This is a genomic window from Chryseobacterium sp. GVT01B, assembly GCF_019970045.1.
Taxonomy (GTDB): Bacteria; Bacteroidota; Bacteroidia; order Flavobacteriales; family Weeksellaceae; genus Chryseobacterium.
The window spans coordinates 115,344-173,014 of the sequence record NZ_JAHXYI010000009.1; the positions used below are offsets into that span (position 1 = coordinate 115,344).

At 36.4% G+C, this 57,671-nt stretch carries 49 protein-coding genes (2 of these 49 cut by a window edge); 27 read left to right on the forward strand and 22 right to left on the reverse strand.

Annotation, left to right across the window (positions count from 1 at the left end):
* Both LC457_RS20735 and LC457_RS20740 read left to right on the forward strand, forming a co-directional pair.
* A protein-coding gene (locus LC457_RS20735) for a DUF6759 domain-containing protein (protein ID WP_223601539.1) crosses the window boundary here: on the forward strand, positions 1-393 show its 3' portion. Its footprint begins 309 nt before the window's first position; the window shows 393 of its 702 coding nt (coding positions 310-702); its start codon lies off the left edge, out of view; it ends in the stop codon at positions 391-393.
* Between the two features lie 6 nt (positions 394-399).
* Positions 400-840 carry a DUF6759 domain-containing protein gene (locus tag LC457_RS20740; RefSeq protein WP_223601540.1) on the forward strand — a complete coding sequence of 147 codons (441 nt, stop codon included), beginning with the start codon at positions 400-402 and terminating at the stop codon, positions 838-840.
* A gap of 66 nt (positions 841-906) precedes the next feature.
* Here the strand turns inward: LC457_RS20740 and LC457_RS20745 are convergent, their stop codons facing one another.
* The gene (locus LC457_RS20745) at positions 907-3,024 is read right to left on the reverse strand and encodes a M4 family metallopeptidase (RefSeq protein ID WP_223601541.1); all 2,118 of its coding nucleotides are present in this window, start codon (positions 3,022-3,024) and stop codon (positions 907-909) included.
* A 289-nt stretch (positions 3,025-3,313) separates the two neighbouring features.
* On the opposite strand from LC457_RS20745, the gene LC457_RS20750 reads away from it, so the two are divergent.
* A complete protein-coding gene (locus tag LC457_RS20750) occupies positions 3,314-3,502 on the forward strand; it encodes a hypothetical protein (protein WP_223601542.1) in 189 nt (62 codons plus the stop codon).
* A gap of 65 nt (positions 3,503-3,567) precedes the next feature.
* Here LC457_RS20750 and rpsB read toward each other — a convergent pair whose 3' ends face one another.
* From rpsB to rplM, 3 genes are all read right to left on the reverse strand, one after another.
* A complete protein-coding gene (gene rpsB / locus LC457_RS20755; RefSeq protein ID WP_047373581.1) occupies positions 3,568-4,329 on the reverse strand; it encodes a 30S ribosomal protein S2 in 762 nt (253 codons plus the stop codon).
* A gap of 183 nt (positions 4,330-4,512) precedes the next feature.
* Positions 4,513-4,899 (reverse strand): 30S ribosomal protein S9, encoded by a 387-nt coding sequence (rpsI, locus tag LC457_RS20760; protein WP_047385930.1) that lies wholly within the window; start codon positions 4,897-4,899, stop codon positions 4,513-4,515.
* 6 nt (positions 4,900-4,905) lie between these two features.
* Positions 4,906-5,361, reverse strand: a complete 456-nt coding sequence (gene rplM, locus LC457_RS20765) for a 50S ribosomal protein L13 (protein WP_027375420.1) — start codon at positions 5,359-5,361, stop codon at positions 4,906-4,908.
* A 349-nt stretch (positions 5,362-5,710) separates the two neighbouring features.
* On the opposite strand from rplM, the gene LC457_RS20770 reads away from it, so the two are divergent.
* Positions 5,711-6,823: a DUF3667 domain-containing protein gene (locus tag LC457_RS20770; RefSeq protein WP_223601543.1), complete on the forward strand. Its 1,113-nt coding sequence runs from the start codon at positions 5,711-5,713 to the stop codon at positions 6,821-6,823.
* On the opposite strand, the gene LC457_RS20775 is transcribed toward LC457_RS20770, so the two are convergent.
* A complete protein-coding gene (locus tag LC457_RS20775; RefSeq protein WP_047424972.1) occupies positions 6,820-7,152 on the reverse strand; it encodes a hypothetical protein in 333 nt (110 codons plus the stop codon). The genes LC457_RS20770 and LC457_RS20775 overlap by 4 nt on opposite strands.
* Before the next feature lie 250 nt (positions 7,153-7,402).
* Between LC457_RS20775 and LC457_RS20780 the strand changes: the two genes are divergently transcribed.
* The 3 genes from LC457_RS20780 (at position 7,403) to LC457_RS20790 (ending at position 12,653) form a co-directional block, all read left to right on the forward strand.
* Complete coding sequence (locus LC457_RS20780; protein WP_223601544.1) at positions 7,403-10,750, forward strand: methylmalonyl-CoA mutase family protein; 3,348 nt, start codon at positions 7,403-7,405, stop codon at positions 10,748-10,750.
* Between the two features lie 91 nt (positions 10,751-10,841).
* Positions 10,842-11,900, forward strand: coding sequence for a hypothetical protein (locus LC457_RS20785; protein WP_223601545.1), 1,059 nt, complete (start codon positions 10,842-10,844; stop codon positions 11,898-11,900).
* Positions 11,901-11,942: 42 nt separating this feature from the next.
* Positions 11,943-12,653, forward strand: coding sequence for a diphthine--ammonia ligase (locus LC457_RS20790; protein WP_223601546.1), 711 nt, complete (start codon positions 11,943-11,945; stop codon positions 12,651-12,653).
* Positions 12,654-12,688: 35 nt separating this feature from the next.
* Here the strand turns inward: LC457_RS20790 and LC457_RS20795 are convergent, their stop codons facing one another.
* Positions 12,689-14,098 carry a pyridoxal-dependent decarboxylase gene (locus tag LC457_RS20795; protein WP_223601547.1) on the reverse strand — a complete coding sequence of 470 codons (1,410 nt, stop codon included), beginning with the start codon at positions 14,096-14,098 and terminating at the stop codon, positions 12,689-12,691.
* A 172-nt stretch (positions 14,099-14,270) separates the two neighbouring features.
* Here LC457_RS20795 and LC457_RS20800 point away from each other — a divergent pair, with 172 nt between their 5' ends.
* Positions 14,271-15,383, forward strand: coding sequence for a serine hydrolase (locus tag LC457_RS20800; RefSeq protein ID WP_223601548.1), 1,113 nt, complete (start codon positions 14,271-14,273; stop codon positions 15,381-15,383).
* Between the two features lie 16 nt (positions 15,384-15,399).
* On the opposite strand, the gene LC457_RS20805 is transcribed toward LC457_RS20800, so the two are convergent.
* Both LC457_RS20805 and LC457_RS20810 read right to left on the reverse strand, forming a co-directional pair.
* Positions 15,400-16,119 (reverse strand): hypothetical protein, encoded by a 720-nt coding sequence (locus tag LC457_RS20805; RefSeq protein ID WP_223601549.1) that lies wholly within the window; start codon positions 16,117-16,119, stop codon positions 15,400-15,402.
* Positions 16,116-16,439 (reverse strand): PadR family transcriptional regulator, encoded by a 324-nt coding sequence (locus LC457_RS20810; RefSeq protein ID WP_142719194.1) that lies wholly within the window; start codon positions 16,437-16,439, stop codon positions 16,116-16,118. The genes LC457_RS20805 and LC457_RS20810 overlap by 4 nt, the downstream gene beginning before the upstream one ends.
* 79 nt (positions 16,440-16,518) lie before the next feature.
* On the opposite strand from LC457_RS20810, the gene LC457_RS20815 reads away from it, so the two are divergent.
* Positions 16,519-17,043 carry a 2'-5' RNA ligase family protein gene (locus LC457_RS20815; protein ID WP_223601550.1) on the forward strand — a complete coding sequence of 175 codons (525 nt, stop codon included), beginning with the start codon at positions 16,519-16,521 and terminating at the stop codon, positions 17,041-17,043.
* Between the two features lie 27 nt (positions 17,044-17,070).
* On the opposite strand, the gene LC457_RS20820 is transcribed toward LC457_RS20815, so the two are convergent.
* Positions 17,071-18,429: a M64 family metallopeptidase gene (locus LC457_RS20820; RefSeq protein WP_223601551.1), complete on the reverse strand. Its 1,359-nt coding sequence runs from the start codon at positions 18,427-18,429 to the stop codon at positions 17,071-17,073.
* Positions 18,430-18,431: 2 nt separating this feature from the next.
* On the reverse strand, positions 18,432-18,923 hold the full coding sequence (locus LC457_RS20825) for a hypothetical protein (protein WP_223601552.1): 492 nt from the start codon (positions 18,921-18,923) through the stop codon (positions 18,432-18,434).
* Between the two features lie 102 nt (positions 18,924-19,025).
* Between LC457_RS20825 and ruvC the strand changes: the two genes are divergently transcribed.
* From ruvC to LC457_RS20850, 5 genes are all read left to right on the forward strand, one after another.
* A complete protein-coding gene (gene ruvC / locus LC457_RS20830) occupies positions 19,026-19,580 on the forward strand; it encodes a crossover junction endodeoxyribonuclease RuvC (RefSeq protein WP_047424950.1) in 555 nt (184 codons plus the stop codon).
* Between the two features lie 151 nt (positions 19,581-19,731).
* Positions 19,732-20,802, forward strand: coding sequence for a DUF4407 domain-containing protein (locus LC457_RS20835; RefSeq protein ID WP_223601553.1), 1,071 nt, complete (start codon positions 19,732-19,734; stop codon positions 20,800-20,802).
* Between the two features lie 173 nt (positions 20,803-20,975).
* On the forward strand, positions 20,976-21,569 hold the full coding sequence (locus LC457_RS20840) for a phage tail protein (RefSeq protein ID WP_223601554.1): 594 nt from the start codon (positions 20,976-20,978) through the stop codon (positions 21,567-21,569).
* 5 nt (positions 21,570-21,574) lie between these two features.
* Entirely contained in the window at positions 21,575-22,267 is a 693-nt protein-coding gene (locus tag LC457_RS20845) for a T9SS type A sorting domain-containing protein (RefSeq protein WP_223601555.1), read from the forward strand.
* 96 nt (positions 22,268-22,363) lie between these two features.
* Positions 22,364-22,561 (forward strand): KTSC domain-containing protein, encoded by a 198-nt coding sequence (locus LC457_RS20850; protein ID WP_223601583.1) that lies wholly within the window; start codon positions 22,364-22,366, stop codon positions 22,559-22,561.
* A gap of 53 nt (positions 22,562-22,614) precedes the next feature.
* On the opposite strand, the gene LC457_RS20855 is transcribed toward LC457_RS20850, so the two are convergent.
* From LC457_RS20855 to LC457_RS20895, 9 genes are all read right to left on the reverse strand, one after another.
* Entirely contained in the window at positions 22,615-24,483 is a 1,869-nt protein-coding gene (locus tag LC457_RS20855; RefSeq protein ID WP_223601556.1) for a GEVED domain-containing protein, read from the reverse strand.
* 345 nt (positions 24,484-24,828) lie between these two features.
* Positions 24,829-26,289 carry an IMP dehydrogenase gene (gene guaB / locus LC457_RS20860; RefSeq protein ID WP_223601557.1) on the reverse strand — a complete coding sequence of 487 codons (1,461 nt, stop codon included), beginning with the start codon at positions 26,287-26,289 and terminating at the stop codon, positions 24,829-24,831.
* A 188-nt stretch (positions 26,290-26,477) separates the two neighbouring features.
* Positions 26,478-27,182, reverse strand: coding sequence for a hypothetical protein (locus LC457_RS20865; RefSeq protein WP_223601558.1), 705 nt, complete (start codon positions 27,180-27,182; stop codon positions 26,478-26,480).
* Positions 27,183-27,207: 25 nt separating this feature from the next.
* Positions 27,208-27,711, reverse strand: coding sequence for a DUF4252 domain-containing protein (locus LC457_RS20870; RefSeq protein ID WP_223601559.1), 504 nt, complete (start codon positions 27,709-27,711; stop codon positions 27,208-27,210).
* Between the two features lie 12 nt (positions 27,712-27,723).
* Complete coding sequence (locus LC457_RS20875) at positions 27,724-29,010, reverse strand: DUF4252 domain-containing protein (RefSeq protein WP_223601560.1); 1,287 nt, start codon at positions 29,008-29,010, stop codon at positions 27,724-27,726.
* A 16-nt stretch (positions 29,011-29,026) separates the two neighbouring features.
* The gene (locus LC457_RS20880; protein ID WP_223601561.1) at positions 29,027-29,704 is read right to left on the reverse strand and encodes a hypothetical protein; all 678 of its coding nucleotides are present in this window, start codon (positions 29,702-29,704) and stop codon (positions 29,027-29,029) included.
* Entirely contained in the window at positions 29,679-30,188 is a 510-nt protein-coding gene (locus LC457_RS20885) for an RNA polymerase sigma factor (protein WP_124536645.1), read from the reverse strand. The genes LC457_RS20880 and LC457_RS20885 overlap by 26 nt, the downstream gene beginning before the upstream one ends.
* 100 nt (positions 30,189-30,288) lie before the next feature.
* A complete protein-coding gene (locus tag LC457_RS20890) occupies positions 30,289-31,449 on the reverse strand; it encodes a GlmU family protein (protein ID WP_223601562.1) in 1,161 nt (386 codons plus the stop codon).
* A 104-nt stretch (positions 31,450-31,553) separates the two neighbouring features.
* Positions 31,554-31,805, reverse strand: coding sequence for a type B 50S ribosomal protein L31 (locus tag LC457_RS20895; protein ID WP_027375398.1), 252 nt, complete (start codon positions 31,803-31,805; stop codon positions 31,554-31,556).
* Positions 31,806-31,989: 184 nt separating this feature from the next.
* On the opposite strand from LC457_RS20895, the gene LC457_RS20900 reads away from it, so the two are divergent.
* The 5 genes from LC457_RS20900 to LC457_RS20920 all read left to right on the forward strand — a co-directional run bounded on the left by LC457_RS20900 (position 31,990) and on the right by LC457_RS20920 (position 37,086).
* Positions 31,990-33,399 carry a hypothetical protein gene (locus tag LC457_RS20900; protein ID WP_223601563.1) on the forward strand — a complete coding sequence of 470 codons (1,410 nt, stop codon included), beginning with the start codon at positions 31,990-31,992 and terminating at the stop codon, positions 33,397-33,399.
* The gene (locus LC457_RS20905; RefSeq protein WP_223601564.1) at positions 33,399-33,725 is read left to right on the forward strand and encodes a nucleotide pyrophosphohydrolase; all 327 of its coding nucleotides are present in this window, start codon (positions 33,399-33,401) and stop codon (positions 33,723-33,725) included. The genes LC457_RS20900 and LC457_RS20905 overlap by 1 nt, the downstream gene beginning before the upstream one ends.
* Before the next feature lie 70 nt (positions 33,726-33,795).
* Positions 33,796-35,016, forward strand: a complete 1,221-nt coding sequence (locus LC457_RS20910; RefSeq protein WP_223601565.1) for a 3-phosphoshikimate 1-carboxyvinyltransferase — start codon at positions 33,796-33,798, stop codon at positions 35,014-35,016.
* 75 nt (positions 35,017-35,091) lie between these two features.
* On the forward strand, positions 35,092-35,772 hold the full coding sequence (locus LC457_RS20915; RefSeq protein WP_223601566.1) for a hypothetical protein: 681 nt from the start codon (positions 35,092-35,094) through the stop codon (positions 35,770-35,772).
* A 315-nt stretch (positions 35,773-36,087) separates the two neighbouring features.
* On the forward strand, positions 36,088-37,086 hold the full coding sequence (locus LC457_RS20920; RefSeq protein ID WP_223601567.1) for a phosphatidylinositol-specific phospholipase C: 999 nt from the start codon (positions 36,088-36,090) through the stop codon (positions 37,084-37,086).
* Positions 37,087-37,242: 156 nt separating this feature from the next.
* Here the strand turns inward: LC457_RS20920 and LC457_RS20925 are convergent, their stop codons facing one another.
* The 3 genes from LC457_RS20925 to LC457_RS20935 all read right to left on the reverse strand — a co-directional run bounded on the left by LC457_RS20925 (position 37,243) and on the right by LC457_RS20935 (position 43,572).
* The gene (locus tag LC457_RS20925; protein WP_223601568.1) at positions 37,243-39,075 is read right to left on the reverse strand and encodes an alkaline phosphatase; all 1,833 of its coding nucleotides are present in this window, start codon (positions 39,073-39,075) and stop codon (positions 37,243-37,245) included.
* A 74-nt stretch (positions 39,076-39,149) separates the two neighbouring features.
* Entirely contained in the window at positions 39,150-40,658 is a 1,509-nt protein-coding gene (locus LC457_RS20930) for a RagB/SusD family nutrient uptake outer membrane protein (protein WP_213277270.1), read from the reverse strand.
* 25 nt (positions 40,659-40,683) lie between these two features.
* Positions 40,684-43,572, reverse strand: coding sequence for a TonB-dependent receptor (locus LC457_RS20935; protein WP_223601569.1), 2,889 nt, complete (start codon positions 43,570-43,572; stop codon positions 40,684-40,686).
* Positions 43,573-43,968: 396 nt separating this feature from the next.
* Between LC457_RS20935 and LC457_RS20940 the strand changes: the two genes are divergently transcribed.
* From LC457_RS20940 to LC457_RS20975, 8 genes are all read left to right on the forward strand, one after another.
* Positions 43,969-44,757 (forward strand): SDR family oxidoreductase, encoded by a 789-nt coding sequence (locus tag LC457_RS20940; protein ID WP_223601570.1) that lies wholly within the window; start codon positions 43,969-43,971, stop codon positions 44,755-44,757.
* Between the two features lie 150 nt (positions 44,758-44,907).
* Positions 44,908-46,512: an autotransporter assembly complex family protein gene (locus LC457_RS20945; RefSeq protein WP_223601571.1), complete on the forward strand. Its 1,605-nt coding sequence runs from the start codon at positions 44,908-44,910 to the stop codon at positions 46,510-46,512.
* A gap of 308 nt (positions 46,513-46,820) precedes the next feature.
* Positions 46,821-49,979 (forward strand): SusC/RagA family TonB-linked outer membrane protein, encoded by a 3,159-nt coding sequence (locus LC457_RS20950; RefSeq protein ID WP_223601572.1) that lies wholly within the window; start codon positions 46,821-46,823, stop codon positions 49,977-49,979.
* An 18-nt stretch (positions 49,980-49,997) separates the two neighbouring features.
* Entirely contained in the window at positions 49,998-51,518 is a 1,521-nt protein-coding gene (locus tag LC457_RS20955) for a SusD/RagB family nutrient-binding outer membrane lipoprotein (RefSeq protein WP_223601573.1), read from the forward strand.
* A gap of 82 nt (positions 51,519-51,600) precedes the next feature.
* Positions 51,601-53,946: a phosphocholine-specific phospholipase C gene (locus LC457_RS20960; protein WP_223601574.1), complete on the forward strand. Its 2,346-nt coding sequence runs from the start codon at positions 51,601-51,603 to the stop codon at positions 53,944-53,946.
* Positions 53,947-54,121: 175 nt separating this feature from the next.
* Positions 54,122-54,700, forward strand: a complete 579-nt coding sequence (locus tag LC457_RS20965; RefSeq protein ID WP_223601575.1) for a hypothetical protein — start codon at positions 54,122-54,124, stop codon at positions 54,698-54,700.
* Between the two features lie 103 nt (positions 54,701-54,803).
* The gene (locus tag LC457_RS20970; protein WP_223601576.1) at positions 54,804-55,604 is read left to right on the forward strand and encodes a WxL protein host-binding domain-containing protein; all 801 of its coding nucleotides are present in this window, start codon (positions 54,804-54,806) and stop codon (positions 55,602-55,604) included.
* On the forward strand, positions 55,597-57,671 hold the 5' portion of the coding sequence (locus LC457_RS20975) for a hypothetical protein (protein ID WP_223601577.1). The gene runs 679 nt beyond the window's last position; the window shows 2,075 of its 2,754 coding nt (coding positions 1-2,075); the start codon lies at positions 55,597-55,599; its stop codon lies beyond the right edge, outside the window. Before LC457_RS20970 ends, LC457_RS20975 begins: the two co-directional genes overlap by 8 nt.

Genomic DNA, 57,671 nt, shown 5'->3' on the forward strand with positions numbered 1-57,671 from the left:
TTTAAAAAACTCATTGCTGAAACTTCTGCTGAGCATAAAGAAAAAACAGTGAAACTTCTGAATGCAATGTTCAATGAAGATATTACGCGAAAGGAAGCGATACTCTTATTCAAAAATAATTCAGATTGCAATATTGTACTGAGGGTTGAAGGAAAAGATTATTACAACCTTGCTGTTCCTGCTCACGGAGAAAACTTTATTGTGATCAATAAGGGCTCATATACGCTCAGCAGTAATATCTGCGATATGAAATACATCTCCCGGAAAGACATTAAAAAAAGTATATTTGTAACGATTGATAATTCGAGACTCCCTGAAATTGAAGCAAAACCTGCCAAAAAGGAACCTTCTAAAGTAAAGAAGTCTTCGAAAAAAAGAAAAACCAAAAAGTAAACTAGTATGAAAAAACTATTAGTTTTTGCCGGGATCTCAGTTGTCCTTGCCAGCTGTAATGTAAATTATGGCAGCTATCCGGGAAGAACCTCCTACCCATCCTCTACCAGCAATTCAGGTAACAGAGCCAATACGGAAAGAGAATATAGTGAACTTATAAAGACCTATAAACCGGAAACAGCGGAAGTTCTTAACGATCTTTTGAATAATGATGACCCTGCTAATCCCAGAACATCTATTTCCGTAGAAAACAAATCTCCGTGCAATATGGTTCTTACCGTAAGCGGGAACGGGTTCTTTAAAAAGATTCCTATAGGGGCAGGAAAGATAGGCTACACAATGGTTCCTAAAAATCAGAATTACAGATTATCCGGTATGCTTTGTAATTCATCTTACCAGTCTACAAAGTTTATAACCACTTCCTATTCTATAAAACTTTCACAATAATATAAAAGCTCCATCAATTTAGATGGAGCTTCTTTTTGCATTATATTCTATCTCTTATTCTATCATTTAATTTTTTATAAACTTATAAGTTCCTTTTCCATCAATAGAAAAAACATAAGTACCTTTTGGCAGCACAGATACATTTACTTTATTATTTGATACATTCCCTTCCTGTATCAGCTGACCGGCCATATTATTAATTTTATATTGCAGTTTATTCACTTCCAGTTTTGAAGACGAAATTATATTCAGCTCATGGCTTACCGGGTTAGGATATATACTGAAAATCGGTATACTTTTAGCTTCATTTACAGACAAAGTGTTATTAACACATTCTCCTCCGGTTGTAACACCTACGGCGCACCATGCTGCCTTTACTGCTAAAACCTCTGGAGAGTTTGCCCCATACAATATACCTGCTTCCTGGATTGTAAAATCCCGTACATCCGCATAAACAGACTGTGATTGCACATAGCTTGCCTGTGTAGAATACACAAGATCTGCTGCTTTCTTTATACCTATTCCGGAAACATTATAAGAATAGCCATTATCATTAGTCCCTGATCCCCCTTCTGTCAATAAATAATACCAGTGATTTAACACTCCGGAATTAGTATGAACACCACATTTATCATTCGTGCTATCAGGTGTTGCACACCCCGTAGTGGTGGCATCTTTCCAATATTGTCCCAAATAAGTATCAGGTTGGTTAAATAATTTAGGATTAACAAAAGATCTTACTCCATCCGGTTGAGACAGTACAAAATCTTCACCCATGACCCATCTTTGCTTTTCCGGTGCCATTTTAGCTTCCACTGTTGCTCCCCAAATATCTGCAAATCCCTCATCTAAGGCTCCGGACTCTCTTTCATATACAAGATTTCCAAATGCCGTATCCACACCATGACCAAATTCATGAGCATCAACATCAAGTCCTGTTACAATATCAAAATTCAATGATGTGTTAGGCTGACCACCATTACCAATGAACATATAACCTCCGGAAAAGCTAGGATTTAAAGTAGCTAAACTTACCCACGCAGCATTATAAGGTGTACCGCTAATAGTCGGATGAATGAAAGATCTTACCTGTGAATTCTGATTATCAAATCCGTTTCTGTTATATTCGGTCTTAAAAAAATCATAGACTTTGGAAAATGCCCAATGTGTTTCCAGAGCTCCATCATCTTTCGTTGCCGCATACTCAGCACTTGTCCAATTGTTATCTGTGTCTATGTATTTTGTAGCTGATGATTCTGCCAGGTCAGGCCCCAAAAACAAGGTCGCAAAAAGAAGATTAGTAGCTTCTCCTCCTGTATAATTTAAAGTTTTAACAAATCTGGAGCTATCATTTAATTCATAGCCATTTGCAGCTTGTAATGTTTCTATTTGTCGGGAACCACTATATCTTGTCTGGGCTGTACCTTGGGTAAAAAAAGGTATAACAGTTCTGGATGAAGAAATTTCCTGCTTTTTATTTAATTCTGCCAGATTACTAATATAGTCTGTTTGTTCTTTATTTAATACTGTGGTTTTTGCTTGATGTGTCTTAAGAATCCCTTCTTTTTTCAGAACATCTCCTGTAACTGCATCTATATAAATCTTTTCAACATCACCAGGTTTTATTGAGACAAGACTAAATACATAAGCAAACCGATCTGCTGTACCTGAAATATCTTTAGCCAGAACAACCAAGGTATTATAAGGAGTTTTATCTTTAAACTCATCAGGTAATTGGTAGCTGTTTCCTAATTGAGCCAATCCAATTTTGTAAATTTCATCAGGACTTTTAATTGATGACTTTCCGGATGGAATGTCTATTGGGCTAAAATCCCCGTTCATAGAAGTAATAAATCCATTTTTTGAATGAATTGTATAAGATTTATGAGCTACTTCTACTTCGTTGAAATATTGTTTATAGAAATCATGCTGCCCTCCCCAAAGATCAGTTTCAGATTTTATTTTCTTCAGAGTGTTGATTGTTCCATCCAGTTTTGTAATTTCCTTAAGCAAACTTTCAGTATTTTCTAAAGGAATTTTAGATTCTGGTTTAAATGAAATAAACCTAATCATTCCTGAACCATTAACTCTCTTTGTATCAACATACTCGGATTTAAGATAATGCTGAGCAATACATAATGAACTTAGTGTCAATGCAACACTTAAAAATAATTGTTTTTTCATATTTTCATTTTTTAGTCTTCAAAAATGAAAAACCCATCACAAAAAAACAATCTTAACGGCACAAAAATCAAATAAATGCCACAAATACCATTAAATAAATAAAAAATGATAAAAAAATTAAATATAAATACAGAAAACAATTGAATAATATTTAGTGTTCTTCAATTATATAGAACATAACTTTTTATTTTTTAACCACTTATACATTCAAATAATTCCATATATTTAGAAATACATAATTGCGGTATCCGAAAAGCATATAGAGTAGGAAAAAACTAAAACTAAAACCATGAAAAATTTAAAAAAAGTCTCAAGAAATGAGCTAAGAACCATCAAAGGAGGATACAGAAGCTGTATAGACGGCTGTAGCATGGAGCTCGGAGAAATGTGTTGCAGCGGTGTATGCAGAATTGGAGTAATTATTCCTAGTACCGACCCTAATCTGCCTGACCTTATGGTATGCCCTAAAAAACCTTAGTATGAACAATAAAAAAACGCTGGACCAAAATCCAGCGTTTTTCCTATATTAAAGAAAATCTTTAATTATTCTGCATCGAAGTCAGCATCTTTATCAGCAGATACTACTTCTCCTTCTTCTTTAGATTTTTCTTTATCAGCTTTTCTTTGAGACTGACCTTCTTTGATAGATTCTGAAACAATGCTCAAGATCATATCGATAGATTTAGAAGCATCATCGTTTCCTGGGATAACGAAGTCAACTTTTCTAGGGTCAGAGTTTGTATCAACAATACCGAAAACTGGAATACCTAATTTCTTAGCTTCAGTTACAGCGATGTGTTCTCTCAAGATATCTACAACAAAGATTGCAGAAGGAAGACGAACCATGTCAGAGATAGAACCTAAGTTCTTTTCTAAGTTAGCTCTTTGTCTGTCAACTTGTAATCTTTCTTTTTTAGATAAAGTTTCGAACGTACCGTCTTTTTTCATTTTGTCGATAGCATTCATCTTCTTTACAGCCTTTCTGATAGTAACGAAATTCGTTAACATACCTCCTGGCCATCTTTCTGTAATATAAGGCATATTAAGTTCAGAAGCGTGTTTTGCAACAACTTCTTTCGCTTGCTTCTTAGTAGCTACGAAAAGAACTTTTTTACCTGCAGAAGTTAATTTTTCTAAAGCGCTGCAAGCTTCATCTAATTTAACTGCTGTTTTATGTAAGTCTACAATGTGAATACCGTTTTTCTCCATAAAAATGTATGGAGCCATATTTGGGTTCCACTTTCTAGTCATGTGACCGAAGTGTACGCCAGCCTCTAAAAGGTCTTTTACATTTGCTTTTGCCATGTTTTCTGTTTTTGTTAGTTTACTTTCCGTCTTTTAAACAATCAACAACTTCTTTAGATGGGAGAAGCGTTTGGATGCTAAACGTAACGGGCAATTTTTTTGTTTAGATAAATAGATTTTAGATAAAAGACAACAGACCGAAAAAATTCTGAAATCTGAGATCTTGAATCTGAAGTCTGAAAATTAACGTTTTGAGAATTGGAATCTCTTTCTTGCTTTTTTCTGACCTGGCTTCTTTCTTTCCACCATTCTTGCGTCTCTTGTAAGTAAACCAGCTGGTTTCAATGCTAATCTGAATTCAGCGTTGATTTCGCATAAAGCTCTTGAAATACCTAATCTGATAGCTTCTGCCTGACCTGTATTACCACCACCGAATACGTTTACGGTAACGTCATACTGACCAACAGTCTCAGAAAGGATAAACGGTTGGTTTAATTTGTAAACCATCACGTCTGTAGAGAAATATTCTTTAGCATCTTTACCGTTTACTGTAATAACACCAGAACCTGGTCTTACATAAACTCTTGCTACAGAAGTTTTTCTTCTTCCGATTTTGTGAACTATAGACATAATTAATTATTTAAATTCGTTAACATTAATTGTTTTAGGCTGTTGAGCTTCATGTTTGTGCTCAGTTCCTTCATATAAATAAAGGTTCTTAAGGATAGCAGCTCCTAATCTGTTTTTAGGTAACATACCTTTTACAGACTTCTCTAATACCTTTAAAGAATCTTTCTTTTGAAGTTCAGCCGCAGTCATAGACTTCTGTCCACCAGGGTATCCTGTATGCCAGATATAAGTCTTATCAGCCCACTTGTTTCCGGAAAGTGTAATTTTCCCAGCATTCAAAACGATCACGTTATCACCACAATCTACGTGAGGTGTAAAGTTCGTTTTGTGCTTACCTCTCAAAATCTTTGCAACCGTAGAAGCTAATCTACCTAACGGCTGTCCTTCAGCGTCTACCACAACCCATTCTTTATTCGCAGTAGCTTTGTTCGCTGAAACAGTTTTGTAACTTAATGTATTCACACGTTTTAGTTAAAGATTAAACATAATTTACCCCTAAAAGGGTGTGCAAAGGTACAAATTATTTTTGTAACCCAAAAACATATTTTATTTTATCTATATAATCGGGTCTACACACCCCTATATCAATAGATTTTAACACTATTATAATTTTGGCATGTATCTTGTAAATTGTTGTCGCGATGAAAAAAAACGCCTGGAAGATTCTAGAAACACAAATGAAACAGCAAAGAGTTTATTCCCTCAACTCTTTCTTTTATTAAGTTTACTTTAAAGATTTCCGCAAAACACATTAATATAATTACAGTTTCATTGAAATAATTATATTTGCGTTAATCATATTCCATAATTCATGAGCCACGGAAAACTAAGAGATGATAAAACCTGCCTGAACTGCGGACATCAGGTTGATGAAAGGTTTTGCCCCCACTGCGGACAAGAAAACATTGAAAGCAGACAACCCTTTCATTTTCTCTTTACTCATTTTATTGAGGATTTCACCCATTATGACGGACAGTTCTGGAAAACCATGCAATATCTGTTTACCCGTCCGGGGACCCTTACCAAAGAATATCTGGCAGGTAAAAGACAACTGTATGTTGCTCCTGTAAAGCTGTATATATTCATAAGCTTCATTACATTCTTTCTACCTAACATCTTACCTCACGCGAAAGAGGAAGCAGAAAGACCCAGCCATAATAAAGTAGAAACAAAGTCAAAAAAACAGAAAGAACTCCCCAAAGACATTGTAAAAGATTTGCAAAAAGAAGGAGTTTTATCTCATGAAGCTGCAGCGGCTACTCAGAAAGCGCTGGATACTCTAAAAGCTGCAGATACTTTAAAGATAAAAGATGTTGAAGCAAAAAAGGAACTCTTTGACCGTACATTTGATACTAAAGAAGCATCTCTTATGAATGCTAATACTCTGAAACAGTACGATTCTATTCTTGCAAAAGACAAAACAGGGATTTATACATTAATGAGACCAATTGCCAAGAAAGGATTTGCTTTAAAAGACGAAGGATACAGTAAACATCAGATTTGGGAAAAATATAAGGAAAACTTTATTCATACAATTCCCAAAGCATTATTTGTATATCTTCCCATATTCGCATTCTTTTTATGGCTGTTTCACAACAAAAAGAAATGGTGGTACTTTGATCACGGTATATTTACCCTTCACTACTTCTCTTTCCTTTTATTAGGAATATTGATATTTATAGTGGGAGAAAAGATAGTAAGCTATCTGCCGGACAGTAATTGGCTTACCCTATTATATGTCTTAGCCTGTTTAGGACTATCTGCCTATATGACGATCTATTTCTTTGTTGCCCACCACAGAGTATATGAAACAAAAAAAAGAACGAGTATACTAAAAGGATTGCTACTATTTATTATCAACTATATCGGATTACTCCTGATGTTTATGGTATTGATGTACCTAAGTTTTATTATGCTTCACTAATTTCTAAGGGATTTATTTCCTCTGAAGCTTGCAAATAAATAATAGGCAACGAAAACGGTAGAAAATTTCAGGATAGACGGAATTGCCAATTCAAGATTAAAAATTAAAGTTCCTGCCAGAACAAGAATTCCCATTCCTACAAATGACAGTCCTAATTTCTTAGGCAGTGAAAAATTGGGTGTATCCAGGTAATAAGCAAGCCCCCAGGCAGAACCAAAGGCAACAGCATAATAAATATCAAGTCCGATATTCTCTGAACTTAAAAAGAAATAATTGATCAGGAAGCTAATTACGGTTCCTAATCCGAAGTACATCAAAGCTTTTTGCATGTCTGTAAAAAATATTCTGCAAAAGTAGAGAATTTAATTTGAGAATGTAAAGATGAGTGTCCTGGAAAACGAAGTCACTGCAACTTGTTTTAACTCTGTGGGTTCACAACTTTCCGGGTATCCAATCCAAAAAGGGGATATATAATTAAATAAATCCAATTAATCAATTGACAATCAAAAGAATAAAATCAAACACCCGGTTCTTTTTTTATTGTTATATTTGAAAACTTAGAAACTTTCTAGAATTTTTATGGAAACCCAAAAATATACTCCAACCAACAAGGTAAGAATCGTAACTGCTGCCTCATTATTTGATGGGCATGATGCTGCGATCAATATTATGCGTCGTGTTATTCAGGGAACAGGATGCGAAGTGATCCATTTAGGACACGATAAATCAGCAGAGGAAGTTGTAAATACAGCAATCCAGGAAGATGCCAATGCTATTGCATTAACTTCATATCAGGGAGGTCACACAGAATATTTCAAATATATCTATGACCTTTTGAGAGAAAAAAATTCACCACAGATCAAAATTTTTGGCGGCGGTGGCGGTGTAATTCTTCCGGAAGAGATCAAGGACCTGATGTCTTATGGAATCGATAGAATTTATTCTCCGGATGACGGCCGTGAACTTGGACTTCAGGGAATGATTGACGATCTTGTACACAGATCAGATTTTGCGACAGGTAAAGAAGTAACTGCAAAAGACCTGGATACCATCAGCTTTGAAAACTCAACAAGTATCGCCAGCATTATCTCTGCTGTTGAAAACTTCTCAGAAGAAAAACCTGAGCTTGTAAAAGCGATTGACGAAAAGTCTAAAGATTTAACCATTCCAATTATTGGTATTACAGGTACCGGAGGAGCTGGTAAATCTTCTTTAACAGATGAATTGGTAAGACGTTTCTTACGTTCAAATACTGATAAAAAAATCGCCATTATTTCTATTGACCCTTCCAAAAAGAAAACCGGAGGAGCTTTATTAGGAGACAGAATCCGTATGAACGCAATCAACGATCCTAGAGTTTATATGCGTTCTATGGCCACCAGAGAAAATAACGTTTCCGTTTCACCATTCATTCATTCTGCATTGAACGTGTTGAAGCTGGCTCATCCTGATGTCATCATCCTTGAAACTTCAGGGATCGGACAGTCTGGTTCGGAAGTATCAGATTTTGCCGATGTTTCTATGTATGTAATGACTCCTGAATACGGAGCGTCTACACAGCTGGAAAAAATCGACATGTTAGACTACGCGGATCTCGTAGCATTAAACAAATCTGACAAAAGAGGTGCTCTGGATGCTCTTCAGGCAGTGAGAAAACAGTTCCAGAGAAACCACCTTCTATGGGAAAGTCCATTGGAAGACATGCCTGTATATGCTACAAAAGCATCTCAGTTTAATGACCACGGAACAACAGAACTATACAACAGATTAGTTTCTAAAGTAAACGAAAAATTTGCTGAATTAAAACTAAACGCTTTCGTAGAACAGGAAATTACAGACGAAGTAACAATTATCCCTCCGAAAAGAGTTCGTTACCTTTCTGAAATCGTTGAAAACAATAAACAATACGACATCAATATTGAAAAACAGGCTGAACTGGCCAGAACAATGTATCATATTGAAGGCGTAAAAAAAATAATTTCCAATGAGATTTTGGATGCTGAATATCAAAAGGCAGAAAAACATCTTCAACAGGAAAATATAGACTTCCTGAACACCTGGGATGATACGAAAAAAGCTTTCCAGGCAGAATTCTACTCTTATTTTGTAAGAGGAAAAGAGATCAAGGTGGAAACTTCCACAGAATCTTTATCCCATTTGAGAATTCCAAAAATTGCATTACCAAAATACACTGACTGGGGTGATCTGATCAAATGGAAAGGACAGGAAAACCTTCCGGGAAGCTTCCCTTACACTGCAGGAATTTATCCGTTCAAGAGAACCGGTGAAGATCCGACAAGGATGTTTGCAGGAGAGGGAGGTCCTGAAAGAACAAACAGAAGATTCCATTATGTTTCTGCAGAAATGCCTGCAAAACGTTTATCTACAGCTTTTGACTCTGTAACGCTATACGGACAGGATCCTGCTTTACCACCGGATATTTATGGTAAAATCGGAAATGCAGGGGTTTCTATCGCAACCTTGGATGATGCTAAAAAACTGTATTCCGGATTTGATCTGGTGAATGCACTGACTTCAGTTTCTATGACCATCAATGGTCCTGCACCAATGCTACTGGCTTTCTTTATGAATGCAGCCATCGATCAGAATGTTGAAAAATATATCAAAGAAAATGGTTTAGAAGCTAAAGTAGAGGCCAAACTTAAAGAGAAATTTGATGACAAAGGTTTAGAAAGGCCTAAATACAAAGGTGAACTTCCTCCATCCAATAATGGGTTAGGATTACAGCTTTTAGGATTAACGGGTGATGAAGTAATTCCTGCAGATGTATACGCAGAAATTAAAGCTAAAACAATTGCTACCGTTCGTGGTACCGTTCAGGCTGACATCTTAAAAGAAGACCAGGCTCAGAATACCTGTATTTTCTCTACTGAATTTGCCCTTAGACTAATGGGTGACGTTCAGGAATATTTCATCAGAGAGAAGGTAAGAAACTTCTATTCTGTGTCCATTTCGGGATATCATATTGCTGAAGCAGGAGCAAACCCTGTTTCTCAATTAGCATTTACACTGGCCAACGGCTTCACTTATGTGGAATATTACTTAAGCCGTGGAATGGACATCAATGATTTTGCACCAAACTTATCTTTCTTCTTTTCCAACGGTATCGACCCTGAGTATTCAGTAATCGGACGTGTAGCAAGAAGAATCTGGGCAAAAGCTATGAAATTAAAATACGGAGCTGACGAAAGAAGCCAGATGCTGAAATACCACATCCAGACTTCCGGACGTTCTCTTCACGCTCAGGAAATTGATTTCAATGACATCAGAACAACTCTTCAGGCGCTTTATGCGATCTATGATAACTGTAACTCACTTCATACCAATGCCTATGACGAGGCAATCACGACTCCTACTGAGCAATCGGTAAGAAGAGCGATGGCAATCCAGTTAATTATCAATAAAGAATTAGGATTAGCTAAAAATGAGAATCCGCTTCAGGGATCATTTATCATTGAAGAATTAACAGATCTTGTGGAAGAAGCTGTATACACGGAATTTGACAGAATCACTGAAAGAGGTGGTGTTCTTGGCGCCATGGAAACAATGTACCAGCGTTCAAAAATCCAGGAAGAATCTATGCATTACGAATGGCTAAAACATACAGGTGAATATCCGATCATCGGAGTGAATACTTTCTTAGGAAAAGACGGTTCACCAACTGTTTTACCAGGAGAAGTTATCCGTTCTACAGAAGAGGAAAAACAAGCACAGATTGAATCTCTGCACAATTTCCAAAAAGCGAATGACAGCAGATCTGAAGAAGCTCTGAAACAACTTCAACATGCAGCTATCAACCAGCAAAACTTATTTGAAGTGATGATGGATGCAGTGAAATACTGTTCTTTAGGACAAATTACCAATGCTTTATTTGAAGTGGGTGGTAAGTACAGAAGAAACATGTAATCCTTAATTGGACCTACATTTTTTTATAAATCAAACCTCAAAGGATTTCTTTGAGGTTTTTTTGTATTTTTAATTTTAAAACTAATTAACAATGAAAAAGATAATCGTGAAAACTAATTTTGAGAAAATCCTATTCTTAGTCATCATTTGTCTTACTTCTACTTTATGGAGCCAGAAACGTACCGAACCATTTACCATAAGTCTTCCCACCCATAAGCTGGAGAAAAGCTATTATAAAACGATAAAACTTATTGATAAAAGAGAAGATACCACTTCTTTAGGAATTGTACAGCAGGGAATGCTGAATGCCAAGGCTAAGGTAATTCCCACGTCCAGCATATCAAGCCAATTCCAAAATATACTGAACAGCATCAATGGAGATGATACCGAAGAAGGAACAATGGTTCTGTACCTGAAACAATTATACTTTGCGGAGGTTACTGCCAAACTCAGTGAGCATGGATACTGCTATTTTCAGGGATTTCTATTTTCAAAAAATAATGATGGGACCTACTCTTTGATAGATCAAACTGATACAGTAATTGATATCAAAGCAACAGATGTTACCACAAAAACGCTAGAAAAAGGAAGTGAAATGCTCGTAGATTTCATCAGTAAAAATGCATCTAAAAAGCCTGAAACAAACAATCATTATACGATGGAACAAGTAATGACCTTTGATGATACAGCCAAGCAGTCAATCAGTTTTTACAATTCACCTCAGCTGAAGGACGGAGTATATAGAAATTACAACGCTTTAAAAAATCAGCAGCCTGACCAAGAAATTACAAATGTCAAATTCTACGGAAATGCTCACAAAATTGTAAGAATCTATGAAATGGCAGATGGCAAAGAAAAGGAAATCAAAAAAGGCGATATTTATGCTATTGTCTATAAAGGAGAGCCATATATCTACCTTTCCATAGAAAACCTTTTTACGAAGGCAATAAAAAGAGATAATGATTACTATTTTATCGGAAAAATAAGGTCAAATCCCAATGCAGGAAGCATGATGGTAACCGGAGCTGCATTTTTTGGAGCAATTGGTGTTTTAATCATGAGCAATCCGGCCTATCCTTTTGAAATGAAGATTGATTACTTCAATGGTGGATTTATTCCAATCAAAGAAATTCAAAACAAAAATTATTAAGCCATAAAATCTCCTTATTTTTGGGAGATTTTTATTTTCAAAATGAAACCAAAAGCTTTATTCAACTGGAGCAGCGGAAAGGATTCTGCGCTTGCCCTTTATAAAATACTACAGGAAGATCAATATGAGATTTCTACACTGCTTACAAGTATTAATGAAGAATTCCAAAGGATTTCCATGCATGGAGTTCATGTTTCTCTGTTGGAAAAACAGGCCGAAAGTCTTGGAATTCCATTGATTAAAATGGAGCTTCCTAAAGAGCCATCAATGGAAGAGTATCAACAAATCATGAGTACAACAATGACTGGAATTCAAGCTCAGGGTATTACCCATTCTGTTTTCGGTGATATTTTCCTGGAAGATCTGCGAAAATACAGGGAAGACCAATTAAATGCGATTGGTATGAAAGCCATATTTCCCCTGTGGAAACAAAATACATCCAACCTCATCCATGAATTTTTAGATCTTGGTTTTAAAACCATTGTAACCTGTGTGAACGGAACTTATCTTGATAAAAGTTTTGCAGGACGGATTATTGATCAGAAATTTATTGATGATCTTCCTGAGAATGTAGATCCATGTGGAGAAAACGGAGAATTTCACACCTTTACTTTTGATGGGCCTATTTTCAAAAATCCGGTTCAATTTGGAATCGGGGAAACCGTCAAAAAGACGTATCCTAAACCTAAAACAACTCCTGAAGAAGAAGACAGCGAATATGTTTTCTGGTTTTGTGATCTGCTGATAAAATAAGCCTGTGAATATTAATCCACAGGCTTTTCAATATATTATTTTATTTCAGCAATGATTTCATTCATGAGATCAAATACCTGTCTGATATCTTTTTCACTGGTCATCCAGTTTACAAAGGCAGCTCTCATTCCTTTATACTGATTATACAAAGTAGGTGTCATAAAGACTTTTCCAGTATTATTAAGCTTTTCAAGAAATTGTCCTACCTCATCCTGTTTTGTATCATCTTTTAATGTAAAGCAGACCGTATTCAATCTTACCGGAGCCAGCAGTTTAAAATCATGACTACTCTCAATCAGCTGACCAAACTGTTGTGCCCATGCTATATTATTATCTACAATCTCCTGGTAACCTTTCTTCCCATATGCCATGAGAGAAAACCAAGCCGGAAGAGCCTTTAATCTCCTTGAGTTTTCAGGAAGGAAATTTAAATAGCTGAAATTTTCCAACGGATCGCCCAGATAAGGAGCATTGGAGTTCTGAAAAGTTTCTACTTGTAAAATTTTATATTGCTCTTTAATCAAAAACACTGCACTTTCATAAGGAACATTCAGCCATTTGTGGCAATCTACTGTAATACTGTCGGCATATTCCCAGCCCTCCACAAGGTGTTGATGCGTTTCCGAACAAGCCGCAAAACCACCGAAAGCGGCATCAATGTGCCACCAGAAATTATATTTTTCTTTTAATCTGCCGATCGCTTTAAAATCATCAAAATCAACCGTATTTACCGTTCCTCCACTTGAAATCAATATAAATGGCTCACCATTAAGCTTCAGAATATTTTCTTCCAGATCTTTGATATGGATTGCTTCACGGTTGCCTTCTTCCGTTTTAATCTTAACAATATTACCACTGCCAAGTCCTAATAGTGACAATGATTTTATAGAAGATGAGTGAGGTGTAGCCGTAAGTACCTTTACTGTTCCGGAAACGCCTTCTTTCGCAATATCTCTTCCCTGCTCTTTTCCCAGCCATTGACGACCAACGGCCAAACAGGTAAAATTAGACATCGTAGCTCCCGATACAAAACCTCCCAGAAAGTTTTCCGGAAGCTGAAGAAGTTTCAGTAAAAGCTGTATGGTTTCCATCTCTATTTTTGCGGAAGCATCTCCCTGCTCTGTTACAGACTGGGGATTCTGATCATAAACCGTCGTCAGCCAATCCCCAGCTATTGATGCCGGTGTAGCGCCCCCCGTTACAAATCCCCAATATCTCGGCCCTCCGGATCCAACCATGATGGGCTCAAATTTTTCATTAAAAATCCTTAAAGTTTCTTCTGTTCCGAATCCTGATTCCGGAAGCTCCTGCTTTTCTGGTATATTATTATTGATTACTGATGTTGATCTTTCTTCAATAGAGTTCAGGTAATCTGTTCCCTGTTCTTTGATGATATTCAGCAGATTTCTGATGTTTGCTGAATCATTTTTCAAGTGTTCATTCATACTTTGTAATACATTTTCTATATCAAATGTATTAAATGTGTACTAAAGAATCCATTAAATCCAGATAAAATTGATTCAAAACCCTTCCTAGCACGTAATTTGCATCCCTTAATGCTCTTGGATATTTTAGTATCTTTAAGAGTAACAACCATCATTTAAAAATACAACACCTGTGATCAAAAATTTAGTATTCCTGGCCCTATTCTGCTTTTTATTTTCCTGTACAACTACTGAAGCTCCAAAAGCCTCTCCCGTTGATAAAAAAGCAATTGTTGATTCTACTATTGCAGCTTTTCAGAAAACAATTTTAGAACAACAGATTGATTCTACTTTTAAAAAGTACCATTTCAATGGAAGCATTGCCGTTTTTAAGGACACCATTCCTCTTTACAGAAGAGAAAACGGATATTCTGATTTTAAAAAGAAAACTAAAATTGACAGCAATACTATTTTCGCCATAGGTTCGGTAAGCAAGCAGTTTACAGCTGTTTTGGTTTTACTCCAAATGGAACAGGGAAAACTGAATGTGACAGATAAAGTTTCAAAATACCTGAAGGAATTCCAGGGTAAAGAATATGAAAACATTACGATTCATCAGTTATTAAATCATACTTCAGGATTGAATATGGTGGGAGGAAAGCTGATGTTCAAGAGCGGTTCCGACTTCTTCTACTCCAATGATGGATTCAATACTCTTGGAAAGATTGTGGAAAAAGTTTCCGGAAAGTCCTATGCTGAAAATGTTCAGGAACTCTTTAAAAAAGCAGGAATGCTACATTCTTCAACGGGAGAAACTTTTAAAGGAAATAATTTTGCCAGTGCTTATTTGGGTACTCCTGCTAAATTTCAGGAAGTTCCCAACATGCCGAAAAGATTAGGCGGTGGAGAAATAGGAACTCCGGCTGGCGGAATATTATCTACCATTCAGGACCTTCACTCGTGGAACAACACTTTGTATGGCGGAAAAATTTTAAAGCTGGAAACCCTGAAGCTATTCATGGCAAAAAGTGCAGAAAGACGTCATGCAATCTTTGGAAAAATGGGCTACGCTTATGGTATCATGCTTAATATCGGGAAACCCAACTCTTATTTCCACAGCGGTTACATAAAAGGCTCTCCTTCACTAAACATCTATTATCCGGACACGAAAACATCCGTGATTATCCTGTCTAATATTGCCGATGAAGAAAAAGGGAAAGGAGTAATCTTCAGACCTCATATTGAAGTAAAAAAGATCACCGATCATCTGGAGAATACTCTTATACAGCTTAGATCACAACACTAGTTGAATGGTGTATTATTTATGCGGGTTTAAGGAATTCCTGCATTTTCAGCAAATTCTTTTTGTGTTCCATAAAATTGAATACAGCAAAAACAAGTGCCGTCTGCAATATAAACGGAAAAATCACGGTCACTAAAGTCGAAAAAATTTCAGTATGATTATTTTCTCTTAAAAACTGATAAGCATAATTCCCGTTTTTCATAACAACCTGGGCCATTGAAAAAGTACAAACTATCATCAATCCGATATTCTGCTGATACATTGTATAAAGGCTTTTCCCTTTATATTTAAAATCCGCTTTCAGGTATTTCCAGATCTTATAATTAAAAGCTAATATCAATATTGAGCCCAATAAAAAAGATCCGTTAAGCAGTTTGAAAAACAGATTATAATCGTCTTGATTTCTTGCGACAAATATCAACAATAAGTTAATACCAAAAGCCAGCATTCCTATCATTAAAGATTTTCTGAAAAGTCCGGCATATTTTTCCTGTATAATTCTTTTAGCAATCAAAGGGATTGCTGTTGGATAAAACAGCAGATAATTAACTAACTTAAATTCTCCCTTCCAGGATTCTTTTGTCTTTAAAAAAGCATCCTCGAAACTTATATTCTCCTTATTCTGAAGATCTGAAATCTGACTGATCATATGATCCCTGATTTCTACCAGAATATCCAATGAAATCTGCTGAGCGATCAGATAATCTGTAATTTTATTTTCCTGTTCTCCGGTTATCATAAATTGAATATGGTTTGTAGGTTTAATAAGTAACTTTTCATCTCAGTTTCTTTTTCTGCCTGTTGTGTTTTTCCTTTTTCAGTCAGCAGATAATACTTACGGTCTCTTCCATTGATCTTCTGAATTTCAGAAATAATCATTCCGTCACTCTCCAGTTTGTGCAGCAATGGATAGAGTGCTCCTTCCGTCATTTCAAGCTCACCTTCCGTAAGCTCTTTCGCCCTTTGGGTAATCTGATATCCATACATTTTAACTTCTTTGGAAAGAAGCTTCAAAATAATATTCTGCAGGGTACCTTTATAAAGACTATTCTTTTTCATAGAATGATTTATACCTTGCAAACATATGCATAATTTTCTTATGTATATAAATTTAATATAAAAAATTTTAATTTGCTTTATGAAAAAAATGTACTTCATAGCGATTTATCCTTCTCAGGAGATTATTGAAGAAATAAAAATATTTAAAGAAGACCTGGCAACGAATTATGCCAATTCAAAAGCTCTGAAAAATGAAGCCCATATTACATTATTTCCTCCCTTTTCCAGAGAAATTGAACTGGAGAATGATATTCATGTTGCTTTTCAGAAGATCAATACGGAAATCATGCCTTTTGAAGTAGAACTGGATGGTTTTGGAAGCTTTGCTAATCCTAAAAATCCTGTACTCTATATCCATCCAAAAGAAAATATTCATTTAACTGAGCTCTATCATAGGGTAAAAGAGTACTTTAATTTTGTCCCGTATTCTTTTAGTCCTCATGTGACTGTAGGATTCAGAGATCTGAGTTGGGAAAATTATCTTAAAGCCTGGGAAAAATATGAAACAAAGGAATACAAAACTAAATTCTTAGTTGATAAAATAATCCTTCTCCGTCACGATGGACAATGGGTACCTATAGCAGAGAGAAAACTGGAAAAATAAAACCGGCTGCTGGAGCCGGTTTTCAATTTATTCTTTTATGATCTTCTGAGAGAGAATCAGATTTTTGTTTTCTTTCACATTCAACAGATACGTGCCTGTCGGAAAGTTTTTAATATCGATCTTAATTCCGGCATCTTTTAATTCAAATCTGGATGGGATCAGTTTTCCGGAAGTATCATAGATTTCTACTTTTACATCTTTTGAAAAATCCTGTTTCCCTTTAATGAAAAATTCTCCGTCTGTAGGGTTCGGATAAACACTGAAACGTCTTTCTTCAGCTTTAACTTCTGAAAGTTTAAGAGTAGATTTACTCAGAGTCCAGGAAACAGTAGTAACATGCAGAGTACTATGGTTATCAACTTTCAAAAGCGGATTATTATCTACTACGGACAATGTTAAGGTATTATTTCCATTGTTCAGCTGCGCAGGAGTAATGGTAACACTGCTGCCTGTTGAGCCAAGTGTTGTTCCATTCAATATCCAGGTGTTGACTAAAGTATTAGGATTGGGAAGAATTTCAGTAGCTGTAAAAGTGACATTAGATGTAGCATCTACTGTAGTATTATTGGCAGGTGTATAGGAATCTATAGGGGATACTAAACTATGAATTTTTTCGATAATTGCCTCTTTACATACGGAGCAGAACTGCTGGTTAAGATACCTCATCTCACAACTCTGATGCGGACGGAACCAGCTAGGGCTTTCAGCATGAGCATATACCCCTACCCCATTTAATCCTACCCAGTTTTTCCATTTGATCGTCGCAGGATTAGAATTCTGTGTTTTATTGGGAGATTCCAATGAACCTGAGAACCAATATTCATCTGCCAGTTTACCAAAAGAGTGCCCTAGCTCATGTACCACAATTTCATTTGAAGATCCATTTAATGAAGCAAAGGCATACGTTCCTCCACAGCCTCCATATTCTGTGGAATTCCCCAATATATAAGTAATATCGTAATCAGGAATATTAGCAGCCAGCACTTGTCCTACTTTATTGGTAGTATTACTATATATACATCTGTGAACTCCAACATCGAAAGTAGAACCGAGATAGTTGTTCGGATTGGTAACCGGGATTACAGGCTCAGTAACATCTGTTGCTGTTCCTGGATGCTTCACTCCTGATTCTGTGGAAATTACTTTTACAGCATAAGCATTAAAGTAATTTTTATATTCTGTATAGGGGCTTTTTGTAAAAAGATAATTGACCGTATTTTGAGCTGATGTTGTAAAAGCGGCTTGCTGTGCAGCGGTAAATCCGTCTCCTAAAACAGCAATAATAATCCTTTTGCTGTTGTCTCCGTTCTGTAAAAGCGGAACTGTATCGAATGTCTGGGCAAAGCAGCTGCTTCCAACTAAAAGGGATAATAAAACTTTTTTCATAATTATAGTTTTTTGGTGAATAATAGCTGTACTCCATCATCAGTTGCCTTTTCAACCTTTACCGTCTGAACATTTTCAGAATAGGAAAAGCGGGCACTGAATTCTGTGCTTTGAAGAGAGGCTTTATGTCTGGAAATCCCTTCTTTTTCGTATACTTCCAATTCAGGGTTAAAAGGATCTCTTACAAGCTGTCTGGCAATTTCTTTCCCACTAGACTCTGTGAGCGTAATAATAAAGTCTCCTTTATGAGCTTCATTTCTTTCAAAAGAAGAGATTTGCTTCAATCTTCCATCTGTAATTTTACTGCTCTGAAGGGCAACTTTTGCATTTCCGGATTGATCTTTATCTGCCTTGAAAAACAAATAAATAATACGATCGCTTTTTTTTGTCAAAGTTTCAGAAAGCGATTGCCTTTTTTGTGTTAATCCATTCTCTTTCTGAAAGCTACAGAACAGAAAAACAGGAACAATGAGTACATTAAATACATTTTTCATAATCATTTTTGTTTAAAGGTACTAAAGTTTTAAATATAAATGAAAGTCATTTCCAATACTTTTCACCCTTAAAAAAACTTAGAAAGTCCTATCTTTGAGGCAATGATTTCAGAGAAAATAATTTTAGGTATTGACCCGGGAACAACTGTGATGGGGTTTGGCATTATCTCCGTAAAAAAAGGAAAAATGGAGATGGTTTCTATCCATGAACTGATCTTAAAAAAATACCCCAATCACGAAACTAAGCTCAAATATATTTTTGAAAGAACACTGTCTCTTATCGATGAGTTTCATCCTGATGAAGTTGCTCTTGAAGCTCCTTTCTTTGGAAAAAATGTACAGAGTATGCTTAAACTGGGCCGTGCACAGGGAGTAGCCATGGCTGCCAGCCTTTACAGAAATATTCCTATCACCGAATATTCTCCGAAAAAAATCAAAATGGCCATCACCGGAAACGGAAATGCCAGTAAAGAACAGGTAGCAGGGATGCTTCAGAATCTTCTTAATTTAAAAGAATTCCCTACCAAATATCTGGATGCCTCCGATGGACTTGCCGTTGCGGTATGTCATCATTTTAATTCCGGAACTATAACGGATACAAAATCGTATTCCGGATGGGAAAGCTTTTTGAAGCAGAATCCGGATCGATTGAAATAATTTTGATCTTTTCTTGCATTCTTTCAAAGTACTGTTTTAAACCTCTAAAAAACAATATTTTACAAAAACGCACACAATTACTTGGTAAAACATAATACTATCTTTTACATTGGTATGATTTTTAGTACTACCTTTGTATAAATTTTCAGTTATGAAAACAAACCAACAAACTATAAATCAAGGGACTCATAAAATAAACTGGTTCCAAAAATTTCTGATGGTGTGTTCCGGCGGGAACATCCATATCTTAAGAAAGACCCCAAGCGAATGGAATAAATTTTCCGGGATTGGAGGGATTGTACTTTTTACTGCAGTATTCGCTACTTTATCTGCAGGCTATGCCATGTATACGGTATTCGACAATATCTGGGCTTCCATAGGATTTGGAATTCTTTGGGGGCTGATGATCTTTAATCTTGACCGTTATATTGTTTCTTCTATTAAAAAAACAGGAACCTGGTGGAATCAGATTCTGATGGCTATTCCCCGTCTTATCCTTGCTACATTTTTAGGGATTATTATTTCAAAACCATTAGAGCTTAAAATTTTCGAGAAAGAGGTAAATAAGCAGTTGAATACAATTATTCAAAGGAATAAAAAACAACTTCAGGGTGAAATGAGTGGAAGGATTCTTCAACAGAGCGGCCCCTTTGAAACTGAAAAACAACAGATTTCAGGAAAAGTAGCACAGTATCAGAAAGCCTATGATTCCGCATCAGTAGAACTTGAAAAGGAAATTCTGGGAAAACAATCGGGTTTAACCAGCGGAAAAGAAGGTTACGGACCGAATGCTAAACGTAAACAGGAATTAAAAGAGCAGCGCAGACAAGATCTTGAGAATTATCAAAAACAAGCCGCTCCCAGACTGGAATATCTGGATAAAGAAATATCCAAGGTATATACCAATCTTGAAACCGAAAGAAAATCTACAGAAACTTTTGAGGATAAATTCAATGGATTTGCAGCAAGGCTTCAGGCATTGGATGAACTGGGCAAAAATTCGGCAATTATAGGATTGGCAGCAGCTTTTATCATGGGATTATTTATATGTCTTGAGATATCTCCGGTTCTTGTAAAATTAATTTCTCATATAGGGCCGTATGATTATCTTTTAGAAAAAACAGAAAATGATTTCAGATTGTATTCCAAGGAGAAAATAGAAAAGGGAAATGCTCTGACAGATTTCAGGATTGAAGATTTTAAGGATAATTTGAAAAATTAATGATCCTCTGCATTGACTATTAAGCGATTTAAAAATTAGAGAAAAAATCTATAAAAAACTAATATTTAATTAATAAAATCTACCTTTCGTTAAATTAACGAAAGGTTTTTGTTTTTATCATTGATTATATATTAAATATTTTCTAATTTTATATTACTTAAAACCTTGTCATCATGAAAAATTTATTTCTTGCATGTACACTGCTGATCTGCAGTGCATTTGCCCCTGCCTTAAAAGCACAGGCATCAGAACCATTTTTAGGGCAAATAGCCTTTGTACCTTATAATTTTGCACCAAAATACTGGGCAGAATGTAATGGGCAGATCCTGCCTATCGCTCAAAATCAAGCACTTTTTTCATTGCTAGGAACCACTTACGGAGGGAATGGAACAACCACATTTGCTTTACCTGATATGAGAGGAAGAGTACTTGTTCATAACGGACAGGCTCCGGGAGGCCCTACTACGTATAGCATGGGAGAAACCGGAGGAGCTGAAAGTGTAACACTATTGATAACACAAATGCCAGCCCATAACCACACGGTAAATGCCGTAACAGCGGAAGGAAATCAGAATTCTCCAACAAATAATCTTCCGGCAGACACCAAAGTTCTTGATAAGGAATATTCCGATGCAGCCGCTAACACCATAATGAAAAGCACAATGGTAGGAAACACAGGAGGAAATCAGCCTCATGAAAACAGACCTCCCTTCATCACGTTGAAATGTATCATTGCATTGGCAGGAGTATTTCCGTCACAAAATTAATAGTTATGAAAATTCTTTACGTACTATGTCTTGCTATGGGAAGCTCAGCTTTTACGCAGACAATAACTTTCAGCGGATGTCCTAATCTGTTTGATAGCCCGCCTAATACTTATGTGTTTAACAAAACGGGAGTGGACGCTTTTAGTAAGAACATTTATATGACTACTCCTATTGATGGAGGGCAAGATTGTAGTGGATTAGGCACCTGTGAATTTAAAATCCAATGGAACAACACCCTTACCAGATGGGAATTTCTTGGTGATGAAGGAAATGGAACTTTTACGACTCCTTATCTGATTTATTATAATTCAATGGGAAACAATTCTGTTCCGATACCTCCAGGCAACAGCGTTGGAACATGGGTTGAGAATACTGTAATGACTAACGGGCAATGCGGTGGAAATCTTACCGCAGTAAATTCTACCATGACGGGTGACGTACAGACTACAACATTGGGAACTTCAGATCTTTCTAAAAATAAAATCCAGATTTTTCCAAATCCTGTAACAGATTTCATTCGTATTTCCGGTATTGATGACGGGCTGTCTGTTCAAATTTACAACATGGATGGACGCCTTATAAAATCTGAAATGTTTGATTCAAAAATTGATGTCTCACAACTTATTTCAGGCGGTTATATATTAAAGATAAATACCCGGAATTTTCAAACTCATCAATTTAAATTCGTGAAAAAATAACAGATCATTTTAACAAGAAAAAACTTTGAAGCTTTCGGAATTTCCGGAAGCTTCTATTCTTTTCTGACAAGGAACATTTTTTGTATGAACTGTAGTATGCCTTCAAGTGTTGTACATCATTTCATTTATTTCCCGGATACTGAAATATTACGAATTATATATCAGTCAGGAGCTGTTTATGATTATCTTAAAGTTCCGTCCGACATTATTGAAAAGTTTAAGGAGGCAAGATCCAAAGGGCAATTTTTAAATAAAGTAATCAAGCCCAGATTTAAATACCGTAAAATTGAATAAAAAAATGTCTCCATCGAAATGGAGACATTTATATATATTAAACTTTGATCAATTTATTTGATGATCAATTTTGAAGTTTTAGAATCTTTTCCGTTAGAAACCTGAATCATATATACTCCTTTTTCTAATTGCTGCTCTACTTTGAAAATACCATTTCCTTCTTCAGTTGCAGATGGACTTGCGATCAATCTTCCTGCCATATCAGAAATAGAAACTTTCAGGTTTTTACCATTTTTAGCTTTAATGAAGATCTTATCTCCTGTTGCAACCGGGTTAGGATAAACAGTTAAATCATTATTATCCGCTTTCACCTCGTTTGTTCCTAAGTTCGTAACAAATTTTACAGTATAGTCTTCAACCTGTCCGTACATTAATTGTCCACAAGGAGTCATGTTAGGATTCTCATCATCTACAAGAACTCTCATTCTTAGCGGAGTGTTAAGTACCACTGAAGCAGGTGCCGTAATAGTAGTATTGTAAGTACCTATTTCTGTAACCGGATCTGCTGCAATATTATCAGCAGTACCCACAAGTTCAGAGGCTTCAAATGTTCCATTATTATTATAGTCAATCCAAACTCTCACATCGTTATTTGAACCTGATAAATTTACCTGAAGGTTATGTGTTCCTGTGGAAGAAAGCTCAGTAGCTGTAGCTTTCAGACAGTTTGCTCCTGTATAATCTTCATAAAAACTAGTATTATTATGCCAATATCCTGTAGTTGCATTATTAATACTTCCTAATTTCACAAGAGTTGGGCCAACAAAATAATCATCTGGTGTAGAGATCCCTGATGGATTACATGTTGCAGCAATAGGTGTTCCAATCGCAGCAGCATTAGAAGGGGCTGTTCCACCTAATGAAGTACTCAAAGATCCTCTCATTAAAAAGAAATAAAGAGCTGCTCTGTCATGCTGTCCATTGGTAAATTTGAATGCAATTGGGTTGGTATAGTTCATCATGTTATACTGTACTCCCTGATAGTTTGCTCCTGTACAATAATTCATATCATTGTTAGTAGGTGCAGGATCATTCAGCAAGCTTCTTGATCTTTCTGTATCGCACACCTGGTCATCATCCTTATTACAATCATTATTAGTCATCGCTGGACAGTAAGTAGTAGAAGTAGTCCCTTGCGGCGGTTGAGCGTTAGCATTTCCAAAAGTATGAAGTAATCCCATACTATGTCCAAACTCATGAGCCAAAGTAATATCATCCTGTAGTGTAACCACAAAAGATTTCATAAAGGATTCGTAGTTAGCATCAGCATTTTGAGGCAATCCAGCCCAGCCCATAATACCATAGGTTCCACCTCCATCTACTTTGTTCATAATATAAATGTTAAAGTAAGAAGCTTCTGGCCAGTGCGGAGCAATTGTCTTAACCTGATCTGTACTAACACCAGATGTCCCACTACGGTTTATCCCATTGGCATCATATCCTGGAAGAGTACCACCATTATATCGAACAATCCCAGTAGTTGCATTACAGTTAGGGTCTCTTTTGGCCAATACCAACTTAATCGGCATTGTAGCAGCTGTACCAAAATCTGCAGGAATTCCCTGAGCCCACTGATAAGTACCTGCATACATTTGATTACAATGATCCAGCCAAGCCTGAATTTGAGCATCACTCTTATTGTAAGCAGTACCAATAGCAGCTCCTGTAGGTGCTATTATGTGTACTACTACAGGAATTTCATAAACTCCATTTACAATTTTGTATGCACTTCCTCCTTTAGCAGTAGTATTTTGATTACCGCTAATAATTTTGTTACGCATATTGCGAACCATTTCATCAATTTCCGCATTTTGTTTTTGGTGTACTCTCTGTTCATTATCAAAGTCACACCAATCTTTTTTTTGCTGTGCTGATACTGAAAGGGATAGTAGCAATGCCCCACAAAGGATAGTTTTCTTCATTACAATATTTCAAAAAATTAATAGATTAAAAATTTACAATTTCAAGCATCTATCAATAGTATTTATTATCAATAATCAGCACAAAATTTAAAATTTTATTACAGTTAGTAGAAAAACATTTATAATTGTTACATTTTAAACCAAAAATAAAATTAACGTAATTACAAACAGTATTCGATTAATTTACATTATTCCTAATAAAAAGCAATAAAAATAACAAAACAATAAATTAATAAAAACAAAATACAAAACTAACCCACTACTAATCAATACATTAATCTAAAATTACAAAATAAAAAACCGCACTAATTGTGCGGTTTTTAAAATATAAATTCAATAATGATTTTATAAAGAATAATTCGGAGCTTCTTGTGTGATAATTACATCATGCGGGTGAGATTCTTTCAATCCGCTTCCTGTAATCATTACCAGTTTAGAATCTTTTTGAAGAGTTTCAATATCCTTAGATCCACAATATCCCATACCAGCTCTTAAACCTCCTGTCAATTGGAAAATTACATCTTCCAATTTTCCTTTATGTGGAACTCTTCCTTCAATTCCTTCCGGAACGAATTTTTTAGCTTCACTCTGGAAATATCTTTCTTTACCACCTCTCTTCATAGCAGAAAGACTTCCCATACCTTGGTAAGACTTAAATTTTCTTCCCTGGAAAATGATTTCTTCTCCCGGAGCTTCATCTGTACCCGCTAAAAGAGAACCAAGCATTACGGCTCCTGCTCCACTTGCAATAGCTTTAACGATATCTCCTGAAAGTTTGATTCCACCATCAGCAATTACTGTTACATTTTGTGACTTAGCATATTCGTAAACGTTATAGATTGCAGATAACTGAGGAACTCCCACACCTGCAACGACTCTTGTTGTACAGATAGAACCTGGACCCACTCCAACTTTAAGTACGTTGGCTCCGGCTTCAATAAGGTCTTTTGCAGCTTCTGCGGTTACGATATTTCCACCTACAACATCAAGGTTCGGATATGCTTTTCTGATTTCTGAGATTTTGTCTAAAACTCCTTTAGAATGACCGTGTGCTGAATCGATTGCTACGATATCAACTCCTGCCTGTACCAAAGCCTCAATTCTAGCCAATGTATCTTCTCCTACTCCAACTCCAGCTCCTACGATAAGACGACCGTTCTCATCTTTATTAGCGTTTGGATATTCCAATTGATTATCAATATCCTTGATAGTAATTAATCCTACAAGTTTATTATCTTTATCTACAATCGGAAGTTTTTCAACTCTGTTTTTAAGAAGGATTTCTTTTGCCTTTTCAAGATTGGTATCTTTGTCTGAAGTGATCAGATTTTCTTTGGTCATGATCTCTTCTACTTTCATATCAAGGTTTTCCTGATATTTTACATCTCTGTTGGTAATAATTCCAATCAGAACATTATCAGCATCTACTACCGGAAGACCTGAAATCTTATATCTTGACATAAGGCTTTTCGCCTCTCCCAAAGTATGATCTTTAGATAAAGTTACCGGATCAGAGATCATTCCGTTTTCGGAACGCTTTACGCGGTTCACCTGAGCAGCCTGCTCAGCGATTGTCATGTTTTTGTGAATAAAACCTAATCCTCCAACTCTTGCTAAGGCAATAGCCAGATCAGCTTCAGTAACTGTGTCCATCGCAGCGGAAACTATCGGAACATTCAGCGTGATTTTGTCGGTAAGTCTTGATTTTAATGAAACCTGGTTAGGTAAAACTTCTGAATAAGAAGGGACTAGAAGAACGTCATCGAAAGTGATGGCTGTCTCTACAATTTTGTTATGAATAGACATCTTTACTTTCTTTGCAAAATTAGGTTATTTTAGTGAGATATGAAAATCCTTTTTAATAGTTTAAATAAAATTTAATAATCAATAACTTAAATCGAAAAAACCGCTCTTTTATCAGAACGGTTACGGTACAAAATAATTGAATATGTAGAAACTACTTGTTAAGTTTAATCAATATTGCCGCTAGTAGGTTATTTTACCGGGTTTCCATTTTCATCCAATTTCTCAATATGGGTCTGATTATTTTTATCGACGTATACTTTTAATCTTACTTTCCCTTTTGTATCACGGATAAAAATCCCTACATCTCCATTCGCTGTCTTGCCGGCAAAAAACCGTTCATTTCCCAGCTTACCCTTTTCCCGTAGCTGTGCAAATGCTTTTTTTGAATCTTCCGGATTATTAATTTTTTTGATTGAATCTCCAGCCTTAATAATATCTTCCAGCAGAAAATCATCCGGTCTGTCCCAAAGTTTTAAACCATATACTCTTTTTTTATCATTCCCTATTGATTCAGAATATTGCAGCTGCATAATCTGATCTGTATTTCTTTGATCTACAGAATATACCATTCCGGACCCTTTTTCATCAGCATCATATACAAGCCCTCCACATTCGTCACCCATAGAATTGAAGAAAATAAGTCCTGCTTCTCTTTCACGGGGTTTCATTTCTTTGTGATTCACCAATCCGGGGTGTTGGCGCTCCTTATTACTGATAACCATTTTTAAAGTTCCGTCCTTCTCAATGATATTGATGCGTTCTACATCTATTTCTTTAAAACGTTCGTTAGAAGATTGGTTTTTAAATGCGAGAAAGAAAAACATCGCACAGAGTATGGTGAGTACAACGGCATAGATTTTAAGGATACGGACTTCTCTTATCAGTTTTTCCATGCTGTGAATTTTTTGGGATTAATGGTTATTTAACGGAAACAGAATTAATCATTTTTGAGATATCATCAGGAGTAAAATTTCCTTTCACATCTACAAACACCATATCCTTACTATTGGAACCTACAGTGATCAGCATATTTTTAATAGCGTCACCGTCTTGTTTCACCCTTATATTGACATTATCGCCGTCATGCTTTATGGTAGCCCATTCTTCATAATGATTATCGTTCAGATATTGAGTATAATCATTCAGCATTTCTTTACTTCCGTTTGTTACGGTAAGAACTTTTATTTTTGAAGCTTTCTTTACCAGATTAATTGTTTCCTCACTTTCTCCGTCTTCTCTTAAAGCCTTCTTAATATAAGATTTAGCAAGAACCATGGGTACATTAATACTTGCAAACTGAGCTCCTTTGAAATCATATTTTGAATTCTGGAAAAAGTCAATATTCGGTTTTTCTGAAACGATGCATGATTGAAGCATGCCCAGCACCAGAATAGCGAGAAAAAAATGTTTAAGAGTCTTCATAGGTTAGTTTTCTTATTTGATTTGTCTGAAGCTTCCGCCCGAAATTTTATCTACTTTGGCATCCAATTCAGGATTTCCTCTCAATTTTACGGCTGCTCCGGATGAAACACTTACTTTCAATTTATCTGTTACCAGTAAAGAAAGACTTGCTCCAGAGGTAGATTCTACTACTGCTGTTGAGATCTTAAGATCATCAGCTTTACAAGACGCTCCACTGCTGATATCAATTACAGCAGAGGCTGCCTCTCCTGATAAGCTAATACTTGCTCCGCTGGAAGTATCTAATGCCAGCTTTGGTGTTTTAATATCAATATCTATTACTGAACCTGAGCTTACTTCTACTGCTGCAGACTCTTTTACATTGAATGTTCCTTTAATAATAGAACCAGATTCTGCTTCTATTGCAAGGCTGCTTTCTGTAACAGGGTTCACTGCTGTAAAGACACTTCCTGAAGATGTTTTTATAGCACTAATGCTGGGAGCTGAAACATTGACGTTAAGATTTTTAAATCTCAGATTTCGAACTCCTTTGTTGTCAACATAGATCTTTAAAACTCCGTTTTCCACTTTTGTAATCACATACTGAAGCTTATCTGCATCTGCAATAACTTTTACACTTCTTGTATTTTCCTGTTTGTAGGTAACATTTACTCCTACGCTGGCATCTATCTTTGAGAATTCACCCACGTTTCTGTTATCTCCGTTCAGGTAAGATGATGTATTCCCTGAAGTGAGGTCATTTCTCACGGAAGTTGTCACAGAAGAAGTAGTTGTTTCACCGGAATTAATGATCTTGTTTACATCGGATAGCTTCATTTTTCCATTAAGAATAAAAATAATATTCTCTTCTTTGGAATCAACGTTGAAAACAAGGTTTTCAAGATAGTTATCTTTCTCGTCTTCTGCCAGGAATTTCATAGAAGTTCCATCGCTGCTCATAGACATTAATTCATTGAAGTTTAATGAGTTCAATGCATCATTTATTCTCGCCGTTTTATCTTCATTCATTTTTATATTGGCAAGATTCTCATCTTTTAAACGATCTGGAAAGGTAATTTTAGGAATAATTAAAATTTTAAGTCCATCCACATCGTTCAGGATCGGTTTTATTTTTCCGACATAAGCATCATCAACATCAATGGTATTCAATAGCTTGAACATCGGCTTTTTAATATTGATAGATGTCACTCTTCCCTTTTTTTCAAAATCCTGAAAAAGCTTGTCTAATTTCTCAGTCTGTGCAGAATAAGTTGCAAAGCTGCTTAGCATTACGGCTATTATAAAAAATATTTTTTTCATGGGATTGTTCTGATTTTTAATATTCGCTGTCAAGATTTTCATTTTTTTGAGAGGATGCTACTGTTTTTTTAAACTCGTTTCCTAATTTCATAAAGGAGTATTTGGCAACATCTATGGCTTCTTTTTCACTACTGATTCTTTTGCCGTTTACAATTACATAAGAGTCATTGTACGCAGATGCAGAATCACTTAAATTTTTATTGTTTGAGGAATTACTTACATATCTGGGTCTTGTTTCCTTTTTAAGTCTTCCTCTTTTTGGCAGGATTTCATCCATTACATCTTTTTCCGCCACCTGATTGTCCTGAAAAACAGAATCTTTTTTCACACCGGAAATAGAGTCTGTATGATTTACGGCAACCTGTTCCTGGTGATCACTGTTTTCTTCAATGAATCCGGATTTCTGCTTTAAGATTTCATCTTTTACCAGCTTTTCTTTATCCTGCGCATTCTTATTATTGTTATTCAGGAAAAATCCGATACTGAAAACCAGCATTATACTGGCGGCCATCCAGAACCATTTAGGAAAGGAGGGTTTCTTCTTTTCTTCCAGTGGAATAACAGGCGCAATATGCTGTTCAGGCTCCGCACCTTCTGCAGTCTGAAGAAAGTCTTCAAAACTCCAGTCCATTTTTTCTTCCTTAAGATCCTGGAAGACTTCGTTGTATTTATCTTGTAATTGATCTTTTTTCATAGCTCATCAGTTGTGAGATTTGTTCTTTTACTTTTTGTCTCGCACGCATCAGGTTTACCCTTACTGCATTTTCCTCCATTTCCAGCATTTCAGAAATTTCGGAAACATCATACTCTTCTACATCTTTCAAGTGGATGACCATCTTCTGTTTTTCGGGGAGCTGATTGATAAATCCTATAATATGTTCCTTAAGGTTATCAACTTCCATACTGTAAAGCTCCGACCGGTGAAGCTGCATATCTGCAAAGCCGATCTTTACATCGTGATGCTTCAATCTGTTCAGGCATTCGTTCCGGACAGACTTCAGCGCATAGGATTTAAAATTCCCGAACTGCTCAAGCTCATCCCTCTTCTGCCAAAACTTCATCATGAGATCCTGTACTACATCTTCTGCTTCATCACTGCTCATGACAAACCGTTTCGCAAAACGATACATCTCGTCTTTGAGAATAAACACCGTATTCTTGAAAGTTTCTTGGGTCATGAGTTTTGTTTCTTATAGGTAAGACAATTGCCGTTACAGATCTATTACATCAAAAATAAAAAAACTTCAAAAAAAATTGAAGTTTTTTATTATCATCGAATTAATACATATCAAAAATATGTTTCAAAATTGCTTTATCCTCTTCTGTTAAAGGGACTTTTCTCCTCGCCATTGCTCTTTCTGCCACTTCATATACTTTATCCAGTCTGAATCTTTCATCATCTTTCAGTCCACCCCATGAAAAGTTCTCCACAAGATTGGGTGGAAAACCAGGTTTGAATATATTGGAAGCCACTCCAATTACTGTTCCGGTATTCAACTGGGTATTGATTGCTGTTTTGGAATGATCTCCCATAATTAATCCTGCAAACTGCAATCCTGTATCTTCAAAGGCTTTTGTTCTGTAGTTCCACAGTTTTACATGACTGTAATTATTCTTAAGGTTGGAAGAATTGGTATCAGCACCGAAGTTACACCATTCCCCGATTACAGAGTTTCCGACAAAACCTTCATGCCCCTTGCTCGTGTAACCGAAAATAATAATATTATTCACTTCCCCTCCTACTTTACAATGTGGACCAATAGTAGTAGCTCCGTATATTTTAGCGCCAAGGTTAAACTTAGAATCTTCTCCAAGCGTAATAGGTCCGCGAAGATGACAGCCTTCCATTACTTCAGCATTTTTACCAATATAAATTTTACCTGTCTTAGTATTCAAAGTAGAGAATTCAATTTCAGCACCTTCTTCGATAAAGAGGTCTTTTTTATCTCCCAAAAATCCGTTGGTTGAAGATAATTCCTGCGAAACTCTTCCCTTTGTAAGCAGATCAAAGTCAAAATCAATAGCATGATGATTATAGGTAAACAGATCCTTTGGTCTTTTAAAGAAAACAAGATCTTCCTTGATGTCCGTCATTTTTTCAATCTGATGGAGAGAAAAATCTTTCATATTGATTTTAGCGGCGATCAATTCGTCTTCATAAACCAATGCTTCTCCCTGCTTAAGATCTTTAATCTGTTGAATTACGGTTTCTGTAGGGAGGAAATTCGGAACTAAAAAAAGGCTTTCTTTTTCCTCCGGACTTTTAAATTTATCCTGAAGATATGTTTCCGTAAAGTAAGAAATCTCTGTGTTTTCCAGGATTTTCTGCCATCTTTCTGAGAATGTAAGAATTCCGCATCGCATTGCAGCAACAGGGCGGGTAAAAGTAAGCGGAAGAAAGTCTTCCCAATATTGTGCGTCTGAAAATACTATCTGCATCATTCAGTTTTTAAGTTTAAAGTTTAAAATTCAAGGTTAACAAATTTACAATAAAAAAAGTCTCCCAAAAATTGGAAGACTTTAATATTTTAAGTGTACAAAAATTACTTAGCGAATTTTTTGTATTTGTTCATGAACTTATCAACTCTACCTGCAGTGTCAACTAGTTTTACTTTACCAGTGTAGAAAGGGTGAGAAGTTGAAGAGATTTCCATTTTGATTAATGGGTATTCTTGTCCTTCAAACTCGATAGTGTCTTTTGTTTCTGCAGTAGACTTGCAAAGAAACACCTCGTCGTTACTCATATCTTTGAAAACAACAAGTCTATAATTTTCTGGGTGGATTCCGTTTTTCATAATACTATTTTTAAAAAAATTAAGTTTGCTTTCGAAATAGTAATGGATATTTCTCTGCTAAATTTTAGGTTGCAAAAATACAACATTTTTTCTAATTTCCAAATACTCGATTCAATATTTTTTTATTGATAAGAAATTCAAAGTATTTTCGTTAAATTTGGAACTTACTTAAACTTTAATTTCAATGAAATTCAAATTATTACTGGCTTTTTCCTTCTGGATGTTACTTGTAGCAGTATCATGTAATAAGGATGATATTACGTTTGACAGTCCTACCCAGCAGCTAAGTTTCTCAAGAGACACTGTATTCTGTGACACGGTATATCACCAGGTACGTTCAGAAACTTATGTAGTAAAAGTATATAATAATGAAGATAAGGATATCATGATTCCAAGAGTGAATCTTGAAAAAGGAGCTGCTTCATTATATAGAATCAATGTAGATGGAAAACCGGGATATGATTTTAAAAATGTTCCTTTAAGAAAGAAAGACAGTCTTTATATTTTTGTTGAAATTGCCCCGGAAGCTACCGGACCGGAAGCGATTGCTGAGGACAAAGTTATTTTTACCAGCCCAACCGGACAACAGCATGTCACTTTATTTTCTGTAGTTCAGGATGCTGAGTTTTTTATTCAGACTCCAGGCAACCCGAATATAATTACCAATTCTACTACATGGAATAACAATAAAGCAAAGATCATCTACGGAAATCTTACCATCAATCCAAGTGTAACGTTGGATATTAATCCCGGAACTAAGGTATACTTCCACAAAAACAGCGGAATGAAAGTTTCTTCCGGAGCTGTTTTAAATATTAACGGAACGCAGACCGACCAGGTTATTCTTCGTGGAGACAGAAATGATCCTTATTATGATACGATTCCTAAAAACTGGAATTCTATCAAAATGGAAGCAAATTCTACACTTAAGATGAACCATGCAAGGCTTTTCGGAGGAACAAGAGGTCTTGATATGAAACAAACCAATGCGACTATCACCAATTCATTCATCCATACTTTCTTTGAATATGGAATTTACGCTGTAGGTTCTACTGTGAATGCCAATAATCTTGTGATGAACAATTGCGGTTTATCATGTGTCGGTATTTTCAGAGGAGGAAAACACAGCTATACCCACGCAACGATTGCCAACTATTCAAGAACGATGAGCTCTTTTGACAGAAGCGGAATTTTTGCAGCCAATGAATGGAAGAATGATGCAGGACAATCAGAACAGGGCGCTTTACAGCTGCTTGATATCAAAAACAGTATTGTATATTCTGACAGGGATGATGCTGTTCATTTTGAACAAACTCCAGGGCAGCAGTTTGAATTTTTACTTCAAAATTCATTAATCAAATATACGAGTACAACAGGGTCCGGCTTCACTTTTGACAATAATCCGAATGTGATACAAACAACCAAGAATACTGATCCACAGTTTGTCAATTATTTTATGGCTAAAATGAATTTAAGAGTTAAACCTGGTTCACCAGCTCTTGGAAAAGGAAATGCAGCTGTTGCAGCAACCGTACCTTTTGACATTGTGAATGTATCCAGAACTACCAACCCAACTTTAGGAGCTTATCAATAATGGAAATTACTGAGTTACAGAAGCAGGTAGATGAATGGATCAAAACCATTGGTGTAAGATACTTTAATGAACTTACCAACATGGCGATGCTGACAGAAGAAGTAGGTGAAGTGGCAAGAATCATTGCCAGAAGATACGGTGAACAAAGCGAAAAGGAAAGTGATAAAACGAAAGACCTTGGTGAAGAGCTGGCAGATGTACTTTTTGTTACGCTATGCCTTGCCAATCAGACCGGAGTGAACCTGCAGGATGCTTTTAACCGAAAAATGAAAATCAAGACGGACCGGGATAAAGACCGGCATCAAAACAACGAAAAATTGAAATAATTATAAATGATGAGTTATAAATAATACCTAAATTTGTAACTCATTATTTTTTAAGATAATGCAGATCATAATGAAGCTAGAAAAATCAAAATTATCAGGAGGAAAAACAGTACAGATCAGCGGTTCGAAAAGTATTTCGAATCGTTTATTGATTCTGGAAAGTCTGTTCAGTAATATAAAAATCGGAAATCTATCCAATTCTCAGGATACTCAATTGCTGAAAAAAGCATTATCTGAGGATACCGAAGTGGTAGACATTCATCATGCAGGAACGGCTATGCGTTTTCTTACTTCTTATTATTCTATTCAGGAAGGTAAAACGACAATTCTTACCGGTTCCGGGAGAATGAAAGAAAGGCCTATCAAAAATCTGGTAAGTGCTTTGAGGGATCTTGGAGTAGAAATTGAATATATGGAGAACGAAGGTTTCCCCCCTTTAAAAATTACAGGGAAAAAGATCACTCAGACTTCTGTGAATGTTCCGGCTAATATTTCAAGCCAGTTTATCACCTCTCTGCTTCTTGTTGCAGGAAAACTTGAAAACGGATTAGAGATCAATCTTGTGGGAGAAGTGACTTCAAGATCTTATATTGAAATGACCCTTGATATTCTGACAAAATTTGGGATTCAAAGCAGCTTTGTGGGAAATACAATTAAAGTAAAGCCTTTCACTCCAGACAATAATGAAGTAGTACATTATGAAGTGGAAAGCGACTGGAGTTCGGCTTCTTACTTCTACTCCATCTGTGCGTTGGGAAGAGAAACCATTCATCTGAAAAGTTTTTACAAGGAATCAACACAGGGAGATTCTGCAATTGCCAATATCTATGAGAAGTTCTTCGGAATTAAAACAACATTCTCTGAAGATGAGCATCAATTAACGCTGGAACCTCAGCCAGATTTTTCTTTTCCGGAAAAAATTGTTCTGGATATGAATGACTGTCCTGATATTGCGCAAACCCTTTGCGTAACGGCAGCTGCCTTAAAAATACCTTTCGATATTTCAGGATTGGGAACTTTAAGAGTAAAGGAAACCGACAGACTTCTTGCTTTATATAATGAACTGCAAAAACTAGGTACTGAAACAGAAATTACAGATCTGACGATTAAATCCATCAGCTTTGGAGAGCCACAAAGCAATATTTCTATTAAGACCTATCAGGATCACAGAATGGCCATGAGTTTTGCACCATTTTGTCTGATCAGAGAACTCAATATTGAAGATGAAGATGTAGTAGAAAAGTCTTATCCAATGTTCTGGAAAGATCTTGAAAGCATACTGACTCATTAATAAAAACTATAAAATGTGGTAATTTGAAGATGATTATTTTTTGGGATTACCACATTTTTAATTATACTGATCATCATGAAATCTGTCTTTCACTTTTTGATATTCTTATCTGTGACGAACTTATCTGCTCAGAAGCTGAAAAATTTTTCGGTTCCGAAAGGTTATACTCAGATTGCAGAAGCCAAAGGCGATCTTGACAAAGATGGAAAAGATGAAACTGTTCTGGTATTTAATACGAATATAAAAGCATCATACGAGCAAAACCCGGAAGGTACAAGTGACTATAAAAGGGTTTTCTATATTCTGAAAAAGGAAAACAGTGGTCTGAAAGTATGGAAAGAAAATTCTGACATCATTTTTTCAAGCGGATTCGGATTTTATCCTTCAAATAATACTCTTACAATCGATATAAAAAATAACTGTCTTATTATTGAACAGTTGTTTTTTACCAATTCAAGGCATACCCAGCAATATAAACATACCTTCAGATTTCAGAAAGGAGATTTTTATCTGATAGGTTTGTACGACCATTTTGAAGACACCTGTGATTTCAGTTTTACGAATGAAATCAATTTTTCTACAGGCCAAGTGATTATTGACAGAGAATATTCATCCTGTGATGATGACACCAAAGTACCCGAAAACTCGCATAAAGAATTTACTCATAAATTCCCGGCTCTTATTAAAATGAATGATTTCTTTATCGGAGACCACAAGTTCAGGCTTCCCGGTTTGAAAGAGGATTTTGTATTTTAAGATGGAATCTTCCGCTTAATTTAAACGCAAAGTAAAAACAATACTACTGCAATATTAAAGAGAGCAAAGAGGCCGAGATATGTCGTTGATGAAGCTTAATCTTTAACATTAGCTTAGAAAAATCAATTTCATTGATTTCATCTTTGCTCCCTCTCTATTTCCGGAACTAAAAATAAACTTTGCGTTAATAAAAATCTGTCTTCGCTCATCCAACTTCCTGACTTTATAGCAACTTAATTATCTCTTAAAGTTAAATTAACTCCTCATGTTTTGATATATTCTTATTTTTAAGCTGCATTAAAAAATAAAAAAACTATGTTCAAACAAAACATGAAACGCTTTACAGCCATTACTCTTGGAGTTGTTACTGCGTCGATCTTTTTTTCCTGTTCAAACGACAGCATTCTGGAAAGGGATTCCAACGAAAACAGTGTAGCCTCTTTAGCAAAAACAACTGGTAAAGCTTCATTATTACCTATTGCCATGAATAGCTGGATGTCTGGTCTTCAGGATAATATTTCCCTTTCAAAAATCTCCATTCCCGGAACTCATGATTCAGGAGCACGTGTAGATACCCCTGTGGTATCAGGTACGGCTAAAACTCAAGACCTCAGCATTGCAGAACAACTTAATGCAGGAGTCCGTTTTCTGGATATACGTTGCAGACATATTGACAATGCTTTCGCTATTCATCACGGAGCGATTTACCAAAATCTGAATTTTGATGATGTGCTTAATGCTTGCTATGCATTCCTTAACAGCCATCCATCAGAAACAATTATCATGTCTGTAAAGGAAGAATATGATGCTTCCAACACGACCAGAAGTTTTGAGCAGACCTTCGACTCTTATGTACAGAAAAATCCTTCTAAATGGGATCTTGGAGCAAATATTCCTACGTTAGGTTCTGTAAGAGGAAAGATCAAATTGCTGAGAAGATTTTCTTCTGGAACAACTAAGGGAATCAATGCCTCTCCATGGGCAGATAATACGACGTTTGATATCAATAATTCCGGTGTACAGTTGAAAGTTCAGGATTATTATAAGGTTACAAACAATGATGACAAGTGGAATGGAATTTCCAGCCTGCTTAATGAAGCTAAAAATGATACGAATGGTAAACTTTTCGTGAATTTCACGAGCGGTTATAAGCCGGGAATTTTTGGGATTCCAAGTATTCCTACAGTATCCAACAATATTAACCCAAGGCTTAAAACATTCTTCCAAACTAATACTCAGGGCTCATATGGAGTAATGCCGATTGATTTTGTGAATGCAGAACTGTCTGAATTAATCGTAAAAACCAATTTCTAAATTATTATTTGTTAGATATATTCAAAGGCTGCCTCTCCTTTGGGGTAGCCTTTTTTATTTTTACCGTGGATTCTACAGATTATTTTAAAAGAAAAAGGCTGTTTCAATAACGAAACAGCCTCTCTTTGTAAAAGTAAAAAAAGTATTAATCAAAAGTTATTTCTGAATTCCGTATGCTTCCATTATTTTGTTGAAAATCTCTGTATTTTCAAACAATCCTGTGAATTCTTTAGAATTCGGGCCGTAAGCAAAAACACTTGAAGGAATAGAGGTATGATCATTGGTGCTGAAATTTCCAAATATCCAGCCATCTTTCAGACTTCCGTCCAATAGAGTTAATCCCCCTGTTTCATGATCTCCCAACACGATTACCAGAGTTTCTTTATTTTCATCAGCAAATTTCATTGCCTTACCCACCACATGATCAAAATCCAGTAATTCTGTTACCAGCTGTTCTATATTGTTGCTATGACCTCCTCCATCAGTCTGGGAAGCTTCTATCATCATAAAGAATCCGTTTTTATTATTCTTTAAATCATTTAAGGTGAGATCAAATGCATCAGAAAGCCAGTTTCCTCTTCCGTTGGTTATTCTTTGTGAAGCCAGAGGATCAATCACCAAAGTACGGTTCTTTATTGTATTGACTGACTTCAAATCCTGATAGAGATCAATTTTTGCTTCTTTAAATTTCTGTATATTTTCCTGGGACAATCCACTTGTAGGACCCCCGATCAGAATTTTCGTTTTTGAAGCAGCAAAATCTTTCAGAATAGGTTCCGAACTGTTTCTATTGTCTGAGTGTGCATAGAAATCAGCAGGTGTTGCATCTGTAACATCTCCGGTAGAAATCAATCCTGAAACCATTCCTTTTTCAGCAATAATATCCGGAATCTGCGCGAGTGCTTTCCCCATATTATCAACCCCTACAAAAGTATTTTTAGTTTTCACTCCTGTTGCAAATGCTGTAGAACCCGGTGCGGAATCTGTAATATAGGCATTGGATGAATTGGTTTTGGAGAGTCCTGTGGATTTCATGTTGAAAACATTCAACTTTCCTTTGTTGGCTGTAAAAGCAGCATAGTACTGCGGCAGAGAAGTTCCATCCGGAATAAGAAGGATAACATTCTTTACTTTTTTACTTACTCCATCTGATGCATAAGTCGGCGTATATGTGCTGTATTCTTTTGTATTTTTATAAAAGTTTTTCGGAATAGCGTTCATGAATTTTTTAAGATCAGGAATATGATCGGTATTGATATAATCCACTCCTATATCCATAAGATTTACCCATGCATTTGGAAAATCCGGAGCTCCGTAAAAACGCATTGGCTTTTGCCGGGAATGTGCTTTTTCAACAGCAGTTTTAATCTTTGCCGTTTCCTCGTCTCTTGGAATTCCTTTTCCATTCCATTTTACCAATCCGGGAAGGTCTGCGCTGAACATCCCTACTCTTTTTAACTGATCTGCAGAATAGTTTGTATCAAGGTCACCATCAAAGTAAAGATAGTTTGGATAGTTTTTAAAATCTGCCGGCTGAGGTCTTCCTCCGGTAATTACAATTTTAATTCCTGTATTTCCTGTAATCTCAGGATATTTCTTTAATGTACTGACCAAAGTGGACAATGATGTTTTATAATCCTGTTTAATATCAATCAGCAGCTGAAGTTTCTTACTGGCATCCGGATAGATATTTCCCTTATTCAGTTTAATCTGTTTTGAAATATTATCGAGATAAAGATTTTCCAGTGTCCTGTCTGCAGAAAGTTCTTTTTCGGTATGAGCTACCCAAAGATTACCCTTCACTAAAAAGACATCAGCTTCTATGGAGCCAAAGTTAGCATAATACGCTTGCCAAAAAGGGATCTCCTGCATATAATCATTATGTGAATGTGCATTGCCAACATTGTAGTTTAAATAATTCTGAGCATGATTTTCAGAAAAAACAGCCAGGGCCAATACAGCCAAAATTTTTGATAGTTTCCGTTTCATAATTTCTGTAAAAACTATATCATCACAGAAGTTTCTGCAATGATATAGTGAACTTATATATAAAAGATTAAAAATTACCAGCCTTCATTTTGTTTAATGATCCCATGACTGTTTACGATTTCAGCCTGCGGAACTGCCCAAACATTATGTACAGCCGGATTAAAGTTTCTTGCTGCCCAGACTACCTGTCCGTTGATACCGTGCAGAGGCTTCGCATAAGCTGCCTGTGCATCTCCCCAACGTACAAGATCTCTGTGTCTGTCTGCCCATTCACCTGCCAGTTCGCAACGTCTTTCATGTTTCAGATCGGCCATTGTACATCCGTTTTTCGGAGATAAACCTGCACGTACTCTGATCATATTGATTTCCTGGTCTGCAGATTTTCCCTGCATCAATGAAGCTTCTGCTTTAATAAGGATTACCTCAGCATAGCGCATGATCGGAACGGCAAGATCCGTGCATGGATAATCTCCGTTGGCACTCACATGGCCACTGTTCAGCTGATATTTGAAAGCATCCATATATTTATTGAACTGATATCCGGTAAGGGAGTTGGTAGAAGCATATATTCTTTCTTTCCCGTTAAAGGTAAATTTGTCACCTATTTTCAGGATGGAAGCACTTCTTCTAAGATCTCCTGTTTCATATTCGTCATAAAGTTCTTTTGTCGGTTGGAAATATCCCCATCCGTTGTACTCTCCCCATCCTTTATTTTCAAGCATTACGCCCGGAAGAATACTTCCCCAAGCTGTAAACTTAGGCGTTCCCGGGATAGACCAGATATATTCTGAGCTGTAGTTATTTTCAGCTTTAAAGACATCAGCAAAATTTCCCAGCAAGGCTCTGTTTCCTTTTGTCATGACTTCGTTGGCCCAGAATTCTGCATTCTTCCAATCTTTCATAAACAGGTATACTTTTGCTAAAAGTGCCCATGCTGCAGCTTTATGTGGTCTTCCGTAATCTTTTGCAGGAAGTTCTGCCTGAGTAGGTAATAATTCTGCCGCTCTTTTCAGATCATTCACGATGTAGGTGTAATTCTCCATTACGTTGGCAGCTCTTGGAATCGGGTTGGGATCCGGATCTTTTGAACGGTCGATAATAGGAACTCCTGCTTTTTCATTTCCGTAAGAATAAGAAAGTTCAAAATACATTCTGCTGCTCATGAACAAAGCTTCGCCCAGATATTTATTTTTAATGGCCTGTGAAGTCTGAATATTATCAACATTGCGGATCACACGGTTAGCCACTCCAATTACATTATATCTTTTGTTCCATTGAGTTTCAAGATCTCCTGCCGCGATGTAATTGCTGCTGAAGTTTTTTGCGTTATCCGCTTCACTTTTTGCCCTTCCGGTAACCATATCATCACTGGCATTGATAAACCAAAACAGACCTCTTCCGTAAAATTCACCATCAAACAATGGCTTATACATCGCATTAGCTCCGGTAACCAAATCGTTTTCCGTTTTCCAGAAACTGGCTTCAGTAGGTGTTCCTTCCGGCTGAACATCCAACTCTCCTGTACACGATAAAAGCATTACGGATATTCCTGATACTAAAAATATTTTATTGAAAAATTTCATTTTTTACTTTTTTGTTAGTTAAAAATTATAAACCGATCTCCACCCCAAAGATGAATGAGCGTGCCTGAGGGTACCTTCCGGTATCTACACCATAAGAATTCATCCCTACTTCAGGATCAAATCCTGTATATTTCGTTATCGTAAACAGGTTGTTGGTGGTAACGTAAATTCTTACTTTATTCACATCCAGCTTACTGTACAGTTCTTTTGGCAATGAATACCCGATGGTAAGGTTCTTCAATCTTAAATAAGACCCGTCTTCCACATAGAAATCCGATACTTTGGAATAATTACCGCTTGGATCACCGTGTACCAGTCTTGGAATATCCGTGTTTGTATTCTGAGGCGTCCATGCATTCAGGATATCTTTATCCATATTGTAGTTTTGTCCTGTTCCGCCTGGATTTAAAGAAATAAACTTCATTCCGTTGAATATTTTATTTCCGTAAACTCCCTGAAAGAATAAGTTCAGGTCAAAGTTTTTCCAGGTCATGTTGTAAGAGAATCCGTAAGAAAACTTAGGATATGGACTTCCAAGATTCACAAAGTCATTATTATTAAGCACTCCTGTGTTTCCTTCTTTTTTCAGGAATTTGATATCTCCAGGCTTAGCGTTCGGCTGTATAAGATTTCCGTTGGCATCTTTATAATTGTTGATCTCTTCCTGAGTCTGGAAAATTCCTCCTGTCTTGTAACCATAGAAAGAATATAGAGGGTCTCCTACTTTTACTCTGGTTGGCTTCAATACTCCTCTTACTCCATTATCGTTGATAAAGATCTCATCTACATTGGCAAGCTGCTTCACCGTATTTTTTAGTTGACTCATGGTAGCTCCCACTGAAAAAGTGAAATCACCTGAAATTACTTTGTTGTAACTGATTCCCAATTCGTATCCTTTATCCTGGAATAATCCTGCATTTACATACTGATTATTATACGTTGCCGTACTAGGTAAGCTTACGTTGAAAATCTGGTCTTTGGAATTCTTTACAAAATAATCAAACTGTAAGGAAAGGGTGTTGTGAAGGAATGAAGCATCTACCCCAAAGTTAGTCTGTTCAGATTTCCCCCATTTCAGATCCGGGTTTGGACGTGTGGTAGCATAATAAGCTATATTCTGAGAAGGATCCTGTCCGAAAATCACATTATTATCTCTGGTCATTAATGGGTTAACAGCTTGTGGAGAAATTCCTCCAAGATTACCCAGAATACCATAGCTTCCTCTTAATTTCAGACTTGAAAGCCATGAAATATCCTGCATAAAGTTTTCTTTAGAAACTACCCACGCACCGGAAACTGCATAATAATTTGCAAATCTGTTCTGTTTTGCTACAAGTGAAGAACCATCACGTCTTCCCAATACACTTACAATATACTTTCCGGCATAGTCATAGTTTACTCTCGCAAGGTAAGAAACCAAAGACTGCTTGTATCGGTAGCTGGAAACATCTTTATTGGTATCTGCAGCGTTCTGAAGGTGCTGGAAAACCTCAGCTTCACTTCTGAAATCATAGGCTTTTGCTACAAAACCATCATCAACGGTCTTTTGGAAAGTGAACCCTCCCAGAAAATCAAAATTATGTTTTCCGGCAGCAATTTTATAGGTAAGCAACTGCTCTGCAAGTGCTGTAGAGGAATTATTGGATTGGTATTCCAAATTATTGGTATCAAAAATTTTCCCTACTTCCAATACCCTGTAGGTAAAGTTTTTTATATCTCCCAGTTTAAAGGTCTGTGAAAAGTTGGAACGGAATTTTAAATCTTTGGCCAAGGTAATTTCCGCATAGGGATTGATCAGGATCTCATGAGTAGGGTTTCTAATGCTGATCCTTTTCAGGTAAGCCACCGGGTTGATCATATCTCCATAACCTCCAGCCACATCAATTGGTAATCCGGAAAAAGCTCCGCTTGGTGTGTATACCGGAACATTCGGCGGATAGTACATCGCAGCTACTAAAGCTCCTGTATAACCACTTTTTGTATCTGCTGTATTTCCGTCAGAGTAATTATAGTACATATTTTCTCCGATCGTTAACCAGTCTTTTACTTTATGTTCTGAATTAACTCTGAAATTGTATCGTTTTGCCTGTGTATTCAGTAAAATTCCTTCCAGATTTCTATGGTTCATTCCCACAAAATATCTGGATTTATCACTTCCTCCGCTTAAGTTAACATTGTATTCCTGGATCGTTCCTGTTCTGAAAATTTCTTTCATCCAGTCTGTTCTGGTAATTCTTCCGTCCGGATATTGATTAGGGTTAAAAGCTATTGGTAAGCTTCCAAGTTTTCCGGCGTTTTCATAGGCTTTGTACATCACATCCTGAAACTCCGCTGCATTCAGAGATTCTTTTAATCTCCATGCCTGATTCACCCCGTATTTCACATCAAAGTCTACCGTAAGATTTCCTTTTTTCCCTTTTTTAGTGGTAATAAGAATAACCCCTCCGGAAGATCTTGCTCCATAAATAGCTGCAGAAGCATCTTTAAGCACAGAAATATCCTGGATATCATTTGGATTAATAGAGGGTGTTCCATTGAAAACGACTCCATCCACAACATAAAGAGGAGTTTCTCCATTGATCCCTCCCAAACCACGAATATTTACTTTAGGTGAGCCGTTAGGATCTCCACCTTCGTTCACTACAGTTACTCCGGGAGCCTTACCCTGAAGAACTTCTCCTACACCAGACAGTGATCTGGAAGTAAGCTTATCCAGCGAAGCCTCCGAAACAGCGCCGGAAACTTTACTTTTTTTCTGTGTTCCGTATCCGACAACAACAATCTCGTCGATGGATTTTTCTTTTAAGCTGTCTTTTTTCTGAGCGAGGAACATCGGTGAAGCTGATATTGCACCAATAAGTAATACCCTTCCCGTTAAATAAGTTACGGATACAGGGATTTTAAATACATTCATGATCTCCTTTTTGATTAGGTGCAAAATTAGACCAGTCCGCTCCCATGCCTCATTAAGGTTTTCTTATGTTTTTATTAAGAATTTTTAGCTTTTTTTAAGCACCACCTACCATACAAATAAATTAAATAGCTGTATTTCAAATATATACATCATTAAAAGTAATCATTCCAAAAATATCTCATGCATGATTGAGATTAACTTTATTTTAAGTTTGTCATCAACAGCTATCAATAGATCAAGAAATCATTAAAATTATTTCAGGAATAATAAATAACTGAGTTCATTTTTCTTTTTTTTACATTTGCTGAAAATAGATTTTACTTTTGAACACAGACCTGTAAAAACGTCTCCCTGGCATCAGAAGAAAAATAAAAACAATAAAATCAGACAAATTCAATGACCATCATTATTACAGGAACCTCATCAGGAATCGGGTTTGCATTGGCCGAATATTTTGGTAAAAAAGGACATAAAGTATACGGATTAAGCCGAAAGCATACAGAAAGCCAGTACTTCAAATCTATCCCCACTGATGTTACTGATAACACCGCAGTTCAGAATGCAATCGCTGAGGTTTTAAAAACAGAATCCAGAATTGACGTTCTGATCAATAATGCCGGAATGGGAATGGTAGGTGCCGTAGAAGATTCCACAAAAGAAGATATTCTTAAACTTTTCAGTCTGAATCTTGCCGGACCTGTACAAATGATGAGCGCTGTTCTTCCGAAAATGCGTGAGCACAAATTTGGAAAAATCATTAATGTTTCCAGTATCGGAAGTGAAATGGGACTGCCTTTCCGTGGATTTTATTCAGCTTCAAAATCTGCTCTGGATAAGGTAACGGAAGCGATGAGATATGAAGTATATCCATGGAATATTGACGTTTGTTCTCTGCATCTGGGAGACATCAAAACCAATATTGCGGATAACAGGGTTATTGCCCAGGTTTCCCAGCCTTATAAAAATGTTTTTGATAAAGTATATGCTTTGATGAATTCTCATGTGAATGACGGAACAGAGCCGTTAGAAGTAGCAGAATACATTGAAAAACTTTTAGCAAAAAATAAATGGAAAGCTCATTATTATTTTGGTAAATTCGGACAGAAAATCGGCGTTCCTTTGAAATGGATTCTTCCACAGGGAACTTATGAGAATTTGATGAAGAAATATAATAAACTGGATTAGTTTCAGTTGTATAGAAAGCTATTTGATAATAAAATTTTAAACCATTAAGAAGAATTAAGTTGTAAAGAATCATTAAGATAAGCTTCGCTTTAAGTTTTATCTTAACTACGCTTAATTTCATCACTACCTATGGTGTAGATATATTTGGGATTGAAACTGTTTCTGAAAATATTTTTTGTACTGTTCTGCGTTTTTACACAAGCGCAGAAGAAACAATATTGGCTGATTGATACAGAAACCAAAGTCAGGAAAAAAGTAAAAGATTCCACTGCTGCGGTAAAGTTTCTGGACTCATTGGCTCAGAACAATTATTTCTTTACCAAGCTGAAAGAGGTAAAAGTGAAAGGTGACAGCACCGAAATTTTCTTTGATAAAGGCAAGAATTTCAATGAAACGTATGTAAACCTTACTGATTCTCTTGTTCAGAAACTAAAGATTCAGAAAGATTTTTTTACTAAAAATTTAGATTCCACCAAGAAAAGCATCAACAAAACTTATATTGATGACGGGTATTCTTTCAGCAGAATCAAATCCAAATACAAGGGACAGAAAAACGGCTACCCCATCGTAGAGCTTGATATTAACAAGAACGATAAAAGAACGATCAATAATTTCGTAGTGAAAGGGTATGAAAAAGTTCCTAAAAGATTCATCAAAAATCTTGAAAAGGAATTTAAAGGCAAAAACTACGATGATAAAAACCTTCTGGCCATCAATAAAACCTTCCAGAGTCATCCTTTCCTGACGCTCGAACGGCAGCCACAAACTTTATTTACAAAAGACTCTACAAGCATTTATCTGTTTCTGGAAAAGAAAAAGACCAATACTTTTGACGGAGTTGTCGGTTTTGGAAATGACAAAACCTCCAAATTTACGCTAAACGGGACAATGAACGTCAATTTCAGGAATATGTTCAATGGTTTTGAAACGGTCAATTTATACTGGCAGAGAAACCCGGACAGAGGACAGACTTTCGATCTTCAGGTGGATATTCCGTACCTGTTCAAATCCAATGTCGGAATGAATGCAAAAGTGAATATCTACCGACAGGATTCTACGTTTGCCAATGTAAAGTTCCTGCCTGCTTTCTATTATCATATCAATAACCGAAACAAAATAGGTTTAAGAGCCACTTTAGAATCTTCTTCGATCATCGACACACTGTATGTTCAGGGAAAAGATTATAACAAAAAGGGAATCGGGGTATGGTTTGAAATGACTGAGCCTACTGATATTGATCTGTTCCTTTATAAGACAAAGGTCACTGCAGGCTATGATTTTTTAACAACAACTTATTCCAAAGATAATATCAAGGCGAACCAAAACCAGTTTTATTTCTTTGGTGAACACAATTATCATATCTCAGGGAATCACTTCCTGAATATTAAGGCAGAAGGTGCTATGATGGATTCTAAAGTAGAGTTTACCACCAACGAATTATACCGTTTCGGAGGATGGAACTCCATGCGGGGATTCAATGAGAAGTCACTCGCCGCCGATTTCTTCTATTATGGAAGTCTGGAATACCGATATCTGATCGGCAGCCAGGCCTTCTTCGACGTGTTTGGGCAATATGGACAGCTCAATAATAAATCTTTAAATGTAAGGCCCAAGCTTTATAGTGTAGGACTTGGTTTCAACTTCTTTATCCCAATCGGTCTGATGAGTTTTCAGCTGTCTAATGGTAATGAATTTGGAAATCCGTTCAAATTTAATGATACGAAAATTCACTGGGGAATCCTGAGCAGGTTTTAAAAAAGAAAAGAAGAGGGAAGCTGGAAGATCGAAGTTATTAAGGTCCCGGCTTTACTATCCTACTATTTTTATAGAAATATTTTCTGCAAAATCCTATAATGCAACGGTAACTTTCTGCCTCCTGTTTTGCGCTTCCTACCTTATATTAATATCTATATATAATAAAACAAAACTCAATATATAAAGGATATTTTTCACTTTACCTTTCTATTAATTCTTTATGTTAAAAAATATTAAATCGTATTTTTATTTTAATACATCATTAAAATACTGGTAACAGTGCTCTGCTAAATTTGCCTTCAAAAAAAATGAAGAAAACTTTAGCTACTTTTGCCGTTTTTTTACTTCCATTATATTTTTCTGCACAGGAAATCAATATTTCAGGAAATGTAAAATCAGAAAACGGCTCTAGTGTTTCCGGTGTAAACATCACCGACAAAAACACAGGAAAGACTGCTACTACAGATGAAAATGGTAATTTCACCATTTCTGCAAACCCTAAAGACATTCTTGAGTTTTTTGCTCCTGATTTTTCTGTTTATACCGTTGAGGTTTCTTCAAAAAAGCAGTATTCCGTTGTCTTAAAAAAACAAAACGAAAAGCAGATTGAAGGGGTTGTCATTACCGCATTAGGTATTGCCAAAAAGAAAGAAAAAATTGGTTATTCTACTCAGGAAGTGGGAACCAAACAGTTTGAAACCATTACCACTCCAAGTATTGGTAATTTATTCTCAGGACAGGTTGCCGGTCTGAATGTTTCCAACCCAACAGGAATGCAGCAGGCACCACAGTTTACCTTGAGAGGAAATTCAAATGTGGTTTTTGTGATTGACGGAGTGATTGTGGAAAAGGAAGTTTTCCAGAATTTAGATCCCAATAATATTGAAAATATCAACGTATTAAAAGGAGCTACCGCTTCTGCATTGTATGGTTCACGAGGCCGTTACGGAGCCGTTTTGATTACAACAAAGTCAGCTAAGAAGAAAGGATTCTCCGTAGAGTTTTCACAAAACACCATGATTACAGGAGGATTTACCAATCTCCCGAAAACCCAGACTGAATACGGAAACGGTTCTCACGGAAAATACGAATTCTGGGATGGAGCCGATGGTGGTGTGAATGACGGGGATATGATCTGGGGACCAAAATTTGTCCCGGGTTTACAGATTGCCCAGTGGAACAGTCCTATCAGAGATAAAGTAACCGGACAGGTGGTTCCATGGTATGGAGCTGTGACGGGAACTCAATATGATGATAAATCAAGGTATGAAAGAGTTCCGATTGACTGGAAATACCACGATAACTTAAGCACGTTCTTAAAACCTGCGGTTATCAACAATAATAATTTCGCCATCAGCTATAGAGATAATAAAGATATATACAGGTTTTCAGGAAACTTCATGAACTATGATGACAGAGTTCCCAATTCTTATCTTCAAAAATATGGACTGAACTTTTCGTCTGAAAATCATTTGGGGGATAAATTAATCTTTAATACGAAATTCAATTTTAACCAGGCTTTTACTCCTAATATTCCAAACTACGATTACAACCCAAGCGGACATATGTACACCATCCTGATTTGGATGGGAGGTGATGTTGACGGAAATGCCCTGAAAAACCACATGTGGATTCCTGGAAAGGAAGGGAGAGCACAGGCCAACTGGAACTATGCGTGGTACAATAACCCGTGGTTCGGAGCAGAATATTATAAAAATCAGAACAGAACGAATATCATCAATGCACAGACTGGTTTAGAATATAAAGCTACCCAGGATCTTTCGGTAAAAGGGAAAATATCTCTTGTGGAAAACCACAGCAAAACGGAAATATTAAGCCCTTATTCTTATTTCAATTACAGCGCGCCAAGAAGTGGTGGCTATATTCTGAAAGATAATAAAACATGGAATCTTAACTACGATGTTTTGGCGACTTACAAGAAAAAGATATCTGAAAATTTTGATTTTACCATCAATGCCGGAGGTTCAGCTTTTTATTTTAAAAATAATAACAATGAAAGATCTACGGACGGATTGAGAACTCCTGAAGTATATACGTTTGAAAATTCAATCGGAGCACTTAAAAATTACACCTATCTGAAGGAAAAGTTGATCTATAGTGCTTATTCCACCATTGATATCGGGTTGTATAATGCTTTCTTTATCAATATTTCAGGACGTAATGACTGGTCTTCTACGCTTCCTAAAGCTAACAGATCTTACTTCTATCCTTCTGCATCCATCAGTGCTGTTATTTCAAACCTGGTAAAATTACCGGAGTCTATCAATATGCTGAAGCTTTCTGCTTCATGGGCTAAAGTAGCGTATGATTTCCAGCCTTATTCCATCAGAAATTATTATCTGAATAACCAGGGAATCACTTTCAATGGAAATCCTACGTATTATTATCCTACCACTCTGAATGTAGAAAACTCTCTGAAACCTGAGCAGACAAAATCTTACGAATTAGGATTAAGTGCAGGCTTCCTGAATAACAGAATTACATTAGATGCCACTTATTTCAGAACACTTGATTATAATAATATTCTTCAGTTTCCAGCGGCAGAATCATCAGGATTCACATCACAATATGTAAACGGAAATGAATACACTACCAAAGGATTTGAAGTTTCTCTTGGTTTGATTCCGGTAAAAACGGCCGATTTCAGTTGGAAAACTTTAATCAACTGGAGTACTTATGAACAAAAACTGACTTCCATTTATGATAATATGCCCAACTATCAAAACATTAAACTGGGTGAAAGAATGGATAGCTATTATGACTACACATGGCAAAAATCTCCAGACGGAAAAGTAATTCTTGATGCCAATTCTGGAATGCCAACGAGAGCCAATACTCCAAGTAATTTAGGACATTTCAATCCGGATTGGACTTTCGGTTTCAATAACACCTTTAAATATAAAAAATTTACTTTAAACATCGGGATAGACGGCAGTATCGGAGGTGTGATGAGATCGCAGGTTGTTGAAAAGATGTGGTGGGGAGGAAAACATCCTAATTCTGTAGCCTACAGAGATCTTGAATATGCAAATCCGGGAACGTATTATTTTGTACCGGATGGTGTTAATTACAATTCTGCAACCGGACTTTATACTCCACACACCAAAGCAATCAGCTTCCAGGACTGGGCACAGAATTATCCATATCAGGCAAGAGTAACACAGGATGAAAGTGAAGAGTTTGCAAACGTTTTTGACAGAACTTTCATCAAGCTGAGATCTGTCGTATTGGAATATGATTTCTCATATCTGCTTAATCCAAAAGGAATGGTAAAAGGTTTCACCGCCAATATTTCTGCCTACAATTTAGCCATGTGGAAAAAATCAAAGAACCTTTACTCCGATCCTGATTTCCAGATCAGATCAGGGAGAAGTGGAGATATCGCTAATGATATCCAGGATCCGTCCAGCAGATGGTTCGGAATCGGATTTAATCTTAAGTTTTAACTAAAAAGTACGTCAACAATGAAAAATAATATCAATAACGTGAAGGGACAAAAAGGTAAGGCAGCAAAATCGCTGATGAAGTCTATACTTGCGGCAGGGCTTCTGACATTGGCTTCATGCGAAACCAGTCTTGACACCATCAATGAGAACCCTAATGACCAGGCCAGCATTGATCCTAAAAACCTTCTGACTTACGTTGAAAAATATACATTCCAGGTAAATGGTGATAATATGTATGCTTCAAGAATGATGATTGGTACCGATGGTGAGAATGCCTATCAGTATATGAAATGGAATGATGCCTCTTTTGAAGTGTATACAAAAGGACTTCTGAATACAGGAAAAATGATGCAGGAAGCGGAAAAAAGAGGAAATAAAAATTATCTGGCCATTGGTAAGTTTTTAAGAGCTTATCATTTCTTCAATATCAGCTTAAAGGTAGGAAGTGCTCCATATTCTGAAGCTGCAAAAGGGGAATCCGGGATTACACAACCTAAATATGATAGTCAGGATGTAGTTATGGCCGGGATTTTATCAGAATTAAAGGAAGCAAATGATCTGATTAATACCAATGATAAAATTGAAGGTGACATTGTATACAACGGAGATGCTTTGAAGTGGAAAAAGTTAATCAATTCTTTCCGTCTGAAAATTCTGATCACTTTATCTAAGAAAACCTCGGTAGGAAGTTATAATATTGCCACAGAATTTGCTTCTATTGCAGGAAGTCAGTCTCTGATGACTTCTATTGCTGACAATGGTGAACTTAAATTTGTAGATGCTGCAGACAGCAGATACACCATGTTTAACAACAGCGGATATGGCTCCAGCTTATATATGGCAGATTATTTCATCAACATGTTCAAAGACAGACATGACCCGCGTCTTTTTACTTTTGCTGCACAGACTACCGGAGCTAAAGAAGCCGGAAAAGCCATCACAGATTTTACAGCCTATAACGGAGGAAATCCTACTTCTCCTTATTCTGACAATGCAGCTCTGATCACGGCTAAGAATATCTCTAAAGTAAACGACCGTTTTTATAAAGATCCTACCAATGAACCTGCTTCTGTATTAAGCTATTCAGAGCTTGAGTTTATCCTTGCTGAAGCTGCTGCAAGAGGCTGGATTTCAGGATCGGCAAAAACCCATTATGATAATGCCATCAAGGCAAGTTTCAGTTTTTATCAGACTTATGTAAAAAATCAGGGACAATATTTCTCAGGATTTGATGTGAATCAGTACCTGGCAACACCTTTGGTTGTTTATAACAGTGCTGATCCTTTACAGACACAGCTGGAAAAAATCATGACTCAAAAATACATGACCATGTTCCATCAGGCACAATGGACTTCTTATTATGATTATTTAAGAACCGGATATCCAAATTATCCTCTGAAAACCGGAGTTCCAGCTCCTTTCAGATTCAGATATCCACAGTCAGAATACAGTTATAACAGCAACAATTTAAAAGCGGCGCTGGCTGCCCAGTACAGTGGAAATGATAACATCAATTCTAAACCTTGGTGGTTGCAGTAAAAATCTGATTATTTTTATATAAAACAAAGAAATCGCAGGAAAATCCTATTAACTTGCGGTTTCTTTCTTATTACGATTGAACATGAACAGAAGAGAATTTTTAGAGAAATCAAGTCTTTTATTAGCAGGATTAGGAACATCAGGTGTTCTACACCCTTCCATTTTAAAAGCTCTGGCCATTGATCCGGCTGCCCAGTCTACATTTTATGATGCAGAGCATGTGGTAATCCTGATGCAGGAAAACCGTTCATTTGATCATGCATTCGGTGCACTCAAAGGAGTGAGAGGCTTTTTGGATAAAAGAGCATTTGTAAAACAGGATGGACATTCTGTTTTCTTTCAAAAGAATGATGACGGAAAATATGCATCTCCTGCCCGACTGGATTTGAGAAATACAAAATCAACATGGATGAGCTCACTGCCTCATTCATGGGCAGATCAGCAAAAAGCACTCAACAAGGGAAAATATGACCAATGGCTTCAGGCCAAAACTTCAGGAAATAAAGATTACAAAAATATCCCGCTGACATTAGGGTATTATAACCGTGAGGACCTTCCGTTTTATTATCAGCTGGCAGATGCATTTACCATCTTCGATCAATATTTCTGTTCTTCACTTACCGGAACTACTCCCAACAGATTATTCCTTTGGTCCGGAACGCTGAGAGAGCAGCAGAATGGAAAAGTAAAGGCCAATGTTGTGAATGAAAATATTGATTATGATAAAGCAAGACAGGCCAAATGGAAAAGTTTCCCGGAAATTTTAGAACAGCAGAATGTTTCGTGGAGAATTTATCAGAATGAAATCAGTCTTCCAAAAGGAATGTCCGGAGAACAGGAAGCGTGGTTAAGTAATTTTACGGATAACCCTATTGAGTGGTTTTCAAAATTCAACGTTAAATTTTCAAAAGGGTATTATCAGAATATTCCTAATATCATAGCGTATCTGAAACAGGAAATTGAAAAAAATCCTCAACAGAAAGAAAGGCTGGAAAGCATGCTCGCAGAAGTTCAGGAAGATCAGGTAAAATATCATCCGGATAATTATTCAAAACTATCAAAAGAAGAAAAAAACCTTCACGAGAAAGCTTTTACTACCAATGTAAATGACCCGGATTACTGGAAACTGGAAATCGGAAAGGATGAAAACGGGGAAAGACTGGTTGTTCCTGAAGGTGACGTATTGTTCCAGTTCCGAAAAGATGTGGAAGAGAAAAAACTTCCGCTGGTTTCCTGGCTGGTAGCTCCTGAACATTTCTCAGACCACCCGGGATCACCATGGTACGGTGCATGGTATATTTCTGAAGTTTTGAATATTCTTACAAAAGATCCTGAAACCTGGAAAAAAACAATTTTCATTATCAATTACGATGAAAACGACGGATATTTTGATCATGTACTCCCCTTCGCCCCGCCTATGAATCCAAGCCAGCCCGTTGATATGAACGGAAAAGAAGGCGTAGAATATGTAGATCAATCTCAGGAATATATGTCGAATCCTTCTTTAAAAAATTATGAAAAAATAGAAGGAACGGTTGGATTAGGCTACAGAGTTCCCATGATTATTGCTTCACCATGGACAAAAGGAGGTTTTGTAAATTCTGAAGTATCAGATCACACTTCCGTCCTGCAGTTCCTTGAAAATTTCATCATGAAAAAATATAAGAAAAATGTTCATGTTGACAATATCAGTGACTGGAGAAGAGCAATATGTGGCGATCTTACGTCGGCCTTCAATTCTTCCGGTGTAAAAGCTCCACAGATGAATTATCTTGATCAGAAAGAGTATGCTAAAACCATCAATGCAGCTAAAAACAAACCTGTTCCGGATCTGAAATGGTATTCTGAAAATGATCTTAACGGTAATTTACTTGAGATTCAGGAAAGAGGTTTGAAGCCATCAAATCCGCTTCCGTATCATTTCCATGTCAATTTAGAAGGTGAACAGATTAAAATGACCAATTTTAAAGGAAATGGAGTTCCATTGTTAATCTATGACAGAACTCAATTCAACAATAATAATTATCATTTCTCATACGCCTTATATTCAAAACAAGAACTATCCCATCCTGTACATTCAGGAGCTTATGATTACGAAATTTTCGGTCCCAATGGCTTTTTCAGGAAATTCAAAGGGAATAATACTCCTGAATTAGAGGTAAATTTGGTAAATGTAGATTCAAAAAATCAGATTGAACTTATCATCCGAACTCATAAGAAGAAAAATATTTCCATTCATCTGGAAGATTTGTATTTCAAGACTCAAAAGACAATCAAAGTACAAAAGCCAGAAGAAAAAATTATTATCGATCTTGAGAAATATAAAGGCTGGTATGATTTGAAATTAACGGCAGATGAATGTCTGTGGCATTTTGCCGGAAGAGTAGAAACGGAAAAGGTTTCTGTTTCTGATCCACACTGGGCATAGAAAAACGCTTACAATATTGATAAAAACCTGTACCAAAAACGTACAGGTTTTTTTGAGTTATTCTTCAAATATAACGCATTACATAGTGCAAATAAGCAATAATATAAAAATTATAATATATTTTTTTCACAATGTACTGAATTTTGTTATATTCACTTAACTAATTATTTACATCATGAAAAAATTAAATTTAACGATTGCCATGTCTTTATTTGCGTTTGCTCTACCCGGAAATCTGAGCGCGCAAGACCTCGCTACAGATAACCATACGGTTACCATTTCTATTCCCGAAGTTGCATTGGTAGATATTGAACCATCTGCCACAAAAAACATTACTCTTGGATTTACAGCACCTACTGAAGCAGGAAATCCTATCGTTCCAGCAACAGCCAACACTACTTTATGGCTTAATTATTCGTCCATTAAATCTGTTGCAGATCCTACCCGTAATATAAGTGTAACAATGAATGCTGTCATTCCCGGAGTTGATCTTCAGGTAACAGCAGCAGCACCTACCGGAGCAGGAGCAGGAACATTGGGAACATCTGCAGGTCTGTTGACTTTAAGTGCTGCCAACCAGACTATCATTTCAGGAATCGGAAGTGCTTATACAGGAAATGGTGCCAATAACGGTCACAATCTTACCTATGCACTTGCTGCAGGAAGTGGTCCTGGAGGTGTAGCAGCGTACGCAGATTTACAGGCAACAGCCACTGTTACAGCTACCGTTACTTATACAATATCAGATAATTAGAATTTAAATAAAATTCTTTCTACCTGTCAAAAACAAGAAGAAGTTGTCATTCAGTTTCTTCCTGTTTTTGTATTACTCATCATTTAACTCCAAACTTTACAAAATGATAAAGCGTATTCTTCTTTTGATCGCCTTGATTTTGCAGTTTAGCTTTTTACATGCGGGCATCGTGATTCTCAACGGGCTTACGCATTCTTACAACATTGAAAACGGAAAGGTTTATAAAGGAAAAGTTGCCATTGAAAACACAGGCAGTAATCCTCAAAGTATAAAAATATTTTTACAGGATTATACCTACCATGCGGACGGAACGATCAATTATACAGCATTACGTACCAATACACGCAGTAACGGCGAGTGGCTAAAGCTCAATACCAATCTTGTTACGCTTAAAGGTAAAGAAAAGACTGAAATATTCTATGAAATAACAGTTCCCAATCAGGCAATGGATCCCGGAAGCTATTGGAGCGTGATTATTGTAGAACCGATAGAAGAGATAAAGCCCAGCGACAGTAAACCAGGAGTGAGTATCACTTCTATTATACGATATGCCATTCAGGTTATTACAGATTTTGAAACAGAAAAGGCCAAACCGGAGCTTAAGTTTGAAAGTGTAAAGGTGGAAAAAATGGAGGGAAAACAAACCGTAAAGGTAGCAATTGCCAATAACGGTAATCTTTACTGTAAACCTACAGCTTCCATTGAAATTTACAATCGTAAAACGGGTGAAAAGGTCGGTACCTATTCAAGTTTAACAATGGGGCTGCTCCCAGGCACCTCCAAAACATTTTACATTGATATCAGCAAATTACCCCCTGCTCAATACAAAGCAGCGATCATAGCGACCGATGAAGAAGAGAATGCTTTTGCACTCAATGTGGAATTAGAAGTAAAAAATGATTAGAACTTGGACTTTATTTATTATCCTATTACTATTCCCGATATTTATTTTTTCTCAACAGCAATCCAACAGATTGTCCAGTAAAAAAGATAGTATATTACCGGGAATGTCTACTTCTATCCCTTTTACATTAGAAAATAATTCGGATGAAAACAAGACGTATGAGATATCAGTCACTACTTCAAGTCCGGCTATTACACCCATTTTAGCAAAAGGAGAATTTCAGATTGCGGCCCATGAAACATCAGCTTATCTGGTACCTTTGCGTATTGCAACGGAAACAAGCCAGGGCAGTTATTCTGTAATACTGAACATTATTGACCGCAATACCGGGATATCCTTCACCAAAACATCAAAAATAACAGTTTCAGGAAACAGAAATATTTCCGTTACTCCTTTGGATTCACCCAAGTTTGTAAGGGCCGGAGAAACTATCAGAGCTTCTTTTCTTTTAAAAAATAATGGTAATATAATAGAGGATATTCATCTTGAAAGTAAAAATGCCATTCTTGATAATGAGCCCTCTTTAGTACTGGAACCCAATGAGTCAAAAATCATTACGATACACAAAGTAACCAACCCCGAACTCAGTCAAAATGAATTCCAGAACCTTAATCTTTCGGTATACTCAAAAGGTAATCTTAAGGAAGATCAAAGCGTTTATGTAAGTATTCAGGTTATATCCGTAAAACCATCTGAGAACGACATTTATCACAGACTTCCTGTTGCCCTTTCATTATCTTTCATCGGAATGCAGAATATGGGAGTTTATAATGATGGTTTCCAAGGAGAAATTTACGGAAAAGGAACACTGGATAAAGACAACAAAAACCAGATTGAATTTCGGGCGGTTACCCACAATCCTGTAGATCTCAATACATTTACTCAATATGAAGAGTATTTTGTGAATTATAAACGGGATAACTTCTTTATTCATCTGGGTGATAAAACGTATTCTTCATCTTATTTAACCGAGTTTGCAAGATATGGCCGCGGCGCAGAAATCCGTTATGATTTTAATAAAGTAAGTTTGGGCGGTTTCTATAATCACCCAAGGTTTTTCAGAGATATTAAGGATGAATTTAATATTTATTCTGCTTTCAAAATCAGGAAAGAATCAGAAATTTCGGTCGGATACCTTTACAAAACTCCGAGAAAGGAGGAAATCCGATACGGAGATATAAGACTGGATTCTGATGCGCATCTTCCTTATGCCAAAGGAAAATTCAAGATCTCAAGAAACATTAATATTTCCGGAGAATTAGCCTACAGTACTACAAAAAAAACGGATGGAACAGCTTATATGCTTCAGGCTGAGGCTATTTTTGAAAAGTTCAACGGAAGTTTAATGTACGTAAAAGCAAGCCCTGAATTTGCAGGATATTTTACAAATACAAATACTTTTAACGGGAACGTTAATTACAAAATTTCCAGAAAGCTCAGTGCGTTTGTCAACTACACACAGGATGCTAAAAATTTCCAGAGAGATACGCTGTTTTTAGCAGCTCCTTACAGACAGTATCTGCAATATGGAGTACAATATAAATACCGGTCAAATGGATCTATTATTCTTAATAGCGGGTATCAAAAGTATCAGGATCGTCTGGAACCCAGACAATTTGATTACTATGAGCGTTTTTTCAAAGTGAGTATTGATCAGCAGGTCGGAATGTTTCAGGTGAATCTTGAAGGACAGTTTGGTAAAACAGACAATTATCTGACGGGGTTTAGCGGTAATTCAAGTTTTTATTCTGCCAATCTTTCATTTCAAAAATTCAGAACCTATTTTAATGTATTCGGAAGCTATGCGATCAGCTCAAGATATCAGCTGCAGAATCAGAAGCAGCTCTATTACGGAGCAAGAATTTACAGCCGCTTTTCTGATAAGACTACTTTAAGTATTTTTTATCAGAACAATTATATGCCGGAAGAATATTTTAAAGACAGAAATTTGTTTGAACTTCTCTTCCATCAACAGCTATTTCCCGGAAATGAAATTGATCTTTCCGGCAGATATTCACTACAGAGAGGAGAAATCGGGGATAAAGACTTTATATTCTCTATGCGTTA

What these genes read in the sequence shown, in the direction of transcription:
- LC457_RS20795 (WP_223601547.1), bottom strand. Translation starts at nt 14,098, where the DNA reads ATGAATGAACACTTGAAAAATGATTCAGCAAACATCAGAAATCTGCTG.
- LC457_RS20965 (WP_223601575.1), top strand. Translation starts at nt 54,122, where the DNA reads ATGAAAAAATTAAATTTAACGATTGCCATGTCTTTATTTGCGTTTGCT.
- LC457_RS20960 (WP_223601574.1), top strand. Translation starts at nt 51,601, where the DNA reads ATGAACAGAAGAGAATTTTTAGAGAAATCAAGTCTTTTATTAGCAGGA.
- LC457_RS20955 (WP_223601573.1), top strand. Translation starts at nt 49,998, where the DNA reads ATGAAAAATAATATCAATAACGTGAAGGGACAAAAAGGTAAGGCAGCA.
- LC457_RS20775 (WP_047424972.1), bottom strand. Translation starts at nt 7,152, where the DNA reads ATGCAAAAAGCTTTGATGTACTTCGGATTAGGAACCGTAATTAGCTTC.
- ruvC (WP_047424950.1), top strand. Translation starts at nt 19,026, where the DNA reads ATGATTTCAGAGAAAATAATTTTAGGTATTGACCCGGGAACAACTGTG.
- LC457_RS20805 (WP_223601549.1), bottom strand. Translation starts at nt 16,119, where the DNA reads ATGATAACCGGAGAACAGGAAAATAAAATTACAGATTATCTGATCGCT.
- rpsB (WP_047373581.1), bottom strand. Translation starts at nt 4,329, where the DNA reads ATGGCAAAAGCAAATGTAAAAGACCTTTTAGAGGCTGGCGTACACTTC.
- LC457_RS20915 (WP_223601566.1), top strand. Translation starts at nt 35,092, where the DNA reads ATGAAATCTGTCTTTCACTTTTTGATATTCTTATCTGTGACGAACTTA.
- LC457_RS20835 (WP_223601553.1), top strand. Translation starts at nt 19,732, where the DNA reads ATGAAAACAAACCAACAAACTATAAATCAAGGGACTCATAAAATAAAC.
- LC457_RS20895 (WP_027375398.1), bottom strand. Translation starts at nt 31,805, where the DNA reads ATGAAAAACGGAATCCACCCAGAAAATTATAGACTTGTTGTTTTCAAA.
- LC457_RS20905 (WP_223601564.1), top strand. Translation starts at nt 33,399, where the DNA reads ATGGAAATTACTGAGTTACAGAAGCAGGTAGATGAATGGATCAAAACC.
- LC457_RS20850 (WP_223601583.1), top strand. Translation starts at nt 22,364, where the DNA reads ATGCCTTCAAGTGTTGTACATCATTTCATTTATTTCCCGGATACTGAA.
- LC457_RS20865 (WP_223601558.1), bottom strand. Translation starts at nt 27,182, where the DNA reads ATGGAAAAACTGATAAGAGAAGTCCGTATCCTTAAAATCTATGCCGTT.
- LC457_RS20950 (WP_223601572.1), top strand. Translation starts at nt 46,821, where the DNA reads ATGAAGAAAACTTTAGCTACTTTTGCCGTTTTTTTACTTCCATTATAT.
- LC457_RS20810 (WP_142719194.1), bottom strand. Translation starts at nt 16,439, where the DNA reads ATGAAAAAGAATAGTCTTTATAAAGGTACCCTGCAGAATATTATTTTG.
- LC457_RS20910 (WP_223601565.1), top strand. Translation starts at nt 33,796, where the DNA reads ATGAAGCTAGAAAAATCAAAATTATCAGGAGGAAAAACAGTACAGATC.
- LC457_RS20940 (WP_223601570.1), top strand. Translation starts at nt 43,969, where the DNA reads ATGACCATCATTATTACAGGAACCTCATCAGGAATCGGGTTTGCATTG.
- LC457_RS20820 (WP_223601551.1), bottom strand. Translation starts at nt 18,429, where the DNA reads ATGAAAAAAGTTTTATTATCCCTTTTAGTTGGAAGCAGCTGCTTTGCC.
- LC457_RS20845 (WP_223601555.1), top strand. Translation starts at nt 21,575, where the DNA reads ATGAAAATTCTTTACGTACTATGTCTTGCTATGGGAAGCTCAGCTTTT.
- LC457_RS20870 (WP_223601559.1), bottom strand. Translation starts at nt 27,711, where the DNA reads ATGAAGACTCTTAAACATTTTTTTCTCGCTATTCTGGTGCTGGGCATG.
- LC457_RS20930 (WP_213277270.1), bottom strand. Translation starts at nt 40,658, where the DNA reads ATGAAATTTTTCAATAAAATATTTTTAGTATCAGGAATATCCGTAATG.
- LC457_RS20935 (WP_223601569.1), bottom strand. Translation starts at nt 43,572, where the DNA reads ATGAATGTATTTAAAATCCCTGTATCCGTAACTTATTTAACGGGAAGG.
- LC457_RS20740 (WP_223601540.1), top strand. Translation starts at nt 400, where the DNA reads ATGAAAAAACTATTAGTTTTTGCCGGGATCTCAGTTGTCCTTGCCAGC.
- LC457_RS20875 (WP_223601560.1), bottom strand. Translation starts at nt 29,010, where the DNA reads ATGAAAAAAATATTTTTTATAATAGCCGTAATGCTAAGCAGCTTTGCA.
- LC457_RS20855 (WP_223601556.1), bottom strand. Translation starts at nt 24,483, where the DNA reads ATGAAGAAAACTATCCTTTGTGGGGCATTGCTACTATCCCTTTCAGTA.
- LC457_RS20890 (WP_223601562.1), bottom strand. Translation starts at nt 31,449, where the DNA reads ATGCAGATAGTATTTTCAGACGCACAATATTGGGAAGACTTTCTTCCG.
- LC457_RS20790 (WP_223601546.1), top strand. Translation starts at nt 11,943, where the DNA reads ATGAAACCAAAAGCTTTATTCAACTGGAGCAGCGGAAAGGATTCTGCG.
- LC457_RS20750 (WP_223601542.1), top strand. Translation starts at nt 3,314, where the DNA reads ATGAAAAATTTAAAAAAAGTCTCAAGAAATGAGCTAAGAACCATCAAA.
- LC457_RS20900 (WP_223601563.1), top strand. Translation starts at nt 31,990, where the DNA reads ATGAAATTCAAATTATTACTGGCTTTTTCCTTCTGGATGTTACTTGTA.
- LC457_RS20920 (WP_223601567.1), top strand. Translation starts at nt 36,088, where the DNA reads ATGTTCAAACAAAACATGAAACGCTTTACAGCCATTACTCTTGGAGTT.
- LC457_RS20970 (WP_223601576.1), top strand. Translation starts at nt 54,804, where the DNA reads ATGATAAAGCGTATTCTTCTTTTGATCGCCTTGATTTTGCAGTTTAGC.
- LC457_RS20925 (WP_223601568.1), bottom strand. Translation starts at nt 39,075, where the DNA reads ATGAAACGGAAACTATCAAAAATTTTGGCTGTATTGGCCCTGGCTGTT.
- LC457_RS20745 (WP_223601541.1), bottom strand. Translation starts at nt 3,024, where the DNA reads ATGAAAAAACAATTATTTTTAAGTGTTGCATTGACACTAAGTTCATTA.
- LC457_RS20880 (WP_223601561.1), bottom strand. Translation starts at nt 29,704, where the DNA reads ATGAAAAAAGATCAATTACAAGATAAATACAACGAAGTCTTCCAGGAT.
- LC457_RS20815 (WP_223601550.1), top strand. Translation starts at nt 16,519, where the DNA reads ATGAAAAAAATGTACTTCATAGCGATTTATCCTTCTCAGGAGATTATT.
- rpsI (WP_047385930.1), bottom strand. Translation starts at nt 4,899, where the DNA reads ATGTCTATAGTTCACAAAATCGGAAGAAGAAAAACTTCTGTAGCAAGA.
- LC457_RS20785 (WP_223601545.1), top strand. Translation starts at nt 10,842, where the DNA reads ATGAAAAAGATAATCGTGAAAACTAATTTTGAGAAAATCCTATTCTTA.
- LC457_RS20780 (WP_223601544.1), top strand. Translation starts at nt 7,403, where the DNA reads ATGGAAACCCAAAAATATACTCCAACCAACAAGGTAAGAATCGTAACT.
- guaB (WP_223601557.1), bottom strand. Translation starts at nt 26,289, where the DNA reads ATGTCTATTCATAACAAAATTGTAGAGACAGCCATCACTTTCGATGAC.
- LC457_RS20885 (WP_124536645.1), bottom strand. Translation starts at nt 30,188, where the DNA reads ATGACCCAAGAAACTTTCAAGAATACGGTGTTTATTCTCAAAGACGAG.
- LC457_RS20825 (WP_223601552.1), bottom strand. Translation starts at nt 18,923, where the DNA reads ATGAAAAATGTATTTAATGTACTCATTGTTCCTGTTTTTCTGTTCTGT.
- LC457_RS20840 (WP_223601554.1), top strand. Translation starts at nt 20,976, where the DNA reads ATGAAAAATTTATTTCTTGCATGTACACTGCTGATCTGCAGTGCATTT.
- LC457_RS20770 (WP_223601543.1), top strand. Translation starts at nt 5,711, where the DNA reads ATGAGCCACGGAAAACTAAGAGATGATAAAACCTGCCTGAACTGCGGA.